This is a genomic window from Nonomuraea turcica, assembly GCF_030718205.1.
Lineage (GTDB): Bacteria > Actinomycetota > Actinomycetes > Streptosporangiales > Streptosporangiaceae > Nonomuraea.
Genome location: NZ_JAUZQF010000019.1, coordinates 114,159 through 171,411 on the forward strand (window position 1 = coordinate 114,159; position 57,253 = coordinate 171,411).

The 57,253-nt window shown below is 70.2% G+C and carries 51 protein-coding genes (2 of these 51 only partly in view); 32 read left to right on the forward strand and 19 right to left on the reverse strand.

Annotated elements, in window-relative coordinates; genetic code table 11:
- Nucleotides 1–616, forward strand: partial view of an ROK family protein gene (locus Q9G87_RS40270; protein WP_305921857.1) — the 3' portion only. It extends 266 nt beyond the left edge of the window; 616 of the gene's 882 nt are visible here — the last part of the coding sequence; the start codon falls outside the window, past its left edge; its stop codon occupies nucleotides 614–616.
- 32 nt (nucleotides 617–648) lie between these two features.
- Here Q9G87_RS40270 and Q9G87_RS40275 read toward each other — a convergent pair whose 3' ends face one another.
- The 7 genes from Q9G87_RS40275 to Q9G87_RS40305 all read right to left on the reverse strand — a co-directional run bounded on the left by Q9G87_RS40275 (nucleotide 649) and on the right by Q9G87_RS40305 (nucleotide 11,177).
- Nucleotides 649–2,343, reverse strand: coding sequence for an acyclic terpene utilization AtuA family protein (locus Q9G87_RS40275; RefSeq protein WP_305921858.1), 1,695 nt, complete (start codon nucleotides 2,341–2,343; stop codon nucleotides 649–651).
- Nucleotides 2,340–3,101 (reverse strand): enoyl-CoA hydratase-related protein, encoded by a 762-nt coding sequence (locus Q9G87_RS40280; RefSeq protein WP_305921859.1) that lies wholly within the window; start codon nucleotides 3,099–3,101, stop codon nucleotides 2,340–2,342. Before Q9G87_RS40280 ends, Q9G87_RS40275 begins: the two co-directional genes overlap by 4 nt.
- Nucleotides 3,098–5,005: an ATP-binding protein gene (locus tag Q9G87_RS40285; protein WP_305921860.1), complete on the reverse strand. Its 1,908-nt coding sequence runs from the start codon at nucleotides 5,003–5,005 to the stop codon at nucleotides 3,098–3,100. Before Q9G87_RS40285 ends, Q9G87_RS40280 begins: the two co-directional genes overlap by 4 nt.
- A complete protein-coding gene (locus Q9G87_RS40290; RefSeq protein ID WP_305921861.1) occupies nucleotides 5,002–6,591 on the reverse strand; it encodes an acyl-CoA carboxylase subunit beta in 1,590 nt (529 codons plus the stop codon). The genes Q9G87_RS40285 and Q9G87_RS40290 overlap by 4 nt, the downstream gene beginning before the upstream one ends.
- Complete coding sequence (locus tag Q9G87_RS40295) at nucleotides 6,588–7,220, reverse strand: TetR/AcrR family transcriptional regulator (RefSeq protein ID WP_305921862.1); 633 nt, start codon at nucleotides 7,218–7,220, stop codon at nucleotides 6,588–6,590. The genes Q9G87_RS40290 and Q9G87_RS40295 overlap by 4 nt, the downstream gene beginning before the upstream one ends.
- 72 nt (nucleotides 7,221–7,292) lie before the next feature.
- A complete protein-coding gene (locus Q9G87_RS40300; RefSeq protein ID WP_305921863.1) occupies nucleotides 7,293–9,647 on the reverse strand; it encodes a protein kinase domain-containing protein in 2,355 nt (784 codons plus the stop codon).
- 168 nt (nucleotides 9,648–9,815) lie between these two features.
- Nucleotides 9,816–11,177: an FAD-binding oxidoreductase gene (locus Q9G87_RS40305; protein ID WP_305921864.1), complete on the reverse strand. Its 1,362-nt coding sequence runs from the start codon at nucleotides 11,175–11,177 to the stop codon at nucleotides 9,816–9,818.
- A 52-nt stretch (nucleotides 11,178–11,229) separates the two neighbouring features.
- Between Q9G87_RS40305 and Q9G87_RS40310 the strand changes: the two genes are divergently transcribed.
- Nucleotides 11,230–11,799: a hypothetical protein gene (locus Q9G87_RS40310; protein WP_305921865.1), complete on the forward strand. Its 570-nt coding sequence runs from the start codon at nucleotides 11,230–11,232 to the stop codon at nucleotides 11,797–11,799.
- Nucleotides 11,800–11,803: 4 nt separating this feature from the next.
- Here Q9G87_RS40310 and Q9G87_RS40315 read toward each other — a convergent pair whose 3' ends face one another.
- Complete coding sequence (locus Q9G87_RS40315) at nucleotides 11,804–13,009, reverse strand: aminotransferase class I/II-fold pyridoxal phosphate-dependent enzyme (protein ID WP_305921866.1); 1,206 nt, start codon at nucleotides 13,007–13,009, stop codon at nucleotides 11,804–11,806.
- A gap of 201 nt (nucleotides 13,010–13,210) precedes the next feature.
- On the opposite strand from Q9G87_RS40315, the gene ctaD reads away from it, so the two are divergent.
- The 8 genes from ctaD to Q9G87_RS40355 all read left to right on the forward strand — a co-directional run bounded on the left by ctaD (nucleotide 13,211) and on the right by Q9G87_RS40355 (nucleotide 22,369).
- Nucleotides 13,211–14,914, forward strand: coding sequence for an aa3-type cytochrome oxidase subunit I (gene ctaD / locus Q9G87_RS40320; protein ID WP_305921867.1), 1,704 nt, complete (start codon nucleotides 13,211–13,213; stop codon nucleotides 14,912–14,914).
- 66 nt (nucleotides 14,915–14,980) lie between these two features.
- On the forward strand, nucleotides 14,981–15,214 hold the full coding sequence (locus tag Q9G87_RS40325) for a hypothetical protein (protein WP_305921868.1): 234 nt from the start codon (nucleotides 14,981–14,983) through the stop codon (nucleotides 15,212–15,214).
- Nucleotides 15,215–15,222: 8 nt separating this feature from the next.
- Entirely contained in the window at nucleotides 15,223–16,956 is a 1,734-nt protein-coding gene (gene frdA, locus Q9G87_RS40330; RefSeq protein ID WP_305921869.1) for a fumarate reductase (quinol) flavoprotein subunit, read from the forward strand.
- 77 nt (nucleotides 16,957–17,033) lie between these two features.
- The gene (gene sdhB, locus Q9G87_RS40335) at nucleotides 17,034–17,798 is read left to right on the forward strand and encodes a succinate dehydrogenase iron-sulfur subunit (RefSeq protein WP_305921870.1); all 765 of its coding nucleotides are present in this window, start codon (nucleotides 17,034–17,036) and stop codon (nucleotides 17,796–17,798) included.
- A complete protein-coding gene (locus Q9G87_RS40340) occupies nucleotides 17,795–18,178 on the forward strand; it encodes a hypothetical protein (protein ID WP_305921871.1) in 384 nt (127 codons plus the stop codon). Before sdhB ends, Q9G87_RS40340 begins: the two co-directional genes overlap by 4 nt.
- Nucleotides 18,175–18,516 carry a fumarate reductase subunit FrdD gene (gene frdD / locus Q9G87_RS40345; protein ID WP_305921872.1) on the forward strand — a complete coding sequence of 114 codons (342 nt, stop codon included), beginning with the start codon at nucleotides 18,175–18,177 and terminating at the stop codon, nucleotides 18,514–18,516. Before Q9G87_RS40340 ends, frdD begins: the two co-directional genes overlap by 4 nt.
- Nucleotides 18,517–18,638: 122 nt before the next feature.
- Entirely contained in the window at nucleotides 18,639–21,383 is a 2,745-nt protein-coding gene (locus tag Q9G87_RS40350) for an immune inhibitor A domain-containing protein (protein ID WP_305921873.1), read from the forward strand.
- A gap of 47 nt (nucleotides 21,384–21,430) precedes the next feature.
- Nucleotides 21,431–22,369, forward strand: a complete 939-nt coding sequence (locus Q9G87_RS40355) for a diacylglycerol/lipid kinase family protein (RefSeq protein ID WP_305921874.1) — start codon at nucleotides 21,431–21,433, stop codon at nucleotides 22,367–22,369.
- Here the strand turns inward: Q9G87_RS40355 and Q9G87_RS40360 are convergent.
- Together Q9G87_RS40360 and Q9G87_RS40365 are read right to left on the reverse strand one after the other, a co-directional pair.
- A complete protein-coding gene (locus tag Q9G87_RS40360) occupies nucleotides 22,366–23,124 on the reverse strand; it encodes an SWIM zinc finger family protein (protein WP_305921875.1) in 759 nt (252 codons plus the stop codon). The genes Q9G87_RS40355 and Q9G87_RS40360 overlap by 4 nt on opposite strands.
- Nucleotide 23,125: 1 nt before the next feature.
- Complete coding sequence (locus Q9G87_RS40365; protein WP_305921876.1) at nucleotides 23,126–26,092, reverse strand: DEAD/DEAH box helicase; 2,967 nt, start codon at nucleotides 26,090–26,092, stop codon at nucleotides 23,126–23,128.
- 384 nt (nucleotides 26,093–26,476) lie between these two features.
- On the opposite strand from Q9G87_RS40365, the gene Q9G87_RS40370 reads away from it, so the two are divergent.
- Genes Q9G87_RS40370 through Q9G87_RS40410 form a run of 9 tightly spaced genes read left to right on the forward strand, consistent with a single transcriptional unit; the run spans nucleotide 26,477 to nucleotide 33,018 of the window.
- Complete coding sequence (locus Q9G87_RS40370) at nucleotides 26,477–26,857, forward strand: phage holin family protein (protein WP_305921877.1); 381 nt, start codon at nucleotides 26,477–26,479, stop codon at nucleotides 26,855–26,857.
- Nucleotides 26,854–27,507: a DUF3618 domain-containing protein gene (locus tag Q9G87_RS40375; RefSeq protein ID WP_305921878.1), complete on the forward strand. Its 654-nt coding sequence runs from the start codon at nucleotides 26,854–26,856 to the stop codon at nucleotides 27,505–27,507. Before Q9G87_RS40370 ends, Q9G87_RS40375 begins: the two co-directional genes overlap by 4 nt.
- A 56-nt stretch (nucleotides 27,508–27,563) precedes the next feature.
- Nucleotides 27,564–27,986 (forward strand): protease inhibitor I42 family protein, encoded by a 423-nt coding sequence (locus Q9G87_RS40380; protein WP_305921879.1) that lies wholly within the window; start codon nucleotides 27,564–27,566, stop codon nucleotides 27,984–27,986.
- 10 nt (nucleotides 27,987–27,996) lie between these two features.
- Entirely contained in the window at nucleotides 27,997–28,704 is a 708-nt protein-coding gene (locus tag Q9G87_RS40385) for a DUF1838 family protein (protein WP_305921880.1), read from the forward strand.
- On the forward strand, nucleotides 28,701–29,105 hold the full coding sequence (locus Q9G87_RS40390) for an HIT family protein (RefSeq protein ID WP_305921881.1): 405 nt from the start codon (nucleotides 28,701–28,703) through the stop codon (nucleotides 29,103–29,105). The genes Q9G87_RS40385 and Q9G87_RS40390 overlap by 4 nt, the downstream gene beginning before the upstream one ends.
- 16 nt (nucleotides 29,106–29,121) lie before the next feature.
- Complete coding sequence (locus Q9G87_RS40395; RefSeq protein WP_305921882.1) at nucleotides 29,122–30,300, forward strand: histidine kinase; 1,179 nt, start codon at nucleotides 29,122–29,124, stop codon at nucleotides 30,298–30,300.
- 33 nt (nucleotides 30,301–30,333) lie between these two features.
- Nucleotides 30,334–31,083, forward strand: coding sequence for a LytR/AlgR family response regulator transcription factor (locus Q9G87_RS40400; RefSeq protein ID WP_305921883.1), 750 nt, complete (start codon nucleotides 30,334–30,336; stop codon nucleotides 31,081–31,083).
- Nucleotides 31,080–31,484 carry a hypothetical protein gene (locus tag Q9G87_RS40405; protein ID WP_305921884.1) on the forward strand — a complete coding sequence of 135 codons (405 nt, stop codon included), beginning with the start codon at nucleotides 31,080–31,082 and terminating at the stop codon, nucleotides 31,482–31,484. The genes Q9G87_RS40400 and Q9G87_RS40405 overlap by 4 nt, the downstream gene beginning before the upstream one ends.
- Before the next feature lie 49 nt (nucleotides 31,485–31,533).
- A complete protein-coding gene (locus tag Q9G87_RS40410) occupies nucleotides 31,534–33,018 on the forward strand; it encodes a sodium/solute symporter (RefSeq protein ID WP_305921885.1) in 1,485 nt (494 codons plus the stop codon).
- 36 nt (nucleotides 33,019–33,054) lie between these two features.
- Here the strand turns inward: Q9G87_RS40410 and Q9G87_RS40415 are convergent, their stop codons facing one another.
- Together Q9G87_RS40415 and Q9G87_RS40420 are read right to left on the reverse strand one after the other, a co-directional pair.
- Nucleotides 33,055–35,244: a helicase-associated domain-containing protein gene (locus Q9G87_RS40415; RefSeq protein WP_305921886.1), complete on the reverse strand. Its 2,190-nt coding sequence runs from the start codon at nucleotides 35,242–35,244 to the stop codon at nucleotides 33,055–33,057.
- Nucleotides 35,245–35,357: 113 nt separating this feature from the next.
- Nucleotides 35,358–36,350, reverse strand: a complete 993-nt coding sequence (locus Q9G87_RS40420; protein ID WP_305921887.1) for a LacI family DNA-binding transcriptional regulator — start codon at nucleotides 36,348–36,350, stop codon at nucleotides 35,358–35,360.
- 11 nt (nucleotides 36,351–36,361) lie between these two features.
- On the opposite strand from Q9G87_RS40420, the gene Q9G87_RS40425 reads away from it, so the two are divergent.
- From Q9G87_RS40425 to Q9G87_RS40440, 4 genes are read left to right on the forward strand one after another with little or no spacing between them, the layout of a single operon-like run.
- A complete protein-coding gene (locus Q9G87_RS40425; protein ID WP_305921888.1) occupies nucleotides 36,362–37,525 on the forward strand; it encodes a trans-sulfuration enzyme family protein in 1,164 nt (387 codons plus the stop codon).
- Nucleotides 37,526–37,576: 51 nt separating this feature from the next.
- Nucleotides 37,577–38,839, forward strand: a complete 1,263-nt coding sequence (locus Q9G87_RS40430) for an ABC transporter substrate-binding protein (protein WP_305921889.1) — start codon at nucleotides 37,577–37,579, stop codon at nucleotides 38,837–38,839.
- Nucleotides 38,836–39,720, forward strand: a complete 885-nt coding sequence (locus Q9G87_RS40435) for a carbohydrate ABC transporter permease (RefSeq protein WP_305921890.1) — start codon at nucleotides 38,836–38,838, stop codon at nucleotides 39,718–39,720. Before Q9G87_RS40430 ends, Q9G87_RS40435 begins: the two co-directional genes overlap by 4 nt.
- Nucleotides 39,717–40,541: a carbohydrate ABC transporter permease gene (locus tag Q9G87_RS40440; RefSeq protein WP_305921891.1), complete on the forward strand. Its 825-nt coding sequence runs from the start codon at nucleotides 39,717–39,719 to the stop codon at nucleotides 40,539–40,541. The genes Q9G87_RS40435 and Q9G87_RS40440 overlap by 4 nt, the downstream gene beginning before the upstream one ends.
- Here the strand turns inward: Q9G87_RS40440 and Q9G87_RS40445 are convergent.
- On the reverse strand, nucleotides 40,531–40,851 hold the full coding sequence (locus Q9G87_RS40445) for a hypothetical protein (protein ID WP_305921892.1): 321 nt from the start codon (nucleotides 40,849–40,851) through the stop codon (nucleotides 40,531–40,533). The two genes, Q9G87_RS40440 and Q9G87_RS40445, sit on opposite strands and share 11 nt — an antisense overlap.
- 153 nt (nucleotides 40,852–41,004) lie before the next feature.
- Between Q9G87_RS40445 and Q9G87_RS40450 the strand changes: the two genes are divergently transcribed.
- Nucleotides 41,005–41,154, forward strand: coding sequence for a hypothetical protein (locus tag Q9G87_RS40450; protein WP_305921893.1), 150 nt, complete (start codon nucleotides 41,005–41,007; stop codon nucleotides 41,152–41,154).
- 140 nt (nucleotides 41,155–41,294) lie between these two features.
- Here the strand turns inward: Q9G87_RS40450 and Q9G87_RS40455 are convergent, their stop codons facing one another.
- The 3 genes from Q9G87_RS40455 to Q9G87_RS40465 all read right to left on the reverse strand — a co-directional run bounded on the left by Q9G87_RS40455 (nucleotide 41,295) and on the right by Q9G87_RS40465 (nucleotide 42,660).
- The gene (locus Q9G87_RS40455) at nucleotides 41,295–41,519 is read right to left on the reverse strand and encodes a hypothetical protein (protein ID WP_305921894.1); all 225 of its coding nucleotides are present in this window, start codon (nucleotides 41,517–41,519) and stop codon (nucleotides 41,295–41,297) included.
- A 10-nt stretch (nucleotides 41,520–41,529) separates the two neighbouring features.
- Entirely contained in the window at nucleotides 41,530–41,943 is a 414-nt protein-coding gene (locus tag Q9G87_RS40460) for a hypothetical protein (protein WP_305921895.1), read from the reverse strand.
- Nucleotides 41,944–42,027: 84 nt separating this feature from the next.
- Nucleotides 42,028–42,660: an HAD family hydrolase gene (locus Q9G87_RS40465; RefSeq protein WP_371825899.1), complete on the reverse strand. Its 633-nt coding sequence runs from the start codon at nucleotides 42,658–42,660 to the stop codon at nucleotides 42,028–42,030.
- Between the two features lie 32 nt (nucleotides 42,661–42,692).
- Here Q9G87_RS40465 and Q9G87_RS40470 point away from each other — a divergent pair, with 32 nt between their 5' ends.
- From Q9G87_RS40470 to Q9G87_RS40505, 8 genes are all read left to right on the forward strand, one after another.
- A complete protein-coding gene (locus Q9G87_RS40470) occupies nucleotides 42,693–42,914 on the forward strand; it encodes a hypothetical protein (protein ID WP_305921897.1) in 222 nt (73 codons plus the stop codon).
- Between the two features lie 183 nt (nucleotides 42,915–43,097).
- Nucleotides 43,098–43,427, forward strand: a complete 330-nt coding sequence (locus Q9G87_RS40475) for a DUF485 domain-containing protein (protein ID WP_305921898.1) — start codon at nucleotides 43,098–43,100, stop codon at nucleotides 43,425–43,427.
- A 17-nt stretch (nucleotides 43,428–43,444) separates the two neighbouring features.
- Nucleotides 43,445–45,043 (forward strand): solute symporter family protein, encoded by a 1,599-nt coding sequence (locus Q9G87_RS40480; protein WP_305922004.1) that lies wholly within the window; start codon nucleotides 43,445–43,447, stop codon nucleotides 45,041–45,043.
- A gap of 441 nt (nucleotides 45,044–45,484) precedes the next feature.
- Nucleotides 45,485–47,194 carry an alpha-amylase family protein gene (locus Q9G87_RS40485; protein ID WP_305921899.1) on the forward strand — a complete coding sequence of 570 codons (1,710 nt, stop codon included), beginning with the start codon at nucleotides 45,485–45,487 and terminating at the stop codon, nucleotides 47,192–47,194.
- A gap of 67 nt (nucleotides 47,195–47,261) precedes the next feature.
- Nucleotides 47,262–49,097: an MBL fold metallo-hydrolase gene (locus tag Q9G87_RS40490; RefSeq protein WP_305921900.1), complete on the forward strand. Its 1,836-nt coding sequence runs from the start codon at nucleotides 47,262–47,264 to the stop codon at nucleotides 49,095–49,097.
- The gene (locus Q9G87_RS40495) at nucleotides 49,094–50,134 is read left to right on the forward strand and encodes a LacI family DNA-binding transcriptional regulator (protein WP_305921901.1); all 1,041 of its coding nucleotides are present in this window, start codon (nucleotides 49,094–49,096) and stop codon (nucleotides 50,132–50,134) included. The genes Q9G87_RS40490 and Q9G87_RS40495 overlap by 4 nt, the downstream gene beginning before the upstream one ends.
- A 108-nt stretch (nucleotides 50,135–50,242) precedes the next feature.
- Entirely contained in the window at nucleotides 50,243–50,854 is a 612-nt protein-coding gene (locus Q9G87_RS40500) for a D-sedoheptulose-7-phosphate isomerase (protein WP_305921902.1), read from the forward strand.
- The gene (locus tag Q9G87_RS40505; RefSeq protein ID WP_305921903.1) at nucleotides 50,851–53,403 is read left to right on the forward strand and encodes an alpha-mannosidase; all 2,553 of its coding nucleotides are present in this window, start codon (nucleotides 50,851–50,853) and stop codon (nucleotides 53,401–53,403) included. The genes Q9G87_RS40500 and Q9G87_RS40505 overlap by 4 nt, the downstream gene beginning before the upstream one ends.
- A gap of 221 nt (nucleotides 53,404–53,624) precedes the next feature.
- Here Q9G87_RS40505 and Q9G87_RS40510 read toward each other — a convergent pair whose 3' ends face one another.
- The 3 genes from Q9G87_RS40510 to Q9G87_RS40520 all read right to left on the reverse strand — a co-directional run.
- Complete coding sequence (locus Q9G87_RS40510) at nucleotides 53,625–54,428, reverse strand: phosphatidate cytidylyltransferase (protein WP_305921904.1); 804 nt, start codon at nucleotides 54,426–54,428, stop codon at nucleotides 53,625–53,627.
- Nucleotides 54,425–56,158 carry a pyridoxal phosphate-dependent aminotransferase gene (locus Q9G87_RS40515; protein ID WP_305921905.1) on the reverse strand — a complete coding sequence of 578 codons (1,734 nt, stop codon included), beginning with the start codon at nucleotides 56,156–56,158 and terminating at the stop codon, nucleotides 54,425–54,427. The genes Q9G87_RS40510 and Q9G87_RS40515 overlap by 4 nt, the downstream gene beginning before the upstream one ends.
- Nucleotides 56,159–56,222: 64 nt before the next feature.
- Nucleotides 56,223–57,253, reverse strand: the 3' portion of a protein-coding gene (locus Q9G87_RS40520; RefSeq protein WP_305921906.1) for an erythromycin esterase family protein. It continues 217 nt past the right edge of the window; only the last 1,031 of its 1,248 coding nucleotides appear in the window; its start codon lies beyond the right edge, outside the window — the gene reads right to left on this strand; the stop codon is at nucleotides 56,223–56,225.

The window sequence follows — 57,253 nt, forward strand, 5'->3', positions numbered from 1 at the left end:
TCCGGTCTCCGCGTTCACGGACGTCGACCTGCCCGTGGTGCTGGGGCATGACGTGCGGGCCGCGGGGGAGGCCGAGCTGGTCTACGGAGTGGGCGGCAGGGATGTGTTGTTCCTGCCCATCGGCACGAGCATCGCGGGCGCGGTCGTCCTGTCGGGCTCCCCGTACGGGGGCGCGGGCGGATGGGAGGGGCAGATCGGGCACATCCCGGTCCGGCCGGACGGGCTGCCGTGCGGGTGCGGGCAGCAAGGCTGCCTGGCGGCCTACGCATCGGCCGGGGCCATCGCGGCGCGATGCGGCGAGCCGTCGGCCGAGCACGTTCTCCGCAGGATGCGGCAGGGGGACGAGGCGGCGGCCGAGGTATGGCGGGAGGCGGTCGAGGCGCTCGCCCTGGCGCTGGCGACGTACACGCTGCTGCTGGATCCGGCGCTCATCGTCATCGGCGGCGGCCTGTCGCAGGCGGGTGAGGCCCTGCTGGAGCCGGTACGCGCCCGCCTGGCCGAGCGCCTCGCCTTCCGTCCCGCTCCGGACGTGCGCGCCTCCCGGCTCGGCGGGCAGGCCGGCCTGCTGGGGGCGGGGCTGCTGGGGTGGCGGGCGCAACGCACAGTCGCGCGCTGAACGCAGGCCGGCCGGGCGGGGCGGCCCGGCCCTCAGGGGCCGGGCAGGAGCACGGCGGGGATATCGGTGAGCTGGGCGCGTAGCTCCTCGCCCAGGGCCTTGGCCTGCGGATCCATCCGCGGGCTCGCCGCCACGCCCCGGCCCAGCAGGTCGTGGACGACGAAGTTGAGCGCCAGGATGTTCGGCAGCTCGAAACGCTCGATCCGGTACGGGGCCAGGGCCGGGAGCAGTTTTTTGAGCGTGGCGATCGTGAGATGGCCGGCCAGCCAGCCGTACCGGTCGGCGGTGTCCGCCCAGACCCCCAGGTTCGCGTTGCCGCCTTTGTCGCCCGACCGAGCCCCGGCGACCCGCCCCAGCGGCGCCCGCACCACGGGACCGTCGACCATGGACGTCACGTCGCGCCGCGCGGGAGCCGGGAGCGACTCCGCGGCCGCAGCGGTGTGGGAGGCCGCGTCAGCGAGGGTCAGCTCGTCGCCGTTCATGAACACCCGAGGCCGGACCTCGGCGGCCGGGACGAGGACCGGCCAGTACACGCCGTACGGCGAGGCGTCGCCCGGCGGCGTCAGCCCGTAGAAGCCCGGATAGCTGGACAGCCCCGTCTCCACCACGGCCGAGGAGAAGGCCCGGCCGGCCGTGCGCCGGTCGGCGTCCATGACCGTGATCCGCAGCAGCCCGCCGTCGGTCAGCGTCACGTCCACCTGGTCGAACGACTCACGCGGGATCCGCGCCCAGATCGCCTCCTCCGCGACCCTGGCCTTCGCCTCCACATCCAGCCCCGTCAGCACGAGCGTCATCGTGTTGCGGTAGCCGGCCAGGTAGTTGACCGCGACCTTGAGCGTGTCCGGCGGCGGCTCCCCCCGGACCCCGGACACGAGCACCCGGTCCGGCCCGTCCTCGGACAACGTGATCGTGTCGAACCTCGCCACCACATCCGGACCGGGATAACGCGGGCCGCCGATCTCGTAGACGAGCTGCGCGGTCACCGTGCCGATCGAGACCAGGCCACCCGTGCCTGGATGCTTGGTGATCACGGCCGACCCGTCGGCCCGCAGCTCGGCGATCGGGAAGCCGCAGTGAGCCAGGTCGGGCACCCGTTGGAAGAACGCGTAGTTGCCCCCGGTCGCCTGGCAGCCGCACTCGATGACGTGCCCGGCGACCACCGAGCCGGCCAGCGCGTCCAGATCGCCGGGACCCCAGCCGTACCGCCACATGCCCGGCCCGGTGACCAGCGCCGCGTCCGTCACCCTGCCGGTCACCACCACGTCCGCCCCCGCCGACAACGCGGCCGCGATGGGGCGCCCGCCCAGGTACGCGTTCGCGGTCAGCGGGGTCGCGTCGAGCCGCTCACCGGTGTCGGCGTTGACCAGGTCGAGCGGCCGCCCGGTGAGGTCGTCGCCGGTGACGTGCGCGACCCTGGGGGACAGGCCGAGCCGGGCGGCCAGCTCATGCACGGCCTCGGCGCACCCCGCCGGGTCCAGGCCGCCCGCGTTCGAGACGATCTTGATGCCTCGGTCGAGGCAAGGGCCGAGGACGTCCTCCAGCTGCCGCAGGAACGTGGGCGCGTAGCCGGGACGGCCCTTGAGCCGGTTGCCCGCCAGGATGAGCATGGTCAGCTCGGCCAGCCAGTCCCCGGTCAGCACGTCGATCGGCCCGCCCTCGACCATCTCCCGCGCCGCGGAGAGCCGGTCGCCGTAGAAGCCGCTGCAGTTCGCGATCCGCAGCGTCACGGGGACGCCCACTTCGGCGGGCGTTTGTCCCAGAACGCGGCGATGCCCTCCTGGCCCTCCTCCGAGGTGAACCGCTCGGCGGACAGCTCCGCCATGCGTCGCAGCCCGTCTGCGAACGACAGCTGAGGCACCTCCCTGACCAGCCGCTTGGTGATCGCCAGCGCCTCCGGCCCGCCCTTGATCAGCAGCTCGGTGTAGTGCGCGACGGTCGCGTCCAGCTGCTCCTCCGGCACGGCCCGCGACAGCAGCCCGATCTCGGCGGCCCTGGCGGCGTCGAACACCTCGCCGGTCAGGAAGTATTCAGCGGCCGCCCGGGGGTCGAGCCGCCTGAGCACCGGTACGGAGATCATGGCGGGCACGACGCCGAGGCGTACCTCCGTGAACGCGAACGACGCCGTCAGCGGCGCGATCGCGAAGTCGCAGGAGGCCACCAGCCCCAGGCCGCCTGCCCGGGCGGTGCCGTTCAGCCGGCAGACGACCGGCTTCGGGCTCTCCCAGAGCAGCGTGAAGATCTCCGGGAGCGACGCCGTCACCGGCGCGCCCGCCCCCTTCTGCTCCTTCAGATCGGCGCCCGAGCAGAACACGGTCCCGGTGGCGGTCAGCACGATCACCCGGGCCGCGGGCTCGGCCAGCGCCCAGGTGAGCGCCTCCATGAGGTCGGCGAGCAGGCGTGCGGACAGGGCGTTGCGGTTGTGCGGCGAGTCCAGCGTGACGGTGGCGACGCCGTCCGCCAGGTCCTTGCGCACGAGGCTCGTCATTGGTCCCCCTCCTGAATGATCGCCAGTACGGCGCCCGCCTCGACCTGCTGTCCCTTCTCGACGTGCACGCCGGAGACCACGCCGTCGGCCGGGGCGGCGATCCGATGCTCCATCTTCATCGCCTCCAGCACCAGCACCGACTGGCCCTTCGTCACGCGGTCGCCGGCCGCCACCTCGACTCTGAGCACGCTGCCCGGCATCGGGGCCAGCAGGGATCCCGGCGCGACGCGCTCGACGGGCTCGGGCAGGCGCGGCACCGGGGTCAGCTCGGCGTGGCCGCCGGGATGATCCACGTAGACGGTGCCGCCCTCGTCGTACTGGGCGATCTCGAACGTGTGCCGGACGCCGTCGCGTTCCAGGACCACCTGGTGAGGCTCGGCGCTGATCGTGACGACGCCGCCGGGCAGCGGGTCGTAGACGACCTCTGTCCCGGCGAAGCCGGCCTTGCGGGGCTGGGAGCGGACGTTGCGCCAGCCGCTCGGCAGGCCGGCCAGCACGCGGGCGCGGCGGCGGTTCGCGGCGGCCAGGGCGAGGGCGGCGGCCAGCGCGGGCAACTCGTCGGCCGGCTCAGCGGCGTCAGCGCCGACGGGACCGCCGGGAGCCAGGGCGTCAGAGCCGACGGGACCGCCGGGAGCCAGGAAGCCGGTGTGGGTGTCACCGGCCAGGAAAGCCGGATTTGTCAGGATTTTCAGCAACAAATCGCGATTAGTGGTGAGGCCGTGCAGCCGCGCTCCCCGCAGCGCCGCCACCAGCTTCCGCACCGCCGCCGCCCGGGACGAGCCGTGCGCGATCACCTTGGCCAGCATCGGGTCGTAGTACGGCGAGACGACCGATCCCGACTCCACCCCCGAATCCACCCGCACGTCCCCGCCGATCTCGAACCGCCGCAACACCCCCGACTGCGGCAGATAGTCTCCGTCCTCCGCATACAGCCGCACCTCCACCGCATGCCCGGACGGATCGGGCGGCACGGGCGGCAGCGCGGCGCCCTCGGCCACCTCCAGTTGCAACCGCACGAGGTCGACACCGTAGACCAGCTCGGTGACCGGATGCTCGACCTGCAGCCGGGTGTTCATCTCCAGGAACGCCACCCGATCGCCCTTGACCAGGAACTCCACCGTCCCGGCCCCGACGTACCCGATCGTGCGCGCGGCCCTGACCCCGGCCTCGCACAGCCGCTCCCGCAGCTCGGGCGAGATGCCCGGCGAGGGGCACTCCTCGACCACCTTCTGGTGCCGCCGCTGCACGCTGCACTCGCGTTCGCCCAGCGCCCACACGCTCCCATGCGTGTCGGCCAGCACCTGCACCTCGACGTGCCTGGCCCGCTCCAGCAGCGGCTCGGCGAACACAGCCGGGTCGCCGAAGGCCGACTCCGCCTCCCGCCGCGCGGACTCGACCTCCCGCGCCAGCTCGCGGGCCTCCCGTACGATCCGCATGCCGCGTCCGCCCCCACCGGCCGACGCCTTCACCAGCAGCGGGAACTCGGCGGGCGCGGTCAGGTCGAGCGAGGGCAGGACCGGGACCCCGGCCTCCTCCATCAGCCGCTTCGCCGTGATCTTCGTTCCCATGGCCTCGATGGCCGCCGGCGGCGGGCCCACCCAGATGAGCCCCGCCGCCAGCACCGTCCGCGCGAACGCGGCGTTCTCCGACAGGAAGCCGTAACCGGGATGCACCGCGTCCGCCCCGGACGCCCGGCAGGCCTCGAGAATGCGGTCCGCGGCCAGGTAGGTGTCGGCGGGGCGGGCGCCGCGCAGCCGTACCGCGAGGTCGGCCTCGGCCACGTGCGGCGCGTCCGCGTCGGGGTCGGCGAAGACGGCGACCGTGGAGATGCCGAGCGACCTGCAGGTACGGAAGACGCGGCGGGCGATCTCGCCCCGGTTCGCGACGAGCAGACGGGTGATCACGGCCGGAACACCCCGAATCCCTTGGGCTCCGGAACCGGGGCGCTGTTGATCGCCGACAGGCACATGCCCAGCACCGTACGCGTGTCGCGCGGATCGATCACGCCGTCGTCGTAGAGCCGTCCCGACAGGAAGAACGGCAGCGACTCCGCCTCGATCTGGGCCTCCACCATGGCACGCATCGCCGCGTCGGCCTCCTCGTCGTAGACCTGCCCCTTGGCCTGCGCCGATGCCCGCCCCACGAGGGACAACACCCCCGCCAGCTGCGCCGGGCCCATCACCGCCGATTTGGCGCTCGGCCAGCTGAACAGGAAGCGGGGCTCGTAGGCACGCCCGCACATGCCGTAGTTGCCCGCGCCGTACGAGGCTCCCATCACGATCGTCAGGTGCGGGACGGTCGAGTTGGAGACCGCGTTGATCATCATGGCGCCGTGCTTGATGATGCCGCCCTGCTCGTAATCCTTGCCGACCATGTAGCCGGTCGTGTTCTGCAGGAAGAGCAGCGGGGTGCGGGACTGGTTCGCCAACTGGATGAACTGCGTGGCCTTCTGCGACTCCTCGCTGAACAACACGCCGCGCGCGTTGGCTAGCACGCCCACCGGGTAGCCGTGGATCCGCGCCCATCCCGTCACCAGCGAGGCCCCGTACAGCGGCTTGAACTCCTCGAAGTCGCTCCCGTCCACCACCCTGGCGATCACCTCGCGCGGGTCGAACGGCACCTTAAGGTCCTCGGGCACGATGCCCAGCAGCTCGTCCGCAGGATATTCCGGATCCCGCACGGGGAGTGGGGTGAGTCCTTTCTTGCGCCAGTTGAGCGACCGTATGACGCGCCGCCCGATCCTGAGCGCGTCGTGCTCGTCCTGGGCGAGGTAGTCGGCGAGCCCGCTGACCCTGGCGTGCATCTCAGCCCCGCCCAGCGACTCGTCGTCGGACTCCTCCCCGGTCGCCATCTTGACCAGCGGCGGGCCGCCCAGGAACACCTTTGCGCGATCCCGCACCATCACCACGTAGTCGCTCATTCCGGGCACGTACGCGCCGCCGGCCGTGGAGTTGCCGAAGACCAGCGCGAGCGTTGGGATCCCGGCGGCCGACAGCCTCGTCAGGTCCCGGAAGACGCGCCCGCCCGGGATGAAGATCTCCTTCTGCGTCGGCAGATCCGCGCCGCCGCTCTCGACCAGGTTCACGTAGGGGAGGCGGTTCTGCAGCGCGATGTCGGCGGCCCGCAGCGACTTCTTCAGCGTCCACGGATTCGATGCCCCGCCGCGGACCGTGGGGTCGTTCGCCGTGATCATGCATTCGACCCCCTCGATCACCCCGATCCCGGCGACCATCCCGGCTCCGACCTGGAACTCGCTGCCCCAGGCCGCCAGCGGCGACAGCTCGAGGAACGGTGAGTCCGGGTCGACGAGCAGCTCGATGCGCTCCCGGGCCGGCAGCTTGCCCCGCCTGCGGTGCCGCTCGACGTACGTCTCCCCGCCCCCGGCGACCGCCTTGGCGTGCTCGGCGTCGAGCTCGGCCAGCTTGGCCAGCATCGCCTCGCGCCGCTGCCGGTATTCGTCGCCGTGCGGGTCGATCCTGCTCCTGATCATGAGCCCTCCGTAGTTGACGTTCGCGTCAACCCGATGGCCTGCGCCCATAGCCGCGTCAGATGATCGACGGCCAGCTCCTCGTCAGCCTGTTCGCCGAGATCAAGCCAGACATGAGCGAAATGCTCCACCATCCCGCCCAGCATGATGGCGGTGAGCCTCGGATCCAGCGCCGGATCGGCCAGCCCTAGCTCCTGCAGCCGCCGCAGCCCGTCCGCGCCGCGTCGCACGAACACCTCGCGCAGCTCCAGCAGCAGCCTGCCGAACCTGTCCTCGGCAACGGCCGCCTGCTCCACCATCCGGACCAGCCGCGAGTTCGCCGCCCACGCCCGCAGATAGAGCCGGTTGGCCGCCTCGATGCGCGCGTACGGGTCGCCTGAGGTCGTGTCCCCGACGACGCTGGCCGCGAACATCTCCCCGACCACGGCCTCCGCCACCTCGCCGAACAGCGCTTCCTTGGAGCCGAAGTAGGTGTAGAAGGAGCCGTGCGAGACTCCGGCGCGGCGGCACACGTCGTCGATCCGCACGGCGTCGTATCCGTGCTCCTCGAACGCCGCGCGCCCGGCCTCCAGCAACGCGGTCCGCGTCCGCTTGCCGCGCGGCGTCAGCACCGGCGACGACCTGACGATCACGTCAACTACGGTAGCCGCCAGGTCGTGTGACGGGAAGGGGAGTTGTCGCGGGCGACACGGTCGCCCGCGAGCCTACTTGCAGTGGCTCCAGCCGGACTTCCAGCTCATGCCGGCGAACGAGCCGCCCCAGATCACGCACTTCTTCACGGCGGACAGCCGGACCGGGCCCGCGTAAGCGGTGAACCGGCCGGGGTTGCTTCCGCTCGAGCCGCCCTTGACCTGCAGGATGGCGTTCATCTGAACCTTGCCGGGGTAGACCACGTTCGACATCGTCACCACGCAGTTCTTGCCGGCGGTGCCGTTCCACAGCAGGTAGATCCTGGCGCGGCCCAGCGCGTGCGAGTTGATCACTCTGTACCCGGATCCGCACACAGTGGCTGGCTTGTAAGGGTTCGGCTTCAGTGTCGGGGTGGGGGTGGGGGTGGGCTTGGGCGAACTGGGCTTGGGCGAGCTGGGCTTCGCGGTGGGCTTGGTGGTCGCTGGGACGGTGGCCGTCTGACCCGGATTCGGTCTCTCCGTCGGCTCCGCTTCCGGGTCGATCACGTTCGTCTTCTTGGTCTTGGTCGGCGAGGGCTCGGGGTCGGGCCTCTTCGTCGAGGTCTGGGGTCGCGGCGCGGCGGTCTCGGCCGTGGTCGGGACCTGGGCGATGGGCTCCTTGGACTTCTTCGGCTCCTTGGTCTCCTCAGGGAGCTCGATGTCCATCGTGGGGACCGGGTCCGAGGATTCGGTCGGGATGACCGGAGCGGGGGTCTGGTCGGTGGTCGGAGGTTCGACGGGCTGGCCGGCGCCCGAGCCGTCACCGGGGGTGCTCTGGCTCGCATCGCCCACGGCTACCACCGGGACCTGCTTGCTGTTGCTGTTGGCCTGCACCACCACGGCGCCGACCACCACGAGCAGGGCCGCGGCGGCGGTGCCGGACAGGGCGAGGGCCAGGGTACGGCGCTGCCTCGCGGGCGCGCCGTCACCGGGCCGAGAGGATCCGCCGGGCCCACCCGGGCCGCCCGTTCCACCAGGCGGCCTGCCGGGTCCGCCTGGCGTGCCCGAGCCAGCATGCCCACCTGGCCCACCGGGGCCACCGTGACCGCCCGGGCCACCATGCCCAGCCGGACCACCCGGACCGCTGTGCCCGCCCGGGGCTCCGCCTTGGAACGGGCCGGCGGCCGCCTGAGGGCCACTAGTGGGAGCACTCCGGGCGGCGCCGCCATGTGTGGCGCCACCTTGGGGCGATCCCGGGTGCTGACCGTTGCCGGGCGTCGCGTTCTGGGAGCCGGCGGTTCCGGACTGGAGCCCGCCGGGCGTCCCGGCTGGGGCGCCGCCGAGCTGCGGGCCGCCGAGCTGAGGGCCACCAGGTGTCCCGGGGTGCGGGTGGCCATGGGCTGAGCCGCCTCCGGGGGCCGTCCCCATGGGGGAGGCGCCCTGGCCGGGGCCGTTCTGGGCGGCCGCAGGGACACCGTAGGGGCCTGTCTGCGGCGGTGTGCCGGGCACCGAGGGTTGAGCGGGCTGCCAGGGCCCGGAGTAGGCGTCCTGGCCCGCGTGGGGCCCGCCGGCGTACGGCTGCGCGCCGGCGGCGACCCCGAACTGCTGCCCCGTCACCGGCTCGATGGCCGACTTCGGCACGGGCTGGCCCGTGAGGCGCAGGATGAGGTCGTCGGCGCTCGGGCGCTGGGTCGGGTCCTTGGACAGGCAGGCGGCCACCAGGGCGCCCAGCTCGCCCTCCATCTTTCCGAGCTCCGGCTCCTCGTTCAGGATCCGGTTCATCACCACCGGAATGGAGTCCGCGCCGAACGCGGGCTTGCCGGTCGCGGCGTACACCATGGTGACGCCCCACGCGAAGACGTCGGCCGCCTCCGAGACCGCCGCGCCACTCAGCTGCTCCGGCGCCAGGTACGACGGCGTCCCCATCGCCATCCCTGTGGCCGTCGCGCCCGGCGAGTCCAGGGCGCGGGCGATGCCGAAGTCGATCACGACGGGACCCTCGGGGCCCATGAGCACGTTGGCGGGCTTGAAGTCGCGGTGCAGGATCCCCGCCCGATGGATGGCGGCGAGCGCGGTGGCCGTGCTGATCGCGAGTCGTTCCAGCGCCGCGCCCCGCCGCGCGCCCTCGTTGATGACCAGCTCACGCAGGGAGGGGCCGGGGACGTACTCGCTCACGATGTACGGCCGGCTCCCGTCCAGGTCGGCGTGGAGCACGGGGGCGGTGCAGAACCTGGCCACCCGCTGCGCCACCGCCACCTCGCGCAGGAACCGGGTCCTGGCGTCGGCATCGGCCACCAGGGCGTGGTGCAGCAGCTTGACCGCGACCTGTTCCCCGGAGTCGCTCTTGCCGAGATAGACAACGCCCTGGCCGCCCTCGCCGAGCCGGGCGACGATGTCGTACGCCCCCAGCCGTCGCGGGTCGTCCGCCGCCAACGGCTGGAACTGATTCACGTCGGACCCCCATCACAACCCAATAGATGAGGCAAAACGCTACCAGCGTGACGCTTGGGGCGTCTGCCGGACCAATCAGAAGTTTCGTCTTTTGACGTGCCTAGTCAGCCTTTCGGCCCAGGTCGTGTGCGTGGCGACGTCCAAGGTCACGGCTTGGTCAAGAGCGGCTCAGATGGCCTTGCCCGGGTTGAGGATGCCCAGCGGGTCGAAGACGGCCTTGATGCCGCGCTGTACCTCGGCGGCCACCGGCCCGGCCTCCATCGCCAGCCAGCGCTGCTTGAGCAGCCCCACGCCGTGCTCCCCGGTGAGCGTGCCGCCCAGTTCCAGCGCGTGGGTGAAGATCTCGTCCGCCGCCGCCCACACCTCGGCGGGCGGCTCCAGCGACCCGCGGTCGAAGATGAAGACCGGGTGCAGGTTGCCGTCTCCGGCGTGCGCGACCGTGCAGATCTTCACCCCGTGCCGGGCCGCCGCCGCCTCGACCGCGGTGATCATGTCGGGCAGCACCGATCGCGGCACGCAGACGTCCTCCACCAGGCACGCCCCGAGCCGCTCCTTGGCGTCGTACGCCATCCTGCGCAGCCCGATCAGCTCCTCGGCCTCCTGCGGGCTGGAGGACACGGCCACGAACGAGGCGCCGTTGTCCATGCAGATCTGCTCCATGCGCTCGGCCACCGCCTGCCCATCGGCCGCGTCGGACTGGCCGATGAGCATGGCCGTCGTCTCGGCCTCCAGGCCGAAGTTGCGCAGGTCGTTGATGGCCTCCAGCGTCGCGCGGTCGAGCAGCTCCATGAGCGACGGCTGGCAGCCGGCCGCCATGATCGCCGACACCGCCGCCCCCGCGTCCCTGAGCGAGCCGAACTCGGCGGCGAACGTCGCGGGCGGCGCGGCCGGCGCCTGCCGCAGCCGCACCGTGGCCGCGGTGATCACGCCCAGCGTGCCCTCCGAGCCGACGAACAGGCCGGTCAGGTCGTAGCCGGTGACGCCCTTCATGGTGCGCCGGCCGGTGTTCAGCACCCGTCCGTCGGCCAGCACGACCTCGAGGCCGAGCGCCGAGTCCCTGGTCACGCCGTACTTCACGCACCGCAGCCCGCCGGCGTTGGTCGCCAGGTTCCCGCCGATCGTGGAGATCTGGTACGACGACGGGTCCGGCGCGTACATGAGGCCGTGCTCCCTGGCGGCCCGGTCCAGGTCGGCGGTGATGACCCCGGGCTCGACGACGGCGATCTCGTCGGCGGGGGAGAGCTCCTTGATCGCCGTCATCTTGGCCAGCGACAGGATGATCGCGCCGTCGCCGGCGACGGACGCGCCCGCGAGGCCCGTGCCCCCGCCGCGCGGCACGACCGGCACCCGGTGCTCGCTCGCCCACGTCATCGTGGTGACCACGTCGTCGCGGGAAGCCGCGAGGACAACGCCGAGCGGCTTGCCGGGCTCCAGGAACGTCCGGTCGCGGGCGTAGGAGTCGATCACGTCGGGGTCGGTCAGGACGCGGCCCTCGGGCAGGGCGTTCACCAAGGCATCAATCGGTCTCACATCATGCAGCTTATGGTTTGCGCAGAGTGCTCCTTAAGGACAAACTGCCCAGGTGGAAGTCAGGTGCCCGGTGTGCTCGCGTACTGACCAGGTCGTCGCGGTCCCCGGAGCGGTCGCCGCGGGGACCACGTACAAGATCGGGCGGGTCAGGTTGCCGGGCACGCGGGAGGTCGCCGATCTGCCCACCGCGGCGACGCTGGGGGCGTCCAAGCACGTGATGAGCCGCACGCAGCTCGCGGTCTGGCTGTCGTTCCCCAGCCGCCACTACACCCCGTGGGCGAGGAACCAGGGCTACATCATGTTGTGCGCGGCGGCGCTGGTGCACCTGGTCGTGTCACTGGTGATCGCGATGGGGCAGGACCCGCAGTGGGGCGAGGTCCTGCTCGCCCCGTTCTGCCTGACCGGGCTGTTCTGGGGGTTCGGGCTGCTGAACGTGCTCGGCGCGTACGGCGCGCGCAAGCGCGACAACGTCGAGGCCCCTGCCAGGGAGAAGGCCCTGGCCGTCTGGGAGGGCCTTTACTACTGCGCCCGCGACAACGTCGTCTTCGAGCCGGAGATCGGCGTCTCGTTCCACCCGAGCGAGACGCGCGACTACATCTTCGGCTTCAGGCCGGGCCGCTAGGCGGTCAGCCGCGCTCCTCGGCGACCAGGCGCACGCACACGGCCAGGCCGTTGATGGCCTGCTCGAGCTCGTCCAGGTCCGGGTAGGTCGGCGCGATCCTGATCGTGCGGTCGTCCGGGTCCTTGCCGTAGGGGTGCGTGGCGCCGGCCGGCGTCAGCGCGATGCCCGCGGCCTTGGCCCTGGCCACCACCTCGGCCGCGTGCGGCACCTCCAGGCTGATGAAGTAGCCGCCCTTGGGGCTGGTCCAGGTGGCCAGGCCGCCGAGCTGCTCGGTCAGCACCTTGTCCACCAGCTCGAACTTCGGCCCGATCAGCTCGGCGTGCCGCCGCATGTGCGCGGCCACGCCCGCGCCGTCGCGCAGGAACTCCACGTGCCGCAGCTGGTTGATCTTGTCGGGGCCGATGGACTGCTTGGCGGTGTTGTGGAGGAACCACTCGGCGTTCGCCGGCGAGGAGCCGAAGAACGACACGCCGGCCCCGGCCAGCGTCACCTTGGAGGTGGAGGCGTAGACGAACACCCGGTCGGCGTTGCCGTGCTCGGCGGCCAGCGCCAGCAGGTCGGCCAGCTCCGCCGGGGCGTCGGTGAGGTGGTGCACCGCGTAGGCGTTGTCCCAGAAGATCCGGAAGTCGGGGGCGGCGGCAGGCATGGCGGCCAGCCTGCGGACCGTCTCGTCGCTGTAGACGATGCCGGACGGGTTGCTGTACTTCGGCACGCACCACATGCCCTTGACGCTCGCGTCGGCGGCGACGAGGCGCTCCACGACGTCCATGTCGGGGCCGCCGGCGTTCATCGGCACGGGGACCATCTTGATCCCGAACCGCTCGCAGATCGTGAAATGCCGGTCATAGCCGGGCACCGGGCACAGGAACGTGATCTCCGGCTCCTCGATCCAGCGCCGCTCGGCACCGGGGACCTTGGACAGCAGCGCGTGCACCACCGTGTCGTGCATGAGCGCCAGGCTGGCGTTGCCGCCCACGACGAGCTGCTCGGCGGGTACCTGGATCAGCGGCGCGAACAACGCGCGCAGCTCGGCGAGGCCCTGCAGGTTGCCGTAGTTGCGGCCGTCGGTGCCGTCGGCCGCCTTGTAAGACGACGGCAGTGTGAGCATGTCGTTGGAGAGGTCCAGCTGGCGCGGCGACGGCTTGCCTCGGGTGAGGTCGAGCGAGAGCCCCCGCTGGACGAGGGCGGCGTAGTCACGCTGAGCGGTCACAGAGATCTCTCCTTGGAATCGGTCCCAGACCGCAAGGATAGAAGAACTCCGGACGCGGCACCGCCGCCGGTCTGCTTCATGCGACCAGCCGCGGGCAAAATCATCGGCCGCCAATGTCAAAGAACGACTTCCCGCGCGGCTGCGGTTGGCGTGGAATGGGTAGATCGGGGCAGGCCCAACTCCGCACTGGAGGGAGCAGCCGTGACGACCGTTCGCGAGCCCTCGATCGAGCAGGTCCGGCGCCGCCGTACCGGGACCGTCATCGCCTCCTGGTTGTCGACGACCGACCACAAGGTCATCGGATACCTCTATCTGATCACCTCGTTCGGGTTCTTCCTCGCGGCCGGGATCATGGCGATGATCATCCGGGCCGAGCTCGCGCAGCCGGGCATGGATCTGATCAGCCAGCAGATGTACAACCAGCTGTTCACCATGCACGGCACGATCATGCTGCTGCTGTTCGCCACGCCGCTGTTCGCCGGCTTCGCCAACGTGGTGATGCCGCTGCAGATCGGCGCGCCGGACGTGGCCTTCCCGCGGCTGAACGCGGTGGCGTACTGGTTGTTCCTGTTCGGCGGGCTCATGGTGCTGGCCGGATTCTTCACGCCCGGCGGGGCGGCCGACTTCGGGTGGTTCGCGTACACGCCGCTGTCGTCGTCGATCTACTCCTCGCAGGTCGGCGGCGATCTGTGGATCATGGGGCTGGTGCTGTCGGGGCTCGGCACCATCCTCGGCGCGGTCAACTTCATCACCACGATCATCGGCATGCGGGCACCCGGCATGACCATGTTCCGTGTGCCGATCTTCACCTGGAACGTCCTGCTGACCAGCGTGATGGTGCTGCTGGCGTTCCCGGTGCTGGCCGCCGCGCTCCTCGCGCTCGAGTCGGACCGCAAGCTGGGCACGCAGGTCTTCCTGAGCGAGAACGGCGGGCCGTTGATCTGGCAGCACTTGTTCTGGTTCTTCGGCCACCCCGAGGTGTACATCATCGCGCTGCCGTTCTTCGGGATCATCACCGAGGTGATCCCGGTCTTCAGCCGCAAGCCGCTCTTCGGCTATCTGGGGATGGTCGGCGCCACGATCGCGATCGCCGGGCTGTCGATGACGGTGTGGGCGCACCACATGTTCGCGACCGGCCAGGTGCTGCTGCCGTTCTTCTCGTTCATGACGTTCCTCATCGCGGTGCCGACCGGGGTGAAGTTCTTCAACTGGACCGGGACCATGTGGCGGGGGCATCTGTCGTTCGAGTCGCCGATGTTGTTCTCCGTGGGTTTCCTGGTGACGTTCCTGATCGGCGGGCTCACCGGGATCATCCTGGCCTCGCCGCCGCTCGACTTCCACATCAGCGACACCTACTTCGTGGTCGCCCATTTCCACTACGTGGTGTTCGGGACCGTCGTGTTCGCGATGTTCGCCGGGTTCTACTTCTGGTGGCCGAAGATGACCGGCAGGATGCTCGACGACCGGCTCGGCAAGGTGCACTTCTGGACGTTGTTCATCGGCTTCCACACCACGTTCCTGGTGCAGCACTGGCTGGGGCAGCTCGGCATGCCCAGGCGCTACGCCGACTACGGGGTGGCCGACGGCTTCACCTGGCTCAACCAGGTCTCCTCCGTCGGCGCGTTCCTGCTGGGCGCCTCCACGCTGCCGTTCCTCTACAACGTGTTCAAGACCGCCAGGCACGCCCCCAAGGTCACGCTCGACGACCCGTGGGGGTACGGCAACTCCCTGGAGTGGGCGACCTCCTGCCCGCCGCCCCGGCACAACTTCACCAGCATCCCGCCCATCCGCTCCGAGCGGCCCGCCTTCGACCTGCACTACCCCCGGCAGCTTGAGGAACGCCCTTCAGCGGTGGGGGAGGGCGGAGAGGCCGAGGTGTCGCCTCGCCAGGACACATCCGACTGACCTTTCCCGAAACAGATCGCGGTGCTTGTGTGGAGATGACGTTTCGCCCATCTAAGGAGATCGGCGATGACAGGCACGAAGATCCCCTTCGACCCCGAGACGGCCCCCTGTGGCAAGAAGTCCGGAGGTGAGCGCCTCGTCGACGACGACGGCTACGGCCTGCTGATCCGTGACCAGTTCTTCGACTGCGGCTGCCGCCGGATCCGCCACGAGTACCACGACGGAAGCATCCATCTGTCCGCCATCCGCCACGACGGCAAGCGGGTGAAGGACCCGATCCAACCCGACCACGGGAGCTGAGGCATCAAATGATCGACGTGCTGATCGTCGGGGGAGGCGGGGCGGGCCTGCGCGCGGCCATCGCGGTCGCCGAGTCGGACCCGTCCTTGAAGGTGGCGGTCGTGTCGAAGGTCTATCCGATGCGCAGCCACACCGTCTCCGCCGAGGGCGGCGCGGCGGGGGTGATCGGCCTCGACGACACGCTCGACGAGCACTGCTACGACACGATCTCCGGCGGCGACTGGCTGCCCGACCAGGACGCGGTCGAGGCGTTCGTGTACGAGGCGCCGCGCGAGCTGATGCAGCTCGAGCACTGGGGCTGCCCGTGGAGCCGCGAGCCGGACGGCCGCGTGGCCGTCCGGCCGTTCGGCGGCATGAAGAAGATGCGCACCTGGTACGCCGCCGACAAGACCGGCTTCCACCTGCTGCACACCCTGTTCCAGACGACTCTGAAATACCAGGACATCGTCAGGTACGACGAGTGGTTCGTGACCAAGCTCGTCGTCGACGACGGCCGCGTCCACGGCGTCGTGGCCGTGGAGATCAGGACCGGCCGCATCGAGACCATCCCCGCCAGGACGGTCATCCTGGCCACCGGCGGCTGCGGCCGGGTCTTCCCCTTCACCACCAACGCCGCCATCAAGACCGGCGACGGCATGGCCCTGGCCTACCACGCGGGCGCGCCGCTGAAGGACATGGAGTTCGTCCAGTACCACCCGACCGGCCTGCCCTTCACCGGCATCCTCATCACCGAGGCGGCCAGGGCGGAGGGCGGCTGGCTGATCAACAAGGACGGCTACCGCTACCTGCAGGACTACGACCTCGGCAAGCCCACGCCCACGCCGAAGCTGCGCAGCATGGAGCTGGGCCCGCGCGACCGGCTCTCCCAGGCGTTCGTGCACGAGCAGGAGAAGGGCCGCACCGTCGACACCCCGTACGGTCCTGTCGTCTACCTGGACCTGCGCCACCTCGGCGAAGGCAAGATCGACACCCGCATCCCGTTCGTGCGCGAGCTGTGCAAGAGCTACCAGAACCTCGACCCGGTCACCGACCTCATCCCGGTGCGCCCGGTCGTGCACTACATGATGGGCGGCGTCCACACCGACATCGACGGCGCCACCCCCATCGCCGGCCTGTACGCGGCCGGTGAGACCGCCTGCGTGAGCATCAACGGCGCCAACCGGCTCGGCTCGAACTCCCTGCCCGAATGCCTGGTCTTCGGCCGCCGAGCCGGGACCGCCGCCGCCGAGTTCGCCCGCTCCCACCGGGACGGCGAGGCGGCGGCCGTCCGCAGCCAGGGCGCGGACGAGCGGCGGCGCTTGGAGCGGGCGCGCGAGGGCAGGAGGACCGGCGAGCGGGTCGCCGACCTGCGTGAGCAGATGCAGCACACGCTGGAGGGCGCGGCCGGCATCTACCGCAACGGAGACGTGCTGGCCAAGGCCGTCGACACGCTCGCCGAGCTGCGCGAACGCGCCGAGGAGGTGTGTTTCGACGACACCGGCGCCGCCTTCAACACCGAGCTGATCAACCTGCAGGAGTTGCACACCATGCTGGACGTCGCGCAGACGATCGTGGCCTGCGCGCTGAACAGGCAGGAGTCGCGCGGCGCGCACCAGCGCACCGACTTCGCGTCCAGAGACGACGCCGCCTACTTGGCGCACTCGCTGGTGCACCGCGCCCCCGACGGCACCCCGTCGGTCACCCTGCTCCCCGTAACGATCACCCGCTGGCCGCCGGGAGAAAGGGTCTATGGCCGTGACTGAACCCGACGCAGTGAGCGGAGTGGGGGGCGCCGCGAAGCAAGCCACCCGCGGAGCGAATGAGGAGGGTGAAGGAACCAATGAGCGCGCCTGAGACGAAAGAAGCCATTGAGCGGACCGCGTCGAAGACCATCCGGCTGGAGGTCACGCGTTACCGGCCCGGCGAGGACGACGCGCCGTCCTTCGAGGCCTACGACGTGCCGCTCATGGAGGACTGGGCCGTGCTCGACGGGCTCAACTACGTCAAGGATCACCTCGACGGCAGCCTGACCTACCGCTGGTCGTGCCGGATGGGCGTGTGCGGCTCCTGCGGTATGAACGTCAACGGCGAGCCCCGCCTGACCTGCGGCACCTTCCTGTCGGAGTTCGGCGACGGGCCGGTGCGGATCGAGCCGCTCAAGGGCTTCCCGGTGATCAAGGACCTGGTCGTGGACATCGACGACTTCCTGGCCAAACTGTCGTCCGTGCGGCCCTGGCTGGTCAGAGAGGGCGAGGAGCTGCCGCTGAGCACCGAGTACGCCCAGACGCCCGCGCAGCTGGAGGCGTACAAGCAGTACAGCATGTGCATCAACTGCCTGCTGTGTTACTCGGCCTGCCCGGTCTACGTGCTCGACCCCGACTTCCTCGGCCCGGCCGCCATCGCCCTCGCCCAGCGCTACAACCTGGACTCGCGGGACATGGACGACCGGTTCGATGTGCTCAATCTGGACGACGCGGTGTGGGGGTGCACGTTCGTCGGCGAGTGCACCCGGGTTTGCCCCAAGCACGTCGACCCCGCCGAGGCCATCCAGCGTTACAAGCTGACCGCCGCCATGCGCTCGGTGCTGCCCTGGAGCAGACGATGACGACCGCCTACCGGCCGCGCCGCGACAACCTGTGGTTCGCCCGCACCCGCAACTACACGATCTTCGTTCTGCGCGAGCTGACCAGCGTCTTCGTGGCCTGGTCGATCGTCTTCCTGCTGATGTTCCTCGACGCCGTCGTCGGCGGGAGCCTGCCGGAGTTCATCGCGCTGGCCGGGCAGCCGTGGATGATCGCGATCAACGTGGTCGCCCTCGCCGCCACCTGCTTCCATGCCATCACGTTCCTCAACCTCGCACCCAAGGCCACCGTCGTCCGCCTGGACGGCTGGCGGGTGCCCGCCTGGATGATCCAGGGCGGCAACCATTCGCTCTGGTTGCTGGTCTCCGCGGTGATCGCCTACTTCGTGCTGAGGTCGCCATGAAGCGCACGCTGGAGCCGTACCTGTGGTTGTTGTTCAGCGGCGGGGGAGTGGTGGCGGCGCTGGTGCTGCCGGTGCTTGTGCTGCTGTTCGGGGTGCTCATGCCGCTCGGCGTGCTGGACTGGCCCGCCGCCGAGGACCTGCGCGCGCTGGCCGGCCACGTGCTGGTGCGGCTCGCGCTGCTCGTGGTCGTCGTGCTGTGCCTGTTCCATGCGGCGCACCGGATCAGGTTCACCAGCGAAGAGCTGCTCGGGATCGCCAGGTTCGATCTGGTGATCGCGGTGATCTGCTACGGCGGCGCGGTCGCGGGCGGAGTGGTGGCCGCCCGTTTGATGTTCTGAATGTCGTAGTTTGATCACGTTTCAACAACGTGCTTTACGATCGGTTGATTGACGCTCTAACGTCCGGCATTGCACACCCCTATGGCCATGCGCCCGGCGATCCCGGGCAGAGAGGGTTCCTGGTGCCCAGTACGAAGCGCTTATTAGCAGCCTTCCCGGCGGTCGCCCTTCTCGGCGCCGCCCTGTCCGTGCCCAGCGCTCAAGCGGCGTCCGTCGCCCATTACGAGCCCGCGGCCTCGGACTTCTATATCAACTACGCGCCGCCCACGGTCGGAAAGGACCCGGAGGAGCCGCGTCTTACCGATGTGAGCGCACGCTCGCTCACTCCGGCGCAGAAGTTCGACAGGAAGTTCTCCAACGGGAATCCGGCCTCCGGCCGCATTCTCGCCGCGCGGGAGAACGAGGCCATCAGGACCGGCCGCAATCCGGCTGAATGGATATTCAAGAACTCCAAGCAGACCCGCACCGCCAAGCTCCTGACCCTGCTGGTCGAATTCAACGAGCAGGCCGGCGACGACTTCTCCGGCTTCAACCGGCTGCGCACGGTCAACAGCGGACCGGACGACTGCTTGGTCGAGCCGCCGGGCACGCTCAAGAACGGCCCCCTGCACAACAACATCCCGGACCCGGCAACGCTCCCGCACAAGGACAACAACTCCTTCTGGGTCAAGGACTTCAGCCCCGAGCACTTCAACAAGATGCTCTACACCGACAGGGGCATCACCGAGCGCGTCCGCCCCGATCTGAAGGACCCGCGCGACGGCAGACCCGGCATCGACATCTCCGGCTTCACGATGAAGAAGATGTACGAGGAGATGTCGAAGGGCGCCTACTCCGTCACCGGCTCGGCGGTCGGCTGGATCAAGGTCCCGCACTCCGAGGCCTGGTACGGCGCCGCGGCCTGCGGCGGCGCACCCCAGGACATGTCCGGCCACCCGGACAACCCGCTCGGCGCCCAGCAGCTGGCCATCGACTCGGTGACCACCCTCGCCCAGACCCAGCCGGACTTCCCGTGGGCCGACTACGACGTCGAGGACATCTCCGACGCCGACGGTGACGGCAACCACCAGGAGCCCGACGGCGTCATCGACCACCTGGTGCTGGTGCACGCAGGAAAGGACAAGTCCTCCGACGGTGGCGCCGAGGGCACCTACGCCATCTGGGCCCACTCCAGCGCGGTCGCCGGCGGCTACAAGGTCCCCGGCACCGACAAGAAGATCTCCAACTACATCGTGCAGCCGGAGGACTCCGGCGTCGGCGTCTTCGCCCACGAGTACGGCCACGACCTGGGCCTGCCCGACCTGTACGACACCTCAGGCCAGGCCAGCTCGGCGGTGGACTTCTGGGACCTGATGTCCAGCGGCTCCCACTCCGGCCCGATCTTCCAGTCCATGCCGACCCACATGGGCCTATGGGACAAGTGGGTGCTCGGCTGGGCGAACCCGACCACACTCAACCCCGGCGACGCCGCCAAAGTCGTCACGGTCGGCCAGTCCTCGCGCACGCCCAAGCTCACCGCCGACGGCGTCCGGGTGAACCTGGCCTCCACACCGCAGAAGATGATCGACGTCCACAGCGGCTCGAACGCCTGGTGGACCGGCCTGGACCAGGATTGGGCGAACCTCACGCTGACCCGTGACCTGCCCGTGCCCGCCGGGACCGATCTCAGGCTCTGGATGTGGAACAACTACGTGATCGAGCAGGACTGGGACTTCGGCTTCGTCGAGGTCTCCACCGACGGCGGCGAGACGTGGTCCCAGCAGAAGGTCTACGACGAGGCCGGCGCCGAGGTCAGCACGCCTGACGACTACCCGGACCCGAACAATAACCTCACGTCCTTCGGCAACAAGAAGTACGGACTCACCGGGGACAGCGGCGGCTGGCGCCACGACTACGTGAACCTGACGCCGTTCGCCGGCCAGACGATCAAGCTCCGGCTGACGTTCAACACCGACGCCGCCTTCCAGGAGCGTGGCTGGCACGCCGACGACTTCCAGCTCACCAACGGCGGCACCGCCGTGTGGAGCGACGACGTCGAAGGTGGCGACAACGGGTGGAAGCCCGTCGGCGGCACGTTCACCAACACCAGCGGCCAGGGCTGGACGCGCAACAACGGCGAGCGCGAGATCTCCCGGTTCTACCTGGCCGAGTGGCGTAACTTCGACGGCTTCGACAAGGGCCTGCAGTACACCTACGACACCGACTACCTCCGCGAGGGGGCGTGGAAGGTGCAGAAGCTGAAGTACAACGCGCCGGGCCTGCTGGTGTGGTACCGCGACTCCACGTTCGTCAACAACAACCTCCTCAGCACCCTGCGGCTCCCGCCGAGCGTCGGGCCCAAGGGCAGCCTGCTGGTCGTGGACTCGCACTACGAGCCGCTGCGCCGCACCGGGACCGCGGCCGAGAAGGACCCGACGGCCAACAAGAACCTCCAGGGGCGGGTGCAGACGTCCAACGCCGCGTTCGGGTTCGGCAAGACGTACCCGTTCAAGGAGTGCCTGGAGGCGCCGGACGAGCCGTTCAGCGAGTACTGCACGGACTTCCCCGCGCAGAAGGGCGTCTCGCACTTCACCGACGCCAAGACGTGGTATCCGGGCATCGAGGTGCTCAACGGCGCGCTCGCCTTCCGGGACTTCGACGCCTCGGTGGTCGTGCCGTCCAAGGGCGACCAGACGTACACCACCCGCGTGGTGCACGCCGACGGCACGCCCGCCACGGAGCTGTACGGCCAGGTGGCCGCGGGCTCCGTGCTCGGTACCGGCAACCCCGGTGACGAGAGCAAGGCGCTCGGCGTGCAGTTCAAGCTGATCTCCCCGCTGCCGGGCAACCTGGGTGCGATTGTTCAGGTAGTCCCGCCCAAGAAGTAAATTCGTAGGGCCGCCGAGGTACCCCGGCGGCCCTACGATTGATGACCATGAGCGAACTGCGCACCAAGACCGAGCACACCGAGGCGATCCTGAGGGATCGCCGGGTGGCCGTGGTGGTGAACACTCGCTCGCGCCGGGGCCGCCGCCACTACTTCGAGGTGATCGAGCAGATCCACAACCTCGGGTTCGAGCCGCTGGCCGAGCTGTCGGTCTACAACCCCAAGCGGCTGCGCGACCTGCTCGACACCGCCCTGGCGACCAAGCCGGACCTGCTCATCGTGGGCGGCGGCGACGGCACGCTCTCCTCGGCGGTGCGCCACGTGGCGCACCGCGATGTGGCGCTGGGCGTGCTGCCACTCGGCACCACCAACAACTTCGCCCGCAGCCTCGGCCTGCCGCTCGACCTGGCCGGGGCGATCAAGGTGTTCGCCACCGGCAAGGTGGCCGACATCGACCTGGGCATGGCCGGCGACCGGGAGTTCGCCAACCTGGCCAGCTTCGGGGTGTCGGTGGAGGTGGCGGGCAAGGTCAAGCCGTGGCTCAAGCGCATCGTGGGCCGGCCCGCCTATCCGCTGACGGCGCTGACGATCCTGCCGAACCACAAGCCGTTCCGGGCGTACATCACGGTCGAGGGGCAGCGCCACGAGCTGCTCACCCACCAGCTCAACATCGCCAACGGCCGCTTCCACGGCGGCTGGCAGGTGGCCAAGGACATCAGCATCGACAACGGCCTGCTGGTGGCCTACCAGCTCGGTTCGGGCAAGAAGCTGCGGCTGCTCGGCGAGACGCTGCTCAGGGCGACCACCGGCCGCTGGCGCAGCCTCGCGGGCGGGCCGTTCGTGGTCGGGCGGGAGATGTATCTGGAGACCGACCCGCCGATGGCCGCCGACGTGGACGGCGAGGTGCGGCTGCGCACCCCGATCAGGCTCCGCGTGGTGCCCAACGGCGTGCGCGTCATGGTGCCCGCCTCGTTCGAGGACCGCTAACCCAGCTGCCGATACGCCGGACCGAGCACCCGCGCCAGGTCGGCGGGCGGCGGGAAGACCCGCAGCAGCAGGTCAGGGGCGGCGGCCGCGGGGCGGCGCTCGGGCCGGTGCGCGGTGGCGCCGGGGGCGTAGAAGTCGGCCAGCCGGTCGGCGAACGGCACGTCCTCGACCTGCAGCTCCTCCGCGGCCTCGCCGGCCAGGGAGCCGAGCAGTTGCTCGCGGGTGCGCCCGCGCCAGGCCAGCACCAGGAACGGGTCGTCGTCGAACGACTCGGCCAGCAGGTAGAGCGCCGCCGACAGGTGCTTGCACGGGAAACCCCAGTCCGGGCACGAGCAGTCCATGTCCAGGTCGCGGGGGAACAGGTCGACCCCCATCGCGGCGAACAGCTCCTCGATCTCGACCGGCATCTCCCCGGCCAGCAGCTTGGCCCGGTAGACGGCCTGCGCCGCGATGGCCTCCTCGAGCGCGGCCCACCGGCTCTCGTCGTACACGTCGATCCTGATCACGACCTCGTACGGATCCGGCCGCGAGCCCTGCACGGCGGCCCTGACCTCGCCCGCGGTCAGGTCGATCGACAGGACCTGGCCCTGCCGGGCGTAGGCCCGGCCGCGCGAGAGCCGCCCCTTGTCGCAGATGCGCTCCAGGATGTCGATGAACCGCCGCGACCACCAGGTCGAGCCGATCGAGCCACGTTGCGTACGGGCCCTGATGCCGCCGTCGACCTTGATCGGCCTTCCGCCGTCGAACCACGCCACGTCAGCTCACCCCCTCCGCGGTCAGGCGGAACACCTCGCGCAGCTCGTCGGTCGACAGGTCCGTGAGCCACTCCTCGCCGGTGCCGACCACCCGCTCGGCCAGGGCCTTCTTGCGCTCGATCATCTCGTCCACGCGCTCCTCCAGGGTGCCCGCGCAGATCAGCTTGCGCACCTGCACGTTCTTGCGCTGCCCGATCCGGAAGGCGCGGTCGGTGGCCTGGTCCTCGACGGCCGGGTTCCACCAGCGGTCCACGTGCACGACGTGATTGGCGGCCGTCAGGTTGAGCCCAACCCCGGCCGCCTTGAGCGACAACACGAACAACATCGGCTCCGGGTCCTGCTGGAACCGCTCGACCAGCCGGTCGCGGGTCTTCTTCGGCAGGCCGCCGTGCAGCCACAGCACCGGGCGGTCCAGCCGCTGCGCCAGATAGGGCTGGAGCATCGTCCCGAACTCGGCGTATTGGGTGAAGAGCAGTGCCTTCTCGCCCTCCGCCAGGATCTCCTCGGCCAGCTGCTCGAGACGGGCCAGCTTGCCCGACCGGCCCGCCAGCCGGGAGCCGTCCTTGAGCAGGTGGGCCGGATGGTTGCAGACCTGCTTGAGCTTGGCCATGGTCGCCAGCACCAGGCCGCGCCGCTCGATGCCCTCGCTGTCGTCGATCTTGGCCAGCATGTCGTCCACGACTGCCTGGTAGAGCGAGGCCTGCTCGGGCGTGAGCGGGCACCACTCCTTGACCTCCATCTTCTCCGGCAGATCGGTGATGATGGATTTGTCGGTCTTGAGGCGGCGGAGGATGAACGGACCCGTCGCCCGCTTGAGCGCCCGGGCGGCCTGCTCGTCCTGACGGGCCTCGATGGGCTCCTGGAACCGGGTCCTGAAGCGCGAGCGCGACCCCAGCAGTCCCGGGTTGGCGAATTCCATGATCGACCAGAGCTCGGCCAGGTGGTTTTCCACCGGGGTGCCGGTCAGGGCCAGCCTGGTGGGCGCCGGGATGGATCGTACGGCCTGCGCCTGCAGCGTCCCGCTGTTCTTGATCGCCTGGGCCTCGTCGCACACGACCCTGCGCCATTCGTGCCGCTTGAGGGTCTCCAGGTCGCGTTGCGCGGTGCCGTACGTGGTGATCACCAGGTCGGCGCGCCCGATCTCGGCCGCGTCCCTGCCGCTGCCGTGGTGCACGTAGACCCGCAGCCCCGGCGCGAACCTGGCCGCCTCCCGCTGCCAGTTGCCCACCAGCGACATCGGGCACACCAGCAGTGTCGGCACGTCCGACCGCTCGTGCACGAGCAGGGCCAGCGTGGTGATCGTCTTGCCCAGCCCCATGTCGTCCGCCAGCACCCCGCCGAGGCCCAGCTGTGACAGGAAGCTCAGCCACGCCAGGCCGCGCTCCTGGTAGGGCCGGAGCATGGCGTCCAGGCCGGCCGGGGTCGCGAGCGGCTCCAGCCGCCGCTCGGCCTGGCCGGACAGCAGGTCGCCGAGCACACCGTCGGCGTCGACCTCCAGCAGCGGCAGCTCGTCGTCGCCCCAGAGATCGGCGCCGACCACGTGCTGGAGGATGTCGGCGGCCGTCACCTCGCCCGTGCGCTCGCCCTCCACGGCCCTCAGGGCCGCCTTCAGCTGCCGGTCGTCCAGCTCCACCCACTGGCCACGCACCCGGACCAGGGGCACCTTGAGCCTGACCAGCTCGGCCAGCTCCGCCTCACTGATCGTCTCATCGCCCACCGCCAGGTCGATGCGGAAGTCGACCAGCTGCCGCATCCCGAACCCCTGGCTCACGGCCGCCGTCTGCGCCTTGGTCCTGGTGGTGAGCTTGAGCCCCAGCTTGGTGCGTCCGGCCCAGCGGGGCAGCTGCACCCCGAACCCGGCCGCCTGCAACAGCGGCGCCGCCTGCCGCAGGAACCCGAACGCCCCCGCCGTGTCCAGCGCCAGCTCGCTCGGCTCCGGCACCCGCAGGGCCCGGTCCAGCTCGGGGTAGAGCCGCACCGCCCGGCCCAGCCCGGTCAGCAGCTCGCGTTCGGGAATCGGCGGCAGGCCGGGCACCCGCGTGCCGCCCCACACCTCCGCCGCGGGGACGTAGAGGCTCGGGTCGTCGGCGGCCTGCAGCGCCAGCTCCACGCGCCAGTCGTCGGTGTCCGCCGGCTCCAGCAGCCGGAAGCACACCCGTGCCGCGCCCTCGGCCGCCGTCGCGGCGTCGTGCCACTTCTCCAGCTCCCGGCGCAGGTCGGGAACGTCGGGGCAGGCGGGGTCCGCGCCGGTCAGCGCGGCCAGCCAGCGGTCCTGGAGGGTCTTGGGGCGGGCGACGAGGGGCTCGGTGAGCGTCTGGCGCACGAGCGCGTCGGTGAAGGCTTCGAGCGCCTCGCGGAGCACGCCGGCGGAGGGGCGCTCGGTGCGCGAGGTACGGCACGCGGGCGGCATGGCCAGCGCCAGCTCCCGGAAATATCCGGCATCCACCCCGGTCACCGCGGGCCGCCACACGGCCCGCGCGTCGGCCTGGGGAACCCCCCACATGTCGCCGTCCACATGCCCTGCGACCGGTGGCACGAGCTGGGGGATGACGCGGCCGCGGCGTACCAGGTCGCGGGCGAAGTCGGCGACCGCGGCCCAGTGGCGCAGGGTGGCGGTGCCGGTGTGCCCGGCCAGCACCCGCAGCGCCGCCGCGGCGGGCGGCACGAGCGCGGGCACCTGCCACAGGTGCAGTCGCGGGCGGGTCACCTCGGAAAGTCGGCCGGTCTCCGGCGACGGCAATGGCTCCTTGACCGAGCCGGGCAGCAACACCTCCAGCGTCCGCCCCGGCACGTCATCGAGCCCGAGCACGGCCGCGACGCCGGATGCGGGCGCGGCGAACGGATGCGGCCGCGGCTCACCGCTCCGCGCTGCGCGGCCCCGCAGCGGTGGGCCGGCGGCAGGGTCGTCGCCGTTCTCCGCCCAGAAAGCGAGCCCATCGGCCGCCCAGACCCCGTGTACCAGCACCACGGCAGGTTACCTCCGAGAACGGAAGATCAGGTCCGGATAGGATCCCGCCGCCCCCGCGACGTGTCCTGGACGTCGGCTGTGGCCAGGGCACGCAGACGCTCAGGCTCGCTGGTCCACCTCCTCTGCGAGAGGTCCGGGAGTTAGCATGGAGGTATGAACCCTCCCGGATCGTGGTGTGAACGGCCGAAGCCGCAGGCCCCGCCGTGCGAGCTCCCGTCCCCGTGGAGCAAGCCGCGGCAACCGGACAACTGGTGCGATGTGCCGAAGGACCCCGTTCTCTCGGTTCTGGGCCTCCTGCTCAAGGGCGGCAAGCGGAAGTAGCGGCGCGTGATAGAAGGCCTTCCGCCTGGGTAGTCGCCTTCCTCAGCGGAGGAGGCGAGCGTCGTGAACGACACCCACAGGTTGGTCAACGATCTCTCCGAGCAGGTCTCCAGGCTCGTCAAGGACGAGTTCCGCCTGGCCAGGATGGAACTCGCGGAGAAAGGCAAGCACGCGGGCTTCGGCGCGGGCCTGTTCGGCGCGGCCGGTACGGTCGCGTTCCTCGGTGGCGGCACACTGGTGGCGGCCGTCGTCTTGCTCCTCGCTCTGATCATGCCCGGGTGGGCGGCTGCCGCGATCGTGGCGGGAGCGTTGTTCGTCGTCGCCGCCGTGCTCGGCCTGATCGGTAAGAACCAGGTGAAACGAGCCGCGCCGCTGGTCCCCCAAGAGACCGTCGCGAGCGTCAAGGCCGATATCGACATGGTCAAGGGGAGGGTACGGCGATGAGCGAGACCGACCCCGGATACGACAGCGAGCACCACGCGGGCGACGTCGGCGCCCGCAGAGCGAGGGTGGGCACGCCGACCGAGCGTGAGTCGATCAACGTGCCACCGACGAGGCCCGGCGCGGCCGAGAACGCGCAGCGGGCGGAGGCCGCCCGTGAGGAACACGAGACATTCATTCCGGAAGCCCCCATCCGCGACGAACGATCCGAGGCAACAGAAAGCCTGCGTACCGAGGAGGAGTCGCTGCAGCGGACGCACGGGGACGCCGATGACCAGGAAGAGGGCGACGTGCGTAAAGACATCAAGGAAACGCGGCAGGAACTGGGCGACACGGTCGGCGCGCTGGCCGGCAAGGCCGACCTGAAAGGCAAGGCGAGCAACGCTGCCGAGACCGCCAAGGACAAGGCGGGCGAGGCGGCCGAGGCCGTGAAGACCAAGGCGGGCGAGGCGGCCGAGGCTGTGAAGACCAAGGCGGGCGAGGCGGCCGAGGCTGTGAAGTCCAAGGCGGGCGACGCCGCGGAGACCGTGAAGACCACCGCCACTGACGCCGCCGAGGAGGCGAAGAAGCGGCCCGTGCTGCTCATCGCCGCCGCCGGAGCGGTGGCCGCCTTCGTGGTGCGCCGCATCATGAGGCGCCGCAAGGGCAAGTAGGGCGGACGGTGCCGCCCGGAGCCCCGGGACCGGCCGGAGGCCGATAGCCTGCCGGAATGAGGCTTCGAGCGGCCACCTGGCTCGCCGTGCTGGCCGTCGCGGGATGCGGCGGCGGGACGGCGGTGAGCGACTACGGCATGGTGGTCAAGGGCGCCAAGGGGACGACCGTGCACGTCGAGGTGCGGCCCGGCCAGCGGTTCTCGCTGGCCGTGGCCGACAACCCGTCGGTAGGCGATGACTGGTCGCTGGTGGCGGTGCCGGACACGAAGGTGGCCTCGTTCATCAGTGAGGAGCACGAGGGCGAGGGCGGCGGGCCCGGCTCCGGCGGCACGACGTACTTCGTCTTCAACCCCAAGCGGCCGGGCACGACCGAGATCCGGTTGTTCAACTGCTGGCGCTGCGGCCAGGACCGGACACCGGCGACCGAGGAGAGCAGGCGGCAGTCCGGTGAGGCGATCTTCGCGGTCACTGTGAAGTAGCCTGCGGATCATGGACTTCATTCGGGTACGCGCCTCCGCCGACGGGGCGGAGACGATCTCGTACTGGACCGGCGACGTCTACGGCTGGCAGGACGACGACGGCCCGCACCACCTGTTCGGGTTCGAAGGGATCAACGTGGCCAGGGCGGTCCAGGCCGACGACGGCTGGCGGCTGCTCACCAGGGAGGCGGCGCTCTACCTCGATCCGCGGACGAGGGAGGTGCTCGACACGTGGGACAACCCGTTCACCGGGCGGGCCGTCGAGGTGTTCCACGTCTTCAACGACCCGGTCAACCAGCGGCTCGGCGCCTACCCCGTGCCGGTGACGCGGCTGGGCGACCAGGTGGTCTACAACGTCGACGTGCGGCTGGCCTACCCGTCGCCGCTCAAGGTCGCCGACTACCCGGAGAACTCGGCGAGCGACACGTACCGGGCGCTGGAGTTGTTCCAGTTCTTCGCCGCCGCGAAGGACCTGGAGTCGGGGATGGCCGACGTGCCGTGCGTGTTCTCCTGGTGCCGGGTGTCGCCGTGGCTGCCCTGGATGGCGATGGGGCAGCGCGGCGGCGGGCTGATCTACCACTGCCGGGGCGCCAAGGTGCCCGAGGTGCCCGCGCGGCTGCGCGAGCGCGTGGGGGAGCGGTTCCTGCACGCGCCCGAGGAAGAGTCCGGGCCGAACATGACGAGCTGGACGGCCTTCGCCGATAGGGTCAAACGGTGAGCAACGACCTGTTCTGCGAGATCATCGCGGGGGAGCGGTCCGCCTATGTGGTGAGCTCCGACGAGGTGGCGGTCTCCTTCCTCGACGCCCGGCCGGTCTTCAAGGGACACGTGCTCGTCGTGCCCAGGGTCCACGTGGAGACGCTGGCCGACCTCGCCGAGGTCGGGCCGTTCTTCGAGCGGGTCCAGGCCATGGCCAGAGCCGTCGAGGCGGCGCTCGAGGCGGGCGGCACGTTCGTGGCCATGAACAACCGCGTCAGCCAGAGCGTGGCCCACCTGCACGTCCACGTGGTGCCGCGCAACAAGAAGGATGGGCTGCGCGGGTTCTTCTGGCCGCGGACGACGTACGACTCCGCCGAGGAGACCGAGTCGTACCGGGACGTCATCGCCAAGGCCCTCTGAGTTAGGCTCTGACCCCGTGGAATACCTGGTCGGGGTCGCCGTGGTCGCGGTGCTCGTCGGCGTGCCCGCGATCGTGTTGTGGCGCGTCATGCGGGGCCGCCGCGAGCTGGGCACGAGCCCGGCCGAGCGGGCCACGTTCGTGACCCTGCACACCGCCTCGCTGGCCGGGCCGCCGCTGCGCGCCGGGCTTACCGCCGACGGCGCCGAGCGCGCCTCGCGGCACCTGCGCGCGCTGCTGGGCTCGGCGGCGCTGGCGATCACCGACGGCGAGCGGCTGCTCGTCTACGACGGCGCCGGCGACCACCACGCCGACCAGGCGTTCGAGCACGCGGCGGCCACGTTGAAGGACGGCCGCACGCAGGTCCTGACCATCGACTGCGACCTGCTCGAATGCCCGATCAGGCACGCCGTGGTGGTGCCGCTCACGACCGACGACCGGGTCGTCGGCGCGCTGGCCGCCTACGGGCAGAACGCCTCGGCCGGGCTGGTCAGGGCCGCCCAGGAGGTGGCCGGATGGGTGGACTCGCAGCTGGAGCTGGCCGAGCTCGACCGCTCGCGCACGTTGCTCATGGAGGCCGAGGTGCGGGCGCTGCGGGCGCAGATCTCGCCGCACTTCATCTACAACTCGCTCACCACGATCGCCTCGTTCGTGCGCACCGACCCGGAGCGGGCCAGGGAGCTGCTGCTGGAGTTCGCCGATTTCACCCGCTACTCCTTCCGCAGGCACGGCGAGTTCACCACGCTGGCCGAGGAGCTGCGCTCGATCGACCGCTACCTGATCTTGGAGCGGGCCAGGTTCGGCGACCAGCTGCAGGTCACGCTGCGCATCGCACCCGAGGTGCTGCCGGTCGCGGTGCCGTTCCTGTGCCTGCAGCCGCTGGTGGAGAACGCCGTCAGACACGGGCTGGAGAGCCGCAACGGCGTCGGCCGCATCACGATCATCGCCGAGGACGCCGGAGCCGAGTGCCGCATCAGCGTCGAGGACGACGGGCTCGGCATGGACCCCGAGCGACTGCGCCGCATCCTCGCCGGTGACATCACCTCGGCGGGCGGCGTCGGGCTGGCCAACGTGGACGAGCGACTGCGCCAAGTGTACGGCGACGAGTATGGCCTGGTCGTCGAAACCGGCGCCGGCGCGGGCACAAAAGTCAACATAAGATTGCCGAAGTATCACCCAGGCGTCTCTGCCCGTTGACCTCGATCTTTGTTGTCGGTTTTATCACTATCTATGGCACAACTCCGGGTTCTCGCGGTCGATGACGAGCTGCCCGCCCTCGAAGACCTGTCGTACCTGCTGCGCGCCGACCCCCGCATCGGCGAAGTGGCCACCGCCAGGGACGGCGCCGCGGCGCTGCGGCTGCTCGACCGCGCCATCGCCGACGGCAGGCCCATCGACGCGGTGTTCCTCGACATCAGGATGCGCGGGCTCGACGGGGTGGTGCTCGGGCGGCTGCTGTCGCAGTTCGCCAACCCGCCCCGGGTGGTGTTCGTGACGGCGTACGAGGAGCACGCCGTGGACGCCTTCGAGATCAAGGCCGAGGACTACCTGCTCAAGCCGGTACGCCCGGAGCGGCTGGCCGAGGCGATCCGGCGGGTCGCGGTGTCGGCCGACGTGCCCGTGGAGGGCGGCGAGACCGACACGATCCCGGTCGAGCTGGGCGGGGTGACGCGGTTCGTGTCCAGCGCCGACGTGATCTACGTGGAGGCGCACGGCGACTACGCGCGGCTGCACACCGCGGCCGGCAGCCACCTCGTCCGCATCCCCCTGGCCACGCTGGAGGAACGCTGGGCCTCGGCCGGGTTCGTCCGGGTGCACCGCAGCCACCTGGTCGCCGTCAAGCACATCGAGGAGTTGCACATCGACTCGGGCAAGTGCACCGTGCGGGTGGGCGACACAGAGCTCCCGGTCAGCCGCAGGCACACGCGCGAACTGCGCGACCTGCTGGTCCGCCGGGCCAGGAAGGGCAGGCAGGAATGAGCCCAGAGCCGCGTCCGGCACGCCGCATCATGCGTGAGGCGCCGCGCCGGGTGGCCGTGACGAGCCCGCGCACCGCCGCCGCCCGCCGTCCCCGCTTCCCCGCCACCCGCGAGATCGACGAGCAGACCCGGCTCGGCGAGGTCTACATGGGCTCCCTGCTGCGCACCCAGTTCCGGCTGGCGTTGTTCGTCTGCACCGTGCTGGCCTGCGTGGTCGGCGGCCTGCCGCTGCTGTTCCTGCTCATCCCGGAGCTGCGCGAGGTGCACCTGCTCGGCGTACCGCTCCCGTGGGCGGTGCTCGCCGGCCTCATCTACCCCGCCTTCGTCATCGGCGCCTGGTGGTATGTCCGCCAGGCCGAGCGCAACGAACGCCACTTCGCCGAACTGGTCGAACGCCGATGAGCGAGCGCATCGTCAAGCTGGGGCTCGTGCGGCCGGCGGAGCCGACCGCATGAGCCTGACGGCGGTCCTCGTCGTGGTCGTGGCGGCCGTGCTCATCGGGGCGTTCGGCATCAGGGTCTCCCGCACCACCTCCGACTTCTACGTCGCCTCCCGCACCGTCAGCCCGCTCTGGAACGCCTCGGCCATCGGCGGCGAGTACCTGTCGGGGGCCTCCTTCCTCGGCATCGCCGGGCTCATCCTGTCCTTCGGCGTCGACATGTTGTGGCTGCCCGTCGGCTGGACCGGCGGCTACCTGGTGCTGCTGGTGCTGGTGTCGGCGCCGCTGCGCCGCTCCGGGGCGTACACGCTGCCCGACTTCGCCGAGGCCAGGCTCGAGTCGATGACCGTGCGCCGCACGGCCAGCGTGCTCGTCGTGCTGATCGGCTGGCTCTACCTGATGCCGCAGTTCCAGAGCGCCGGGCTGGTGCTGCGGACGATCACCGGTGCGCCCGTCTGGGTCGGCGGGCTGCTGGTCGCCGTCGTCGTGGCGGTGAACGTGTTGTCGGGCGGCATGCGGTCGATCACGTTCGTGCAGGCGTTCCAGTACTGGCTCAAGCTGACGGCGTTGGCGGTGCCGCTGGTGTTCCTGCTGATGGCCTGGAAGGCCGACGGCGCGCCCGGCGTCAGCGCGGCCGACGCGGCCACCTGGCAGGTGCCGCTGGCCGGGGCCAAGGAATACGGGCTGTACTCGACGTACTCGCTGATCCTGGCCACGTTCCTGGGCACCATGGGGTTGCCGCACGTGCTCGTACGCTTCTACACCAACCCCGACGGCCGGGCCGCCCGGCGTACGACGCTGGTGGTGCTGTCGCTGCTCGGCGCCTTCTACCTGCTCCCGGCCGTGTACGGCTGGCTCGGTCGCCTCTACACGCCCGGCCTGGCGCGCACGGACACGGTCGTGCTGACGCTGCCCGCCCAGATGATCGGCGGCACCCTGGGCGACGTGCTGACCGCCCTGGTCACCGCCGGGGCGTTCGCCGCGTTCCTGTCCACGTCGTCGGGACTGACCGTGTCCGTGGCGGGGGTGATCGCCCAGGACCTGCTCAAGGGCAGCGTGCGCTCGTTCAGGATCGCCACGCTGATGGCGGTGGCGGTGCCGCTGGGCCTGGCGCTGTGGGCGCGGGCGCTGCCGGTGGCGGACGTGGTGGGGCTGGCGTTCGCGGTGGCCGCCTCGTCGTTCTGCCCGCTGCTGGTGCTGGGGATCTGGTGGCGCCGGCTCACCACCACGGGGGCGCTGGCCGGGCTCTTCGTGGGTGGCGGGCTGGCCTGCGCCGCGGTGCTGGCCACGATCACGGGCGCCCCGAGCGGCTTCACGGCCGCGCTGCTGGCCCAGCCCGCCGCGTGGACGGTGCCTATCGCGTTCGCGGTCATGGTGGCGGTGTCGTTCCTGACCCCGCACCGGGTGCCGTCCGGCGTGGCCAGGACGATGGTCAGGTTGCACACCCCGGAGAACCTCGACCTCGACCGCGGCGACTGGCGTCCCCGGTCTTCCTAAGACTGCGCCGCGGGCACTTCGGCCCGGCTCCCGTGCCTACGGCAGATATGCTTTGGTGATCTTGGCGCGTGGGATGGTGTGGTCTCGATCGCAGTCGTGGCAGTAGCCGGTCACCACGTTGCCTGCGATGGTCAGGTCCTCCATGTAGTGCTCGCGCCGCTGCCACACGATGACGATCACCTCGCCGGTGACGGCGGCCAGTGCCATGGCCTCGCCGTCCGCGTCGGTCCCGTTGCCCTGGAGGATGGCTGCGGCCGCCGCAGCGGTGTCGGTGTCAGTGTGTTTCTTGACGTCCACCGCAAGCCGGCGCCGCTGGATGCTCTCCGCCCTGATCGTTCCGTCTGACGCCACGCCGACGGGGGCGTGGCCTCCCTGGCGCAGCAGCCGCAGGGTCTCGTCGGGCGGCAGGGCGGCGAGCGCGACCGTGGGCGCGATCTGGCGCAGGCCCAGCTTACGGAGCGCCTTCGCGCCGCACAGCTCGGCGATGACCGCGGGGTCGGTGGCGATCACGATGGAGGGTGTGGAGGTCACCTTGATGACGCCGTGCTTGCGGGCCGTGTCGTTGACGAGATAGCGCAGCGGCTGAGGGATCGCCTTGGCGGAGAAGCGGGCGAGATCGGCGAGCAGGGTCTCGGCGGTGGTGCCGGCGTCCAGCGCCCTGCGTATGGTCTTCTCGGAGAACCGCCACACGCTGGCCCGGTCGCGTGACTCCAAGTCGGCGCAGCCGTTCAGGAAGATGGCCAGATCGGCAGCGGGGATGCCGGACACGATCGCGGTCAGGTCGTTCTGCAGGGTCGCCGTCGTCACCGGCGTGGGGAACAATGCGCTCACTCCACCGGTGTCCGGGTCCTGCTCGCCGTTCCCCAGCAGGGCACGGCCGAGGGACGTGAGCGCTCCACCGGCGACGATCCCGAGCAACTCACCCTCGCGCAGGGCCGCGGCGACGAACTCATCGGCCGCCTGCGCGGCCTCCGCGGCCGCCCGCGTACGCCACGCCACCGCATCCTTCAACCCGGCGGCGTCCGTGCCCAGGCCCGGAATCAGGGTGCGCAGCGTCTCCAGGGTCGCGCGCCGGATCCGGCCCGCCCCGCACTCGAACTCGTACGGCGGCGGCAGCGGCTCCATATGGTCCTCGCAGCAGCCCACGACGCGGTAGGTGGCCGCCTGCGGCAGCCGGAGCCAGACGTCGGCCAGCGCCCGCCATCTGGCGTCGGGGGAGTGTGCCAGCCAGTCGTCGACCAATGTGGTGCTGACCAGCCGCTCGCCCAGCTCCGAGGCGATCAGGTCGGCGCCGAAGGCGATGTCGAGCCACAGCACGGCTTCTTGCTCGGACACGCCGAGCAGCTTGGCCAGCCGCCTGAGCTCACGGACGCCCACACCGCCGGACTTCAGCTCGGTGATCTGCTCCGTCCCCGCCAGCTCCACGAGGGCTTGGATGCGGTCGATCGCCGCCAGCGCGGCGCCCGCGCCGTCGGCCTCGGGACACGGCCGGGCCGGCACGTCGGGTTGTCCGGTGAGCGCCGGCTTCCAGCCGTCGCCGCGCAGGGCCAGCGCCACCTCCCTGGGCATCTCGAACTCCCAGCCGTCGCGGAGCACGAACCCGGCGTCGACCAGGCGTTGCACCGGATGCGTCCGAGACACCGAGCCATAGTAGAGCTGCTCACCGCCCAGCACGGGCGCCCTGGACGCCATGGACTCCGCTAACGCGACGGCCTGGCTCGGGAGCTTGGCCGCGCGGGAGCGTACGGAGGCGCCGTCGCGCAGCAGCTCCTCGGCCCGCCTCACCAGGTCGGCCTTGCGGCCCAGGGGCTGGCCGCCGAGCGCCTTGACCATCGTCTTCAGCGCTTCGGCCGTGACCTTCTTCTCGAACTCGCGAAGCGGCCTGCCCAGCGCGAACGGGTGCGCCCACAGGCCGGGATGGTGCGGGGAACGTACGGTGTCGCCGTCGAGCGCGATCAGCCCCCTTCCGGCCAGCAGGTCCAGCACCTCGCCGAGCCGGCCGTGCGGGTCGCGCAGCGTGGCGGACAACATGTCGCGGGTGGTCTCACCGCCGGCGGCCTGTATGGCCTGGCTGACGGTGTGGCAGTCGGCGTCCAGGTCGAGCAGGACGGGGATGGCCAGGTCGGGCCTGGCCAGCAGGCGTTCGAGCACCTCGAGCGAGGGCGCCACGGCCAGCTCCGGCCTGTTGCGAAGGAGACGGGTGAGGTCGGCGGTCACAGGAGGCACGAACCGACTGTAGCGGGATGAGCACCGCGCCCGGCCAAGGAAGCGCACTTAAGCCGGCCCCGGGGGACATCTGCGTCGCCGCGCGGCATATCCGGGCTCCCTTTCGCGTGAGGTCAGGGAGGTGGCAGCTCGCCCGAGCCCCTGGCCACCAGTTCCACCGGCACCTTCACCCGGCGTGGCGCCGGCGAGGGGTTCAGCAGGAGGTCCACCGCGCTGTGAGCCAGGTGGGCCACGTCGTAGCGCACCACTGTCACTCCCGGGTTGAACACATCCGCCAGCGCGAAGTCGTCGAACCCCACGTACGCCGGCCGCTCCGGCCGCTCCCGCAGCGCCTGCAGGATCCCGATCGCGGCCCGATTGTTGGTGGCGAAGAACGCCGTCGGCGGATCCTCCAGGTCCAAAAGCCTGGTGACCTCGCGGGACACCCGCCACGGATCGAACACCCCCCGCACCACCAGCGTCTCGTCTGCGGTCACCCCGGCCGCGTCGAGCGCCGTACGGAAGCCGGTGGCCCGGTCGTGCACCGAGCTCAGCCCATTGTCGTCGGAGATCAGCGCGATCCGGCGATGCCCGCGGGCCAGCAGATGCTCGGTGGCCGCGCGGCCGCCCCGTATGTCGTCGAGGACCACCACGTCCGCCGCCTCCAGCCCCCGCGGCACGCGGTCCACGAAGACCATGCGCAGGGTCGTGTGCTCGGCCAGCCAGGCGTGGTCGGCCGCCGAAGGGACCATGATCAGGGAGTCGACGCCGCGTGCGGACATGGACTCGATGAGCATGCGTTCCTTGTCCGGGCTCTCCTCGTACGAGCCGAACACCACCAGCGCCTCGTGCTCGGCCGCGGCGGCCTCCACGGCGGCGGCCAGGCGCGAGTAGAACTCGTTGGAGATGTTCTCCATCACCAGGCCCAGCGTCAGCATCGTCGCGCCCCGGGCCAGGCGGGCGGCGGCCTCGTTGCGGCGGTAGCCGAGCGCGCTGATGGCCGCCTGCACCCGCTGCTGCAGCGACGCCCGGACGTGCGGCTCCTGGTTGACGACCCGGGAGACGGTCTTCAGGCTCACCCCCGCGTGCTGGGCCACGTCCGCCATGGTCGGCTTGCGCGTTGTCATACTCTGCCCCCATGGATGACGAATGGATCTGTGGCCGGTTGGGCGAGGACGAGCCCTGGGTGCTGGGCGCGGTCAACCCGCCGGTGTTCGAGAACTCGCTGTTCACGTTCGCGACCGCGCAGGAGCTCGGCGAGGCGGTCAGGAACGAGGACGAGCGGTATGTCTACTGGCGGGGGACCAACCCGACGGTCGATCTCGCCCAGCGTAAGCTGGCCGCGCTGGAGCGGGGAGAGCGGGCCAAGTGTTTCGGCTCCGGGATGGGCGCCATCTCGGCGACGATCTCGTCGCTCGTGTCGGCCGGTGACCACGTGCTGGTGCTGGGCGCGGTGTACGGGCCGACCACGCAGTTCCTGCGTTACCTGGAGAAGTTCGGCGTCACGCATACGCACGTCGGCGACCTCGCGGAGGGTGACAGCGCTATCAGGGCGGACACGCGCCTACTCTACTTCGAGTCCCCCTCCTACATGGCCTACGCGGTTGTCGACATCGCCGAGGTGACGGGGTGGGCGCGCGAGCGCGGGCTGGTGACCGTGATGGACAACACCTGGTCCACGCCGATCTTCCAGAAGCCGCTGACGATGGGCGTCGACCTGGTCGTGCACTCGTTGTCGAAGTACATCGGCGGGCACAGCGATCTCGTCGGCGGCGTGGTGGTGGGTTCCTCGCGGCTGATCCGGCCGCTGGCGCTGACGGAATACCAGCTGTACGGGGCCGCGATGTCACCGCACGACGCGGCCAAGGTGATCAAGGGGTTGCGCACGCTGCCCGTGCGGATGGCGGCGCACCAGGAGCGAGGGCTGGCGGTGGCGGGGTTCCTGGCCGATCATCCGGCCGTGCGGGTGGTCAACCATCCGGGGTTGCCGTCACATCCGGGGCATGCCGTCGCCCTGCGGCAGATGTCGGGGTTCTCCAGTTTGTTCAGCATCGAGCTGGCGACCGAATCGCGGGAAGAGGTCGCGATCTTTCTCGATAAATTGCGACATTTCAGGATCGGCGTGTCCTGGGGTGGGTTCGAGAGTCTGGTGAACGCACCCGCCCTGTCCACCGAGGAGAGCGTACGGGCCACCATGGGCATCCCGGTCGGCCTCGTCCGCCTCTCGGTCGGCCTGGAGCCGGCGGACACTTTGATCAAGGATCTCGGTCTAGCGCTGGAAGGCGTGGGTCGCCTAGCGTGACTGACAGCGCTGTCCAAACCAGTGCTGTCAGAAACACGCGGGAGGCTCCCCATGAGAAAGCCCCTCCTGGCGGCCGCGGTCGCCGCCACGCTGGTGCTCACCGGCTGCGGCTCCGGCTCCGGCTCGTCGTCCTCGGGAGAGGTACGACTCCGCATGATCGAGAGTTTGACCAGCCCCGAACGCACGAAGCTCATCAAGACCCTCATCGCCGACTTCGAGAAGGCCAACCCGGGCGTCACGGTCGAGCTCGTCTCGCCGCCGCTCGACAGCGCCGACCAGAAGATCACCCAGATCCTGCAGACCAAGAAGGACCTGGACGTGCTGGAAGTACGCGACCACACGGCCAAGTCCTTCTCCAACAACGGCTGGCTGGCCGAGCTGCCCACCGCCGAGTGGCCCGGCTGGTCGGACCTGACCGAGCTGGCCCAGAAGAAGGCCGTGGAGGTCGGGGGCAAGGCATATCTGATCCCATACGGCTTCTACCAGCGCACGCTGTTCTACCGTACGGACTACGGCATGACCCAGCCCCCGACGACCTGGGAGGAGCTCTACGCGGCCGGCAAGCAGATGACCTCGGGCGACCGCTACGGCTACTCCTTCAGGGGCGGCAAGGGCGGCGCGGACTACGCGGTGATGATGATCAGCGCGTACAACGGCGAGGCCCTCAACCCCGAGAAGTCCTTCTACCTGAAGGACAAGCGCACGATCTTCTCCACGCCCGAGGCCGCCCAGGCCATGGAGCTCTACGTCAAGATCTTCAAGGAGGCGTCGCCACCCGACTCGGTGTCCTGGGGCTACCCCGAGATGGTCCAGGGCTTCACCTCGGGCGTCACCGGCATGCTCATCCAGGACCCGGAAGTGATCAAGACGGTCGAGGACAGCGGCGTCACCGCCTGGTCCACCGCCCCCATCCCCAAGGGCCCCACCGGGTACGCCTTCCAGCCCGTCGGCTACGCCGGCTGGGGCGCCACCTCCTTCACCAAGCACCCTAAGGAGGCGGTCAAGCTCGTCCAGTTCCTGTCGGAGGCCAAGCAGAGCATCGCCTTCGCCAAGGGCAACTCGCTCATCCCCATCTCCAAGCAGGCGCAGAGCGACCCGCAGTTCTCGCAGGGCGCGTGGAAGGCGTACCTGCAGGCGCAGCAGGACCCCAAGCAGGTGATCACGATCAGGCCGGTCGACTACCCCGGCTGGAGCCAGTTCCTCGTCGACTCCGACCGTGACGTCCAGGCGCTGATCACCGGCAAGACGACCGTCGCCGACGTGCTCAAGTCGTGGGACGCCTTCTGGACGGATCAGGCCAAGAAGGTTTCATGAGGACCTTCAACGTCCGAAGGGCCAGGTTCATCGCGCTGTGCCTGCTGCCGGGCGTCGTGTTCGTGGCGCTGTTCACGTACTACCCGGTGCTCCGCGGCGCGGTGATGGCCTTCCAGCAGTACAACCTGTTCGACCTCACCTCGACGCCCTTCGTCGGCCTGGAGAACTTCCGTGCCGTGCTGGGCGAGGACCGGTTCTGGACGGCGCTGAGGAACACCGGGACGTGGGTGGTCGTGTCGCTGTTCTTCCAGTTCTTCCTGGGGTTCGGGCTGGCGCTGCTGCTGCGGCGTCACTTCCGGGGGCGCGGCCTCTACCAGGCGTGGGTGTTCTTCCCATGGGCCATGTCCGGGTTCCTCATCGGGCTCCTGTGGCGGTGGATGTTCAACGGGCAGTTCGGCGTGATCAACGACCTGCTGCTCAAGACGGGGATCATCGACCAGCGCATCGGCTTCCTGGCCTCGCCGGGGTGGGCGATGACGTCCGTGATCGTGGCCAACGTCTGGTACGGCGTGACGTTCTTCGCCATCATGATCATGGCCGCGCTGCAGTCGGTCCCGAAGGAGCTGTACGAGGCGGCTTCCGTGGACGGGGCCTCGCGGCTGCGGCAGTTCTGGCACGTGACGCTGCCGCACATCCGGCCCACGCTGGCGCTCATCGTGTTGCTGCGGATCATCTGGATCCTGAATTTCCCGGATCTCATCTATTCGATGACCGGCGGCGGCCCCGCCGGCAGCACCGACATCATCACGACCTTCCTCATCCAGCAGGTCATCGGCGGAGACTACGGCCGGGCCGGCGCGGTGGGCCTGCTGATCCTGGGGCTGCTGCTGTCCTTCAGCGTCTTCTACCTCAACGCCACGAGATTCGAGAAGTCCCGATGAGACGTGTCGCGACGCTCGCCAAAGTGGTCGTGCTGACCGCCTGGCTGCTGATCACCCTCTTCCCCCTCTACTGGATCGTCATCACCTCGCTCAAGCCCAAGCCCGAGATCTTCGCGGTGCCGCTCAAGTACTGGCCCGGCACGGTGACGTTCGAGCACTACGCGGAGCTGTTCTCCTTCGCCGACTTCGGGACGTATCTGCTCAACAGCCTCATGGTCTCCCTCGTGGCGGCCGGGTCGGTGACGGCCATCGGAGTGCTCGGCGGCTACACCCTGGCCCGCTTCGCCTTCCCCGGCCGCGGGACGCTGATGCTGGCGTTCCTGGTCACCCAGATGATCCCGCTGTTCATCGCGCTCGGCCCGCTCTACCTGCTGATGTCCGACCTCGACCTGCTCAACCGGCTCGCCGGGCTCATGCTCGTGTACGTCGCCATGCTGGTGCCGTTCGCCACGATCATCATGCGCGGCTTCTACGAGCGGGTGCCGGTCGCGCTGGAAGAAGCCGCGCAGGTGGATGGGGCGTCGCGGCTGGTGGCCATGGTCCGGGTGGTGATCCCGGTCATGCTGCCGGGCATCGCGGCGACGTTCATCTTCGCATTCGTGCAATGTTGGAACGAGTTGTTCCTGGCGATCACGTTCATCGACAGCGAGGACGCCAAGACGATCCCGGTGGCCATGAACTCCTTTATTACGCAGTACGACATCGACTGGGGCTCGATGGCCGCCGCCACGGTGGTGTCGGTGGTGCCTACGCTCGTCCTGTTCGCCGCCATCCGCCGCTACATCGTCGAAGGGCTGACGGCGGGGGCGGTCAAGGGCTGACCCAGTACGTGATGTCGCGGAAACGGGACTCGGCCCGGCCGGACCCGCGGTGGTAGACGCCGTTCTTGAAGTGGCGGGTGGCCGGGCCGCGGTCGGAGACGGTGGCCACGTGCCGGTCGTCGACGTAGACGTCGATCTTGCCGGCAGTGGCGTCGTGCGCGACCCGCAGGTTCTGCCAGGTGTTGTAGGCGCCCGTCTTGAGCACGGTCCCGTTGTAGATCTTAATGGTGGCGCCGTCGGTGCTGGTCGGCACGTACACGTCGGCCTCCCACATGTGGCTGCCGGTCGTGTACTCCTGCAACCAGCGCATCTCGGTGCGGGGGTCGGTGTCCGAGCCCTCCGACGGGCGGCAGGAACATGTGGCGAGCGTACCCGCCGGTCGAACGGGTATTTCGAGGCGGGTTGGGGCGACGTCTATCGACCACGGTGCTTCGCGCAGGGTGCCGGGGGTAGGGGGAGGCGCATGGCCACACTCATGGATCGGGTGCGCGCGTACCTGCGTAGCCCCAAAGGCAAGCAGAACGTCGAGAAGGCTAAGCGCATGGCCCGCGACCCCCGCACACAGCAGAAGGCCCGGCAATTCCTCGACCGGCTGCGGTCTCGGCGACACTGATCAGCCAGTTGATGCCTCGCGGTCGAGATCCACGTGCCCAGTCGTCGTGAACCTACTCACCGCGCACCCCGAAACGACAAAACCCGGCTATTTCGCCGGGTCGTTGCACGCTGAACTTGCGGGAAGTGTCTCACAAACCCTCAGGCGGCGATCAACGACGGCGCGACGACCGCCCGGACCTGATCGGCCGTCATCTCGGGGTGGAGCTCGCGGGCCGCATCCTTCCACATCGCGGGGTCGAACCTTCCCAGCGCCGTCTCGTACAGAACGAGGTCGGCGGCCGGGAGGTGGCGGGCGTGTTTGCTCAGCATCAGCCAGCCTAGGTTGACCGCCGCGCGCACGTGCAGGGCGCCGCGCGCTGCCATTGCAGACACGTCACCGGGCGGGGGGGCGGCGTCGATGGCGAGGCTCAAGCGCGCGCAGGCCGTGTTCGTGGGCGGCGAAGAACGTCTCGGTGCGCACATAGACGATGGCGGTGGTGAGGATGCCGTCGTCGGCCTGGGGAGCGGCCCAGCGCATGAGGTCGATGAGCCGGGCGGACAGGTCGTAGGCGCCGAACTTGTAGGCGACGGCGTCAGCTGAGCGGCAGGCGGACGCGGTCAGGGCCGCAATGCCGGGTCGCTGTTCGGGTGGCGCGGTCTGCAGGGCCCGGAACAGCTCCGCGAGGAGATCGGGTAGGCGTCGCGTCTGCACGTACTGGCCTGCGCACCGCTCCTGCTGCGTGAGGCGCGCGACGCTGCGATGGTGGGCGATGCGCCTGCCGATTCCGCCGTGGGGGGCTGAAGGCATCGGGAGCTCCAGTGCGAGGCGTTCATCTCGGACTGTAGCGAGCTGGTGACAGGTCTGCCCAGAGGTCGAGCGAAGCCGCTTCGGCTACCTGGCCAGGGTCGCCAGCTCGGTCAGGGTGTCGATCCTCCAATCCGCCGCGGCCGCTGCCGGCTCGTCAGCCCACAGGTGCCCCCACGGGCCGCGCCGGATGTGGGCGGTGCGAAGCCCGGCGGCTTGGGCCGGGGCGATGTCGTTGGCAGGATGGTCGCCGACGTAGACGATCCGATCGGGCGTGGCTCCGGCGAAGTGAATCAGCCGGGTGAAGAACGCTGAGTCAGGCTTGGCCACGCCCCACTCGCCCGACGTGGCTATCGCGTCGACCGGCAGATCCAGCGCGCGCAGCAGTTCGGCGGCGCGCCTGGTCTGGTTTCCGGCGACCAGGACCCGGTGACCGGCACTGCGCAGGGCTGTCAGTGCGGACCGCACGTCGGGGTATAGGTCGGCCTCCTCGACGCGCTCGCCGCGGCCGGCGGCCTCGCGGGCGGCGTACTCGGCGTCGAGGTCGATGCCCGGGCGGAGCAGGCGGAGAGCGTCGGCGTTGTCCCTGCCTTGAGCGACGACGGCGCCGACGAGGGCGGAGAGGGTGTGGCAGGGGATGTCGAGCCAGTCTGCCCACGCGGCCCAGTATCGGTCGTCGCGGACGATGGTTTCTCCGACGTCGAAGGCGAAGGTCAGCACCAAGTGAGCCTATAAGCGCCCGTATTGGGCCGTTGCGGTGGGCTGCAGGGCCAGGCCAGCCCGGCGCGGGCACGACCGAGGTGCTGCGCTGCACCCACCGCCACGGCCAGAACGGCACGAACGCGCTACGCGTCGGCCTGTTCGAGTCCCAGGCGGCCCTCGATCCGGCCAAGCAACTGCGCTCGCTCACCCTGCCCCTGCTCACCCGCCCGCAGCTCCACCTGTTCGCGCTCTCCCTGGAAGCGCCACGGTAGATGGCCGTAATGGGGTGAAAGGGGTGGCCGACCGCTCGTCGCGCTGAAGGGACCTTTCGCCGCACGCCATCACCAACTAATCGCCGCACGCCGTCGGCTCAGCGAACAACCCAGCTACAGATCTCCACGCCGGGTAGGTTGCGCTCTTACCTTGAGCGTGATCCGCATCACAGTGGAGGTCCCGTGACAACAAGAGAACACGACGCATCGGTATACGAACAAGTCCAGGAGAGCACTGAGTTCCAAGAACTGAAGAAACGATTCCGCGCCTGGACTTTCCCCATGACCGTGGCGTTCCTCGCGTGGTACCTGCTGTACGTCGTGCTGTCCGGGTGGGCGCGCGACTTCATGGGGATCAAGCTGTTCGGGGAGATCAACGTCGGGCTCATCTTCGGCTTGCTCCAGTTCGTGTCCACGTTCTGGATCGCGTGGGCGTACGCGAGGCACGCCGAGAAGAAGCTGGACCCGATCGCCGACAAGCTGCGTCACGAGGTTGAGGAGAAGTCCAAGTGAGCTCGACCACGCTGGGAATGATCCTCTTCCTCACCTTCGTCGCCGCGACGCTGGGGATCACGTTCTGGGCGAGCCGCCAGACGAAGACGGCCGCCGACTACTACGCGGGCGGCCGATCGTTCACCGGCGTGCAGAACGGCCTGGCCATCGGCGGCGACTACATGTCGGCCGCGTCCTTCCTCGGCATCGCGGGCATCATCGCCTTGTCCGGCTATGACGGGTTCCTGTACTCGATCGGGTTCCTCGTCGCCTGGCTCGTGGCGTTGCTGCTGGTGGCCGAGCTGATGCGCAACTCCGGCAAGTTCACCATGGCCGACGTGCTGGCGTTCAGGATGAGCCCGCGGCCGGTCCGCACCGCCGCCGGCGTGTCCACGATCGTGGTGAGCATCTTCTACCTGCTGGCGCAGATGGTCGGCGCGGGCGCGCTGGTCGGCCTGCTGCTCGGCATCACCACTCCGGCGGGCAAGGCGTGGACGATCGTCGGCGTGGGCGCGCTGATGATCGTGTACGTGGTGTTCGGCGGCATGAAGGGCACGACCTGGGTCCAGATCGTCAAGGCCGTGCTGCTGATGGGCGGCGCCGCGCTGGTGACAGCGCTGGTGCTGGGCAAGTTCGGCTTCAACCTGTCGGCGCTGCTCGGCCAGGCCGCCACCACCAGCGGCCCGAAGGCCAACCCCGGCAACTTCCTGATCCCCGGGCTGAAGTACGGCACTGACGCGCAGGGTCTGGCCGGCAAGATCGACCTCATCAGCTTGGGTCTGGCGCTGGTGCTCGGGACGGCGGGCCTGCCGCACATCCTCATCCGCTTCTACACCGTCCCCACCGCCAAGGACGCCCGCAAGTCGGTCCTGTGGGGCATCGGCATCATCGGTACGTTCTACCTGCTGACCCTCGTCCTCGGCTTCGGCGCGGCGGCTCTGGTCGGCAAGGATGCCATCGTCGCGGGCGACAAGGCGGGCAACACGGCAGCGCCGATGCTGGCCCAGGCTGTCGGCCAGGACATCTTCGGCCCGGTAGGCGGCACGATCCTGCTGGCGCTCATCGGGGCGGTGGCCTTCGCCACGATCCTGGCGGTGGTCGCCGGCCTCACCCTCGCCTCCTCCTCCAGCTTCTCCCACGACCTGTACGCGCACGTCTTCAAGCGCGGTCAGGCCACCGAGCGGCAGGAGGTCGTGGTGGCGCGGATCTCCGCCCTGGTCATCGGCGCGGTCGCGATCGGCCTGGGCATCCTCGCCCAGGGGCAGAACGTGGCGTTCCTGGTGGCGCTGGCGTTCGCGGTGGCGGCCTCGGGCAACCTGCCCGCGATCCTCTACAGCCTGTTCTGGAAGCGGTTCAACACGGCGGGCGCCGTGTCGGCCATCTACGGCGGTCTGATCTCCGCCCTGGTGCTGGTGGTCTTCTCGCCGGTGGTGTCCGGTGGGGAGACGGCGCTGTTCAAGACGGCCGACTTCGCCTGGTTCCCGCTGAGCAACCCCGGCATCCTGTCGATTCCGATCGGCTTCCTGTGCGGCTGGCTCGGCACGATCATGAGCAAGGAGTACAACGCCGCCAAGTACGCCGAGATCGAGGTCCGCTCGCTGACCGGCGTCGGTGCGGAGAAGGCCACACAACACTGAGTCCCTGCCCCCCAACGAGGCGCCGCCTGCCCTGAGGCGCCTCCCCGCCGAAGGCGCCCCACCCCCCGCCCGGGGCGTCTTCCGCGCCGAGGGCCCGGCCTCCTCGCGAGGCCGGGCCCTTCTCCTGCCCGGATGTGTGGTGTGCTACTGCTCCTGCTTTCGCTCGTATCGGGCGCGCCGGGCGATGATGCGGCTTCCGAGCCGTTGGAAGAGGGCGGCGGTCGCGAGCGCTCGTCCGCTGCTATGGGAAGCGCTGCGCCGGCTCGCCCCACTGGGCGAAGGCGGCCCGCGAGAGGTAGCCCCGCGAGGGAGCCCGTCGAGTGCGTGGCCGACGCGACCGGCGTCCGGACCATCGAGGATTCCGGGCGATACTAAGCCCAGCTCATCGCAGGGGGCGGCACCGCTCCCGACCTGCCCAGGATCGAGGCATTCGGCTCACACATGCGCATCACCACCACCGACCAGGCCTATCACCTGGACAGCGGGCACTACCGGCTGACCGTCTCCCGTACCGACCCCAGCGCCGAGCTGGAAGGCTGGATGACGCTCAGCCTCCTCGCCTCCGTCGGCACCGCGAACGGGCGGGACGAGACGTACGAGACGCTCCCGACCGTGCTCGTCGAGCGCGGTAACGTGGCGATCTTCGATTTCCCGCAGCGCACGACCGCGTGGGAGACGAAGATCGTCCGGCTGACCTGCACCCCCGAGACGATCGCGCTGGAGGTGCGGGTCGAGGGGGACGGCGTGCTCGGCGACGTGACGCTGATGGGCGGGCGGGCCGTGCTCAACAGGCGCGCGGCCGGCACGTTCCGCAGCGGGCTGCATGCCCGTGGCGTCTTCAACCCCACCCCCACCCATCCCGTGCAGGTCGTGCGGCCGGTGTCCGTGCCGCTCGCGCTCACCGTGATCGGCGACGCCTCGCCGGGCCGGCTGCACGCGGTCTTCTCACCGCCGCCGCTGGTCCTGGCCTTCACCAAGGAGGAGCCGGACGGCGCCACCGCCGTGCCGGACGGGCCGTGGCTGGGGGCCTCGGTACGCGCCGGGGTCGCCGACCTGACCTTCACCGAGCTCGCGTACGAGCCGCTCGACGGCGGGGTGATGCTGCGCTTCGACTACGAGTGCCACACGGTGGTGCGTGGCTCATGGACGTCACCCGCGGTCGTCTTCCGCACCGCGTCCTCCCCCTGGGAGGCGATCGCGCAGCACCGAGATGACCTGGTCGCGCACGGGCTGGCGCCCGATGGGCCCGTCCACGAGCGTCACGACTGGTGGAGCGAGCCGATCTTCTGCGGCTGGGGCGCCCAGTGCGCCAGAGCAGACGGCCGGTCGCCGGTGGACCTGTCCCGGCAGGACCTCTATGACGAGTGGCTGGCCAGGCTCGAACGCCACGGCGTCGTGCCGGGGACCGTCGTCATCGACGACCGCTGGCAGCTGACGTACGGGGACATGGAGCCCGATCCGGCGAAGTGGCCCGCGCTGCGCGAGTGGATCGCGGCCAGGCACGCGCGCGGGCAGCGGGTGCTGCTGTGGTGGCGGGCCTGGTCGGCCGACGGGCTGCCGGCCGAGGAGTGCGTGCTCGACGCCGGCGGCCGGGCCGTGGCCGCTGACCCGTCGAACCCCGCCTACCGGCTCCGCGTCCAGCGGATCATGGAGCGGCTGCTGGGCGACCTCGGGGCCGACGGCTTCAAGATCGACTTCACGCAGTGGTTCCCCAGCGGGTCGCATCTGAAGTCGTACGGCTCGACCTGGGGCCTGGCACTCCTGCACGAGCTGCTCGCCACCATGTACGACGCCGCCAAACGCGTCAAAACCGATGCCCTGATGGTCACTCACACGCCGCATCCCGCCTTCGGGGACGTCACCGACATGGTCCGGCTCAACGACGTGCTCGAGTACGACGCCCGTGGCGAGCCCGTGCCGGCCGCCGACCAGCTCCGCTTCCGCCACGCGGTCGCCACCCACGCCATGCCCAGTCATCTGATCGACACCGACCAGTGGCCGATGCCCAGCAGGGCGGACTGGCTGGCCTACGCCGAGGCGCAGCCGTCGCTCGGCGTGCCCGCGCTGTACTACGCCGAGCGCATCGACAACTCCCTGGAGGAGATCACCGGAGCGGACCTCGAACTGGTCGCGAGGTGGTGGCGACGATGAGGCGGGCCGCCAGGGCATCCATTGTGGGAACGATACCGGATAGAATCACGCCTCGATGAGCAGTGATGTGACCGAAGTTGTGCCCGGGGTGTTCCGCGTTGCGGACACCTGCCACGTTTACGTCGTGGCGGCCCCCACGCAGGCGGGGGAGGAGCGCACCGGGATCGCGATCGACTTCGGTTCCGGCCGCGTGCTCGACCTCCTGGCCGAGATGGGGATCGACCGCCTCACCCACGTCCTGATGACCCACCACCACCGCGACCAGGCCCAGGGCCTGGCGAGAGCGGTCGGCGCGGGCATCCCGATCCACGTTCCGCCGGTCGAGCGTGACCTGTTCGAGAAGGTCGGCGAGATGTGGGCGGGGCGCCAGATCAGCAACGACTACGACCTGCGCGACGACCGGTTCTCGCTGCTCGACTCGGTGCCGGTGGCCGGCGTCGTGCCCGAATACCGGACGGCGACGTACGGCGGAGTGCAGGTGCGCGTGCTGCCCACCCCGGGGCACACCCCCGGCTCGGTGACGTACGTCGCCGGCAAGGCCGCCTTCACCGGCGACCTCATCTACGCCCCGGGCAAGGTGTGGTCTCTGGCCGCGACCCAGTGGTCGTACACCGAGAACGAGGGCCCGGCCATGGTCATCCTGAGCTCCGAGCTCCTCCAGCGGGAGGAGCTCGAGGTGTTACTGCCGTCGCACGGCGAGCCGATGACCGACCCGCACGACGCGCTCCGGCAGCTCTCCCAGTCCATGCAGCGATATGTGAACTTCCGCCGCCCCCACCCCTGGGACGTGCGCGGACTCCTCCACAACCCTTTCGTCGAGGTGACCTCCCACCTGCTGATGAACAGGAGCGCCAATTCCCACAGCTACGTCCTGCTGTCGGAGTCCGGCGCCGCCATGGTCTTCGACTTCGGCTACGACATGTCCACCGGCCTGGTGCACAACACCTCACGCGCGGCCCGCCGTCCCTGGCTGGCCTCGCTCCCCGCCCTGCGCGAGCACTACGGCGTCACCAGCATCGAGGTCGCCCTCCCCACCCACTACCACGACGACCACGTGGCCGGCATGCCGCTGCTGCGCGACGTCGAGGGCACGCAGATCTGGACTCCGTCCCACATGGCCCCCATCCTGGCCACGCCGCTTCACCATGATCTGCCCTGCCAGTGGTTCGACCCCATCCCCTCCGACCGGGTGCTGGAGCTGGGGGAGACCGTGCGGTGGCGCGAGTACGAGATCACGGTGCACGACCTGCCGGGACACACATTGTTCGCGGCGGCGTACGAGTTCCAGGTGGATGGCCACCGGGTGCTGGTCACCGGCGACCAGCAGGACGGCATGGGCATCCCCGGCGAACGCCAGGAGAGCCTGAACTTCCAGTACAAGAACAGGTTCAGGATCGAGGACTACCGCAAGAGCGCCGCACTCTACCGGCGCCTGCGCCCCGACCTCATGGTCAGCGGCCACTGGCGCCCCCGCTGGGTGGACGACGACTATCTGCACATGCTGACCGAACGCGGCGAGGAACTCGTCGCCCTCCACTACGACCTGCTCCCGCTGGAGCACCTGGACCTGGGGGCGGACGGGGTGCTGTGCCGCCTGACGCCCTACTATGCGAGCGTTCCCGCGGGCGGCGAGCTGGTGCTCACGGCCACCGTGCGCAACCCGTTCCCGGACAAGGTCGTGGCCACCATCGAGCTCGTCGTTCCCCCAGGCTGGCAGCGGGAGCAAGGGTCCGTGACGCTAAGGCTGCCCGGAGGGGGTATGGAGCAGGTGCATCTCCGTCTCGGCGCCGACGTCGTGCCGCGACGCCGCGTTCGCCTGGCGGTCGACGTGACCATCGGCGATCTGCGTCTCGGGCAGCACGCCGAGGCGCTGGTCGATGTGGTCGGGGAAGGGCCTCGATGACCATAGAGCGGCGTACCCCCCTCAGCCGCTCCCGGCGGCCCACCATCAAGGACGTCGCAGAGGCCGCCGGCGTCTCCCGCTCCACCGTCTCCCGCGCGCTGACCGGCCGCGGGTACGCCGCCAGCGACGTGCGCGAGCGGGTCCTGCGCGCGGCCGCCGAGCTCGGATACGTGCCCGACGTCATGGCCCGCACGCTCAAACAGCAGGTCAGCAGGTCCGTCGGGGTCCTGGTGAGCGACCTGCGCAACCCGTTCTACGCGGAGCTGGCGGCAGGGGCCAGCAGGGAGGCCCGGCAGCGCGGCTACACTATGGTGCTCGCGGACACGAGCCTGTCGGCCGAGGCGGAGAGCGAGGCCGCCGAGGCGCTCGTCGCGCTCAGGGTGGCGGGCGTGGTGGTGACGCCCAACTCCTCGGCCGTGTCCACCTACCTCTCCTCCCACGGCATCCCGGTGGTCGAGGTGGACCGGCAGTTCGCGCCCGGCTCGACGGACGGGGTGGTGGTGGGCAACCGCGTCGGCGCCCGTACGGCCACCGCGCACCTGGTCGCGCTGGGGCACCGCAGGATCGCGCTGTTCATCGACGAGACCGACTGGACCACCGGCTACGAGCGTTACCAGGGTTACCTCGAGGCGCTCGGCGCCGGTGACATCAAGGTGGATCCCGGCCTGGTCGTCTCGTCCGGCTGGGACGTGACGGACTCGCGGCGCCGGGCGCTCGACATGCTGCGCGGGCCCGATCGGCCGACCGCCGTGTTCGCCGCCAACAACGTGCTCGCCGAGGGCGTCTGGCGGGCCATCCGCGAGCTGGGGCTGCGGGTGCCGGATGTCATCAGCCTGGTCGCCTTCGACGACGCGCCCTGGATGAGCATGGTCTCGCCCATGGTCACCACCGTCTCGCAGGACACCTTCGGCCTGGGTGCGACGGCGATACGCAGGCTGGACGAACGGATTGGGATGCCGGAGGCGGACTCCGTCACGACTGTGCTCACCGTGCAGCTCGTGGCCCGCGAATCCACCGCATCACCGCCCATAATCTGACATTTCACCCATTGTGTGCGTTGACCGGACGGGAGAGGTCGCCCTAGGATCCGCTGTGGGAACGATGTCACAAGCCCTCGAGCGGCAGCCGTTCCCGTCGGAGGCCCCATGGAGCACGTTGGCGCAGACCCGGCCCGGGCGCACGGCGGGCCGCTGCCGGCGGTGCTCGCGGCACACGTCGAAGGACATCTCGCCGCCGCGCGGGGCATGGCGGCGCTGATCCCGGACGTGGAGGCCGCCGCGGACCTGATCATCGCGACGTTCGCGCACGGCGGCACCCTCTACACGATGGGCAACGGCGGCAGCGCGGCCGACGCCCAGCACCTCACCGGCGAGCTGATCGGCCACTACAAGCGCGAGCGCCGCCCGCTGCCCACGGTGACGCTCACGACCGACGCCACGGTCATGACGTGCATCGCCAACGACTACGCCTACGAGAACGTGTTCGCCCGCCAGGTGCAGGCGCTGGCCCGTCCGGGCGACGTGGTGGCCGCGTTCACCACCAGCGGCAACTCGCCCAACGTCATCAGCGCGCTCAAGGCCGCACGGAGCAAGGGCGCGGCGACAGTACTGTTCGGCGGCAAAGACGGAGGCGCCGCTGCCGAGCACGCCGACCACCTCCTCCTCGCCCCCTCCTCAGAGACGCCGCGCATCCAGGAGATCCACACACTGATGCTGCACATGATCAGCGAGAAGGTCGACGTTTGGGCGGCCTCATGACCAGGCGCCCCGCCCCCATGGCCAACGCGCCCTCCGGCGCCCAGCCGTCCGGCCTGCCGCGTGCCCCCCGCCCGGCGGCCACCCCCGGTCGCACCCTGCACATGATCGGCAACGCGCACCTCGACCCGGTGTGGTTGTGGCCCTGGCAGGAGGGCTACCAGGAGGCCCGCGCGACGTTCTGGTCGGCCATCCACCGTATGGACGAATACCCCGACTTCGTCTTCACCTGTGACCAGGTCGTGCTGCTGTCCTGGGTGGAGGAGTCGGACCCGGAGCTGTTCGCCAGGATCCAGGAGAAGGTCGCGGAAGGCCGCTGGGTCATGGCCGGCGGCTGGTGGGTGGAGCCCGACTGCAACATGCCCTCCGGCGAGTCGTTCGTCCGCCAGGGCTTGTACGGGCAGCGCTACCTGAAGGAGAAGTTCGGCGTCACCGCGACGGTCGGCATGAACGTCGACCCGTTCGGCCACAACGCCATGCTGCCCGCGATCCTGCGCGGCCAGGGCATGGACTCCTACTGCTTCCTGCGCCCTGGACCGCACGAGGCCGACCTGCCCGGCACGATGTTCTGGTGGGAGAGCCCCGACGGCAGCCGCGTGCTGGCGTACCGGATCCCGTTCGAATACTGCAGCCCGCCCGGCGAGGTCGCCGGCCAGACCGAGAAGGCCCTGGGCCAGCTCGACCGCTCGCTCGGCGACCTGATGATCTTCTACGGGGTGGGCAACCACGGCGGCGGCCCCACCAAGGCCAACATCGAGTCCATCCACCGCTACGACCGGATGGGCACCTTCGGCGAGCTGACGATGTCCTCGCCGCGCCGCTACTTCGACGAGATGGCCAAGCGCCTGGGGGAGCGCGGCCTGGCGGAGCTGCCGGTGTGGCGTGACGACCTGCAGCACCACGCGGCCGGCTGCTACTCCTCCCACTCCGGCGTCAAGGCCTGGCAGCGACGGGCACAGGCGGCGGTGCTGTCGGCCGAGCGCTGGGCCGCGGTCGCCGGCCACGACGTGCGCGCGGACCTGGAGCGGGCGTGGAAGCAGGTGCTGTTCAACCAGTTCCACGACGTGCTGCCGGGCTCGGCGATCGAGCCCGCCTATGACGACGCCCGCGACCAGCTGGGGGAGGCCGTCGCGATCGCCAAGCGGATCATCACCCGGGCCCACAACGTGATCGCCCGTGACATCCGCATCCCGCAGGAGGACGGCACCCAGCCGGTGGTCGTCTTCAACCCGCACCCGTGGCCGGTCACGACCCGGGTCGAGATGCAGTACGGCCTCGCGCCGGCAGGCGTGCGGGTCGTGGACGCCGACGGCGCCGACGTGCCCTGCCAGCGCACGCAGTCGGTCGCCACCACTGACGACAAGGGCCGCGGCGCCACGGTCTTCCAGGCCGAGCTGCCGCCGCTGGGCTACCGCCTCTACCGCCTGCGCCAAGGCGCCGCGACGGCCCCGAGCGGCCTGTCGTGCGGCGAGACCCACATCGAGAACGACGTGCTGCGCCTGGAGCTCGACCCCGCGACCGGCTGGCTGTCCAGCCTGCTCGACAAGCGCACCGGCGTCGACCTGGTGGCTGGGGCAGCCGGCGAGCACACGGTCATCTGCGAGGACCCGACCGACACGTGGGGGCACCGCGTCATCTCCTACGACTGGCCGGGCGAGGCGATGGCGGTCACGAACATCGTGCTGCGCGAGCAGGGCCCGCTGCGTGCCCGCATCCGGGTGGAGCGGGAGTGGGGCCGCTCGACGATGGTGGAGGAGTTCATCCTGGGCGCGGGCGGCGACGACGCGGTCGAGGTGCGGGTCACCATCGACTGGCGGGAGCAGGCCCACCTGATGAAGCTGCGTTTCCCGGTCGCGCTGAAGTCCCCGGCCGCCACCTATGAGATCCCGTTCGGGCACTTGAGCAGGCCACTCGACGGGGCCGAGGAACCGGCGCAGTCGTGGGTGGATCTGTCGGGGGCCGGCGCCGGCCTCGCCGTCGTGAACAACGTCAAGCACGGCTACGACGTATCGCCCGGCGACCCCGGCCGCAGCCCCAGCATCGGCATCACCGCCGTGCGCAGCCCCGTCTACGCCTGGCACGACCCGCGGCTGCTGGACCCGGAAGGGTACTACTCCTACCAGGACCAGGGGACGCAGCGGTTCACGTACCTGCTGGTGCCGCACGCCGGCGACTGGCGGGCGGCCGGGCTCGCGCGGCGGGCGGCGCTGCTCGGCTCCCCGGTGCGCGCCATGCTGGAGAGCTTCCACGACGGCGCGCTCCCCGCCGCCCGCGGCTACCTCGACGACGGCGGCGGCCAGATCATGGTCACCGCGGTGAAGACGCACGAGGACACCCCACGCGACCTCGTCGTCCGCGCCGTCGAGACCACCGGGCGAGCCGGCGTGGCCACCTTCGACATCCCGCTCGCCCGGATCCGGCTCACGGCGGACTTCGGGCCGAGCCAGATCCGTACGTTCCGGATCCCGCTCGACGATCCGCTCTCCGCCGTCGAGACCGACCTCGTCGAGCTGACCACCCGCAGGGGCGCGTTCACGGTGGAAGCATGGTGATGATCGCCGACCGGTGCCGACCAGGCGTCCCCGTCGAACCAGCACGTCCACGCGTACGGGCTGGTGTGCACGGCGGAACTGATCGAGCTGTCGCAGGCGCTGGGCGATCCGTACTACGCGGAGCGGGCGCACGAGACCCTGGAGCGCGGGAGTGCTGCTGCTGGCCTGCGAGCAGGTGGTGGCTCGGGACCGGGCTACCCGTGGCCTTCCTGTCCACCGCGTCAGCTGAGCAGCAAAGCCAAGGCGAGGGCGAGCAGCAGGGAGTCAAGCCGATCCAGCAGTCCACCGGCGCCCGCCAGCCACGAAGCGGAATCCTTGGCCTCGACGCCTCGTTTGATCATCGACTCCAGCAGATCCCCCAGGGGAGCACCGATCGTCACGGCGACGGCCAAAGGGAGCGTGAACGCACCCAGCAGAGCCAGCATGACCAGGCCGGCGACGGCGCCGGTCAGCAGGCCGCTCCAATGCTTGGCCGGTGACAGCGGTGACAACTGTGGCCCGCCCAACAGCCTGCCGGCGAACGAGGCGGTGATGTCTGCGACCGACACCGCGGCGAACAATGCCAGGACGGCCGGGCCGAGCAGCACCACTCCGATCAGCGGCGCGAACCACACGATGCCGAGAACACTCAGGCACAGCCGATTCAGCCCACCCGCCGCGTCCCCGGCCAGCAGCGGGACCAGCGCGACGACCAGGACTACGGTGGCGAGCACTCGAGGCAGCTGCGCAGGGGCCAGCCAAGCCGCCAGGGGTGCGATGGCCACGGCGAGAGTGAGCACCACGCGGTCCGGCCGGGGCAGGCGGGTCAGCCGGCCGTACTCGACGGCGCATCCCACACCCGCCGTCGCGGCCAGGACGGCCGCACCACTAGGGCCGAGATACAGGGCGGCGACCACTACAGGCACGGCCACCGCCCAGGCGCACCACCGCAGAACGTACTCTCGCCGCCGCGACACGGCCACAGCGATCCCGCCGGCCGCCAGTACGCCGGCGAGGTAGGGGATCAGATCACCGACGTCGGTCAAACCGTCCGCCGCAGGCCACGTAGAGCGTCGTCCACGGTCGCGGCGGTGCGGGCGTTGGCCGAGGCCTCGCGCACCGCGATCCGCACTGTCCTGCCCTCGAACGCCGGCGACAGCGGTGACAGGTCACGCAGAAACACCCCCTGACGCCGGCACCGGTTGACCAAGCGGGTGGCACTGGGGCCACCGCGGGGCAGCGTGAGCAGGACGAAGTTCGCCGCCGACTCGTGTACCCGCAGGTCCTCGTCGATCGAGGTGAGCGCCGCTGCCAGCTCGGTGCGCAGGAGGGCGGTCTGCGCCCAGCGGGCGGTGTAGTAGCCGGGATCACGCAGGGCGTACACCGCGGCGATCTGCGCGGGCAGGCTCACCGCCCACGGCGGGGTCCAGCGCCGTAGTTCGGCCGCGATCTGCGGTGGTGCGGTCAGGTACGCCGCCCGCAGACCCGACAACGCGTACATCTTGGACATGGACCTGCACACGACGGTGTTGTCCGTGCTCGCCGCGTACCGCTCCAGCGACTGCCCGGGCCCGCCGTAGCCGACATAGGCCTCGTCGATCCAGAACCGGGTTCCGCCCGGCGCCTGGGCCAGCACTTCCCGTAGCTCGCCCGCGTCGAGGTGCACGCCGGTGGGGTTGTTGGGATTGACGACGACCACCAGGTCGTAGCGTCCGCGCAGGCAGTTGGCGAAGCGATCCAGGTCGATCCGCCACCCCTCCTCACGGCGCAGGGAGAACCGGTCGGCACGACAGCCGATCACACGCTCGACGACATGGGCATACTCGCCGTAGGAAGGATCAACCAGCAGCACTCGTGAAGAGGCGTTCAGCCAGTTGCCGAACGCGCGGAAGATCAGATCGGAGGAACCGGCACCGACGGCGACGGCACCCTCCGGCACGTTCCGGCGAACCGCGATCTCCTCAATCAGCCCAGCGGCCCGCGCAGGCGGAGATGTCCGCATGATCCACTCTTGGTCACCAGTCAACGCCGCGACGACGGTGGCGGCAGGCGGAAACCATGCGTCGAGCACGTCGGCGGACACAACGTCGCGGTGCGCTCCCAGGGTGTCGAAGCGGTGACCCAGCGCCTCGATGGAAGCGCCGCCGTGCTCGCAGGACTCCGCCTCGGGTAAGAAGGACACCTCCAATCCCCAGCGCACCGTCTGCTGTAAGTCACGCAGCAGCGGACCGTACCGCCGCAGTGTCCGGTCAGTCAGATCGGCGACCTCGCCCGTCAGGAGCTCAAAGTCGACCGCACCCGAACGCACGGGCACGCCGGTGGAGGCCAGCCCCAAATCCGAATACATCGGCAGAAGCTCGACACGGCCCAAGGCCACGATCGTCCGGCCGCCGTGCGACATCACCCACCGCAGCGCCGCGTACATCAGGAGCTTGCCCGTCATCACACCCCGTCGACTCGGATCAACGGTCAGGATCCGGATCTCAAACAGGCCGCTCTCACGCAATGCCGGGTGCTCCTGCCTGCGCAGGTACTTGTCGATCGAATAGCGTCCCGCCCACGGAGGCGTGACGCTGACGAATCCGACAGGTCGGTCCCGGAGGGCCGCCACGATGTAGATGTTGTCCTCGTCGAGGTCGTCGATGAGCTGCCCTGCCGCATTGGGGGCGTGCTGACCAAGTTCACGGGCGTACACCTCGTGCCGGAGGCGGTAGATCCACTCACGGTCAGCATGCGACGCCAAACGTAATTCCAGCCCATCGGCGACCACGGTCATGATCTCACCGTATATCGCCTCGTTGGTCGACGACCGGCGGAACCGTCTGCCTGCCCGGGCAAGGTCAGGCGGGCACGTCCTTGATGAACACGATCCCGTCGTTCTCGCCGAGGTGGGCCGGGTCGAGCGCGAAATAGCCGTAATTAGCAGATATGTCGGTCCGCGGGACCGGCTTCGTACCCGCCTCGGCGAGGGCCGCGGCCAGCCGGCGGGCGTCGATGAGGGAGCGGTTGCCCGGCAGCGTGTACAGCAGCCCCTCCAGAGTCTCGGGGTGGGGAGCGGGAAGCGCCTGATGCGGGATGGCGCCGAGCGCCGAGGCCAGGAAGGCGTACTGGTCGCCCAGGCGGGCGCTGACGATCGCGCCGGCGCTCCACCACTCCAGCGCCATGTCGGCCAGCTGCCAGCTGCTCTTGTCCCGCTGCAGGTGGCGGTTGTGGGCGTAGACGAGTGCCGGGCCGTGCTCGGCGATGGCCTGGAGGTTGCCGGCCATCATCGCATCCCGCAGGGCCATCAGCCGCCAGACCCTGGCGGGGGACGTGTCGGCCATCCAGAAGTGGTAGCGGAGCAGCCCGGCGGCGGTGCGGCCGTACGTGCTCGCCCGCCACCACTCCTCCCGCGAGGTCGACGCGATCAGGTGCGGCGCGTACGCGTCCAGCAGCGTCACGAGGTCGTCCGCGAGCAGTCGCAGCTCCCTGACCTCGGCGGACCGGCCTACGGACTGGGAGGCGTCCATGGCCGCCGCGGGATTGGTCCACCGGTCGTCGCCCCCGATCAGGCGGTCGAGGGCGTCCGCGGCGCAGGGGAGCAGACCCGCGTCCAGCCAGGCCGCGAGGTAGCCATGCAGCGCGGTCAGCGCCTGGCGGGGACTGGCGGCCCCGGTCATCTCCAGCGGGGCGTCGAACCCGAAGAAGCGCAGCCGCTCCGCGACGGGCCGGCCCTCGTTGTACGCGCGCATCCAGCGCACGAGCTCCCGGTTGGCCGCCGACGCGCCGAACCCGTGGCTGAAGCCGCCCTCCATGACGCCGTCGAGCGTACCCGTCCCCGCCGTGACGTAGTCGTCGACGGCCAGGCCCATGAGGCAATCGCTCTCGATGG

Excerpts from the sequence above, each read along its gene's own strand:
- Q9G87_RS40280 (WP_305921859.1), bottom strand. The coding sequence starts at position 3,101 with ATGACGAGCCTCGTGCGCAAGGACCTGGCGGACGGCGTCGCCACCGTC.
- Q9G87_RS40290 (WP_305921861.1), bottom strand. The coding sequence starts at position 6,591 with ATGATCAGGAGCAGGATCGACCCGCACGGCGACGAATACCGGCAGCGG.
- Q9G87_RS40325 (WP_305921868.1), top strand. The coding sequence starts at position 14,981 with ATGACAGGCACGAAGATCCCCTTCGACCCCGAGACGGCCCCCTGTGGC.
- frdA (WP_305921869.1), top strand. The coding sequence starts at position 15,223 with ATGATCGACGTGCTGATCGTCGGGGGAGGCGGGGCGGGCCTGCGCGCG.
- sdhB (WP_305921870.1), top strand. The coding sequence starts at position 17,034 with ATGAGCGCGCCTGAGACGAAAGAAGCCATTGAGCGGACCGCGTCGAAG.
- Q9G87_RS40340 (WP_305921871.1), top strand. The coding sequence starts at position 17,795 with ATGACGACCGCCTACCGGCCGCGCCGCGACAACCTGTGGTTCGCCCGC.
- frdD (WP_305921872.1), top strand. The coding sequence starts at position 18,175 with ATGAAGCGCACGCTGGAGCCGTACCTGTGGTTGTTGTTCAGCGGCGGG.
- Q9G87_RS40355 (WP_305921874.1), top strand. The coding sequence starts at position 21,431 with ATGAGCGAACTGCGCACCAAGACCGAGCACACCGAGGCGATCCTGAGG.
- Q9G87_RS40375 (WP_305921878.1), top strand. The coding sequence starts at position 26,854 with ATGAGCGAGACCGACCCCGGATACGACAGCGAGCACCACGCGGGCGAC.
- Q9G87_RS40380 (WP_305921879.1), top strand. The coding sequence starts at position 27,564 with ATGAGGCTTCGAGCGGCCACCTGGCTCGCCGTGCTGGCCGTCGCGGGA.
- Q9G87_RS40385 (WP_305921880.1), top strand. The coding sequence starts at position 27,997 with ATGGACTTCATTCGGGTACGCGCCTCCGCCGACGGGGCGGAGACGATC.
- Q9G87_RS40400 (WP_305921883.1), top strand. The coding sequence starts at position 30,334 with ATGGCACAACTCCGGGTTCTCGCGGTCGATGACGAGCTGCCCGCCCTC.
- Q9G87_RS40405 (WP_305921884.1), top strand. The coding sequence starts at position 31,080 with ATGAGCCCAGAGCCGCGTCCGGCACGCCGCATCATGCGTGAGGCGCCG.
- Q9G87_RS40410 (WP_305921885.1), top strand. The coding sequence starts at position 31,534 with ATGAGCCTGACGGCGGTCCTCGTCGTGGTCGTGGCGGCCGTGCTCATC.
- Q9G87_RS40420 (WP_305921887.1), bottom strand. The coding sequence starts at position 36,350 with ATGACAACGCGCAAGCCGACCATGGCGGACGTGGCCCAGCACGCGGGG.
- Q9G87_RS40425 (WP_305921888.1), top strand. The coding sequence starts at position 36,362 with ATGGATGACGAATGGATCTGTGGCCGGTTGGGCGAGGACGAGCCCTGG.
- Q9G87_RS40430 (WP_305921889.1), top strand. The coding sequence starts at position 37,577 with ATGAGAAAGCCCCTCCTGGCGGCCGCGGTCGCCGCCACGCTGGTGCTC.
- Q9G87_RS40435 (WP_305921890.1), top strand. The coding sequence starts at position 38,836 with ATGAGGACCTTCAACGTCCGAAGGGCCAGGTTCATCGCGCTGTGCCTG.
- Q9G87_RS40440 (WP_305921891.1), top strand. The coding sequence starts at position 39,717 with ATGAGACGTGTCGCGACGCTCGCCAAAGTGGTCGTGCTGACCGCCTGG.
- Q9G87_RS40445 (WP_305921892.1), bottom strand. The coding sequence starts at position 40,851 with ATGCGCTGGTTGCAGGAGTACACGACCGGCAGCCACATGTGGGAGGCC.
- Q9G87_RS40450 (WP_305921893.1), top strand. The coding sequence starts at position 41,005 with ATGGCCACACTCATGGATCGGGTGCGCGCGTACCTGCGTAGCCCCAAA.
- Q9G87_RS40455 (WP_305921894.1), bottom strand. The coding sequence starts at position 41,519 with ATGGCAGCGCGCGGCGCCCTGCACGTGCGCGCGGCGGTCAACCTAGGC.
- Q9G87_RS40460 (WP_305921895.1), bottom strand. The coding sequence starts at position 41,943 with ATGCCTTCAGCCCCCCACGGCGGAATCGGCAGGCGCATCGCCCACCAT.
- Q9G87_RS40480 (WP_305922004.1), top strand. The coding sequence starts at position 43,445 with ATGATCCTCTTCCTCACCTTCGTCGCCGCGACGCTGGGGATCACGTTC.
- Q9G87_RS40485 (WP_305921899.1), top strand. The coding sequence starts at position 45,485 with ATGCGCATCACCACCACCGACCAGGCCTATCACCTGGACAGCGGGCAC.
- Q9G87_RS40495 (WP_305921901.1), top strand. The coding sequence starts at position 49,094 with ATGACCATAGAGCGGCGTACCCCCCTCAGCCGCTCCCGGCGGCCCACC.
- Q9G87_RS40500 (WP_305921902.1), top strand. The coding sequence starts at position 50,243 with ATGGAGCACGTTGGCGCAGACCCGGCCCGGGCGCACGGCGGGCCGCTG.
- Q9G87_RS40505 (WP_305921903.1), top strand. The coding sequence starts at position 50,851 with ATGACCAGGCGCCCCGCCCCCATGGCCAACGCGCCCTCCGGCGCCCAG.
- Q9G87_RS40515 (WP_305921905.1), bottom strand. The coding sequence starts at position 56,158 with ATGACCGTGGTCGCCGATGGGCTGGAATTACGTTTGGCGTCGCATGCT.